General features: G+C 45.6%; 51 protein-coding genes (1 of these 51 only partly in view). 2 read left to right on the plus strand and 49 right to left on the minus strand.

Translation table 11 applies throughout. The features are described 5' to 3' along the window. From DXD06_RS06750 to DXD06_RS06890, 30 genes are all read right to left on the minus strand, one after another. Window positions 1-809, minus strand: the 5' portion of a protein-coding gene (locus tag DXD06_RS06750) for a hypothetical protein (protein WP_117831135.1). It extends 478 nt beyond the left edge of the window; 809 of the gene's 1287 nt are visible here — the first part of the coding sequence; it begins with the start codon at window positions 807-809; its stop codon lies beyond the left edge, outside the window. A 209-nt stretch (window positions 810-1018) separates the two neighbouring features. Further along, window positions 1019-1141 (minus strand): hypothetical protein, encoded by a 123-nt coding sequence (locus tag DXD06_RS17705; RefSeq protein WP_278308198.1) that lies wholly within the window; start codon window positions 1139-1141, stop codon window positions 1019-1021. A 10-nt stretch (window positions 1142-1151) separates the two neighbouring features. Further along, window positions 1152-2168 carry an alpha-hydroxy-acid oxidizing protein gene (locus DXD06_RS06755; RefSeq protein WP_117831136.1) on the minus strand — a complete coding sequence of 339 codons (1017 nt, stop codon included), beginning with the start codon at window positions 2166-2168 and terminating at the stop codon, window positions 1152-1154. Between the two features lie 39 nt (window positions 2169-2207). Next, the gene (gene pncB, locus DXD06_RS06760; protein WP_117831137.1) at window positions 2208-3413 is read right to left on the minus strand and encodes a nicotinate phosphoribosyltransferase; all 1206 of its coding nucleotides are present in this window, start codon (window positions 3411-3413) and stop codon (window positions 2208-2210) included. A gap of 37 nt (window positions 3414-3450) precedes the next feature. Continuing rightward, window positions 3451-3987: a cysteine hydrolase family protein gene (locus tag DXD06_RS06765; protein ID WP_022045296.1), complete on the minus strand. Its 537-nt coding sequence runs from the start codon at window positions 3985-3987 to the stop codon at window positions 3451-3453. A 24-nt stretch (window positions 3988-4011) separates the two neighbouring features. Then, window positions 4012-5742, minus strand: a complete 1731-nt coding sequence (locus tag DXD06_RS06770; protein WP_117831138.1) for an ABC-ATPase domain-containing protein — start codon at window positions 5740-5742, stop codon at window positions 4012-4014. A gap of 18 nt (window positions 5743-5760) precedes the next feature. Further along, entirely contained in the window at window positions 5761-10173 is a 4413-nt protein-coding gene (locus DXD06_RS06775) for a VWA domain-containing protein (protein WP_117831139.1), read from the minus strand. Between the two features lie 20 nt (window positions 10174-10193). Continuing rightward, a complete protein-coding gene (locus DXD06_RS06780) occupies window positions 10194-11072 on the minus strand; it encodes a DUF58 domain-containing protein (protein WP_055068535.1) in 879 nt (292 codons plus the stop codon). Then, complete coding sequence (locus DXD06_RS06785; RefSeq protein ID WP_055068534.1) at window positions 11065-12021, minus strand: AAA family ATPase; 957 nt, start codon at window positions 12019-12021, stop codon at window positions 11065-11067. The genes DXD06_RS06780 and DXD06_RS06785 overlap by 8 nt, the downstream gene beginning before the upstream one ends. A gap of 15 nt (window positions 12022-12036) precedes the next feature. Beyond that, window positions 12037-13326, minus strand: coding sequence for a hypothetical protein (locus DXD06_RS06790; protein WP_117831140.1), 1290 nt, complete (start codon window positions 13324-13326; stop codon window positions 12037-12039). Continuing rightward, window positions 13319-14212, minus strand: a complete 894-nt coding sequence (locus DXD06_RS06795; protein WP_117831141.1) for an ABC transporter permease — start codon at window positions 14210-14212, stop codon at window positions 13319-13321. Before DXD06_RS06795 ends, DXD06_RS06790 begins: the two co-directional genes overlap by 8 nt. After that, the gene (locus DXD06_RS06800; protein WP_117831142.1) at window positions 14202-15134 is read right to left on the minus strand and encodes an ABC transporter ATP-binding protein; all 933 of its coding nucleotides are present in this window, start codon (window positions 15132-15134) and stop codon (window positions 14202-14204) included. The genes DXD06_RS06795 and DXD06_RS06800 overlap by 11 nt, the downstream gene beginning before the upstream one ends. After that, the gene (locus DXD06_RS06805) at window positions 15121-17145 is read right to left on the minus strand and encodes a hypothetical protein (RefSeq protein WP_117831143.1); all 2025 of its coding nucleotides are present in this window, start codon (window positions 17143-17145) and stop codon (window positions 15121-15123) included. The genes DXD06_RS06800 and DXD06_RS06805 overlap by 14 nt, the downstream gene beginning before the upstream one ends. A 176-nt stretch (window positions 17146-17321) precedes the next feature. Continuing rightward, entirely contained in the window at window positions 17322-17843 is a 522-nt protein-coding gene (locus DXD06_RS06810) for a QueT transporter family protein (protein ID WP_117831144.1), read from the minus strand. Window positions 17844-18067: 224 nt separating this feature from the next. Then, window positions 18068-18847, minus strand: coding sequence for an RNA polymerase sporulation sigma factor SigG (gene sigG / locus DXD06_RS06815; protein ID WP_117831145.1), 780 nt, complete (start codon window positions 18845-18847; stop codon window positions 18068-18070). Between the two features lie 124 nt (window positions 18848-18971). After that, window positions 18972-20576, minus strand: coding sequence for an MBL fold metallo-hydrolase RNA specificity domain-containing protein (locus tag DXD06_RS06820; protein ID WP_117831229.1), 1605 nt, complete (start codon window positions 20574-20576; stop codon window positions 18972-18974). A 92-nt stretch (window positions 20577-20668) separates the two neighbouring features. Beyond that, complete coding sequence (gene sigE / locus DXD06_RS06825; protein WP_022045308.1) at window positions 20669-21403, minus strand: RNA polymerase sporulation sigma factor SigE; 735 nt, start codon at window positions 21401-21403, stop codon at window positions 20669-20671. Beyond that, window positions 21387-22244 carry a sigma-E processing peptidase SpoIIGA gene (locus DXD06_RS06830; RefSeq protein ID WP_330418167.1) on the minus strand — a complete coding sequence of 286 codons (858 nt, stop codon included), beginning with the start codon at window positions 22242-22244 and terminating at the stop codon, window positions 21387-21389. The genes sigE and DXD06_RS06830 overlap by 17 nt, the downstream gene beginning before the upstream one ends. A 105-nt stretch (window positions 22245-22349) precedes the next feature. Beyond that, window positions 22350-23630 carry a cell division protein FtsZ gene (ftsZ, locus tag DXD06_RS06835; RefSeq protein WP_117831147.1) on the minus strand — a complete coding sequence of 427 codons (1281 nt, stop codon included), beginning with the start codon at window positions 23628-23630 and terminating at the stop codon, window positions 22350-22352. A 111-nt stretch (window positions 23631-23741) separates the two neighbouring features. Beyond that, a complete protein-coding gene (locus tag DXD06_RS06840; RefSeq protein ID WP_117831148.1) occupies window positions 23742-24515 on the minus strand; it encodes a cell division protein FtsQ/DivIB in 774 nt (257 codons plus the stop codon). Window positions 24516-24522: 7 nt separating this feature from the next. After that, window positions 24523-25650: an FtsW/RodA/SpoVE family cell cycle protein gene (locus tag DXD06_RS06845; RefSeq protein ID WP_117831149.1), complete on the minus strand. Its 1128-nt coding sequence runs from the start codon at window positions 25648-25650 to the stop codon at window positions 24523-24525. 6 nt (window positions 25651-25656) lie between these two features. Continuing rightward, the gene (gene murD / locus DXD06_RS06850; protein WP_117831150.1) at window positions 25657-27018 is read right to left on the minus strand and encodes a UDP-N-acetylmuramoyl-L-alanine--D-glutamate ligase; all 1362 of its coding nucleotides are present in this window, start codon (window positions 27016-27018) and stop codon (window positions 25657-25659) included. 45 nt (window positions 27019-27063) lie between these two features. After that, on the minus strand, window positions 27064-28785 hold the full coding sequence (locus DXD06_RS06855; protein WP_117831230.1) for a peptidoglycan D,D-transpeptidase FtsI family protein: 1722 nt from the start codon (window positions 28783-28785) through the stop codon (window positions 27064-27066). A 66-nt stretch (window positions 28786-28851) separates the two neighbouring features. Continuing rightward, window positions 28852-30810, minus strand: a complete 1959-nt coding sequence (locus tag DXD06_RS06860) for a peptidoglycan D,D-transpeptidase FtsI family protein (protein WP_330418164.1) — start codon at window positions 30808-30810, stop codon at window positions 28852-28854. A 12-nt stretch (window positions 30811-30822) separates the two neighbouring features. Next, window positions 30823-31296: a cell division protein FtsL gene (locus DXD06_RS06865; RefSeq protein WP_022045316.1), complete on the minus strand. Its 474-nt coding sequence runs from the start codon at window positions 31294-31296 to the stop codon at window positions 30823-30825. Next, on the minus strand, window positions 31293-32258 hold the full coding sequence (gene rsmH / locus DXD06_RS06870) for a 16S rRNA (cytosine(1402)-N(4))-methyltransferase RsmH (protein WP_117831151.1): 966 nt from the start codon (window positions 32256-32258) through the stop codon (window positions 31293-31295). The genes DXD06_RS06865 and rsmH overlap by 4 nt, the downstream gene beginning before the upstream one ends. Before the next feature lie 2 nt (window positions 32259-32260). Continuing rightward, window positions 32261-32692, minus strand: a complete 432-nt coding sequence (mraZ, locus tag DXD06_RS06875) for a division/cell wall cluster transcriptional repressor MraZ (protein ID WP_022045318.1) — start codon at window positions 32690-32692, stop codon at window positions 32261-32263. Window positions 32693-32931: 239 nt separating this feature from the next. Then, window positions 32932-33807: a prolipoprotein diacylglyceryl transferase gene (gene lgt / locus DXD06_RS06880; RefSeq protein ID WP_117831152.1), complete on the minus strand. Its 876-nt coding sequence runs from the start codon at window positions 33805-33807 to the stop codon at window positions 32932-32934. A gap of 52 nt (window positions 33808-33859) precedes the next feature. Then, the gene (locus DXD06_RS06885; protein ID WP_117831153.1) at window positions 33860-34177 is read right to left on the minus strand and encodes a DUF1540 domain-containing protein; all 318 of its coding nucleotides are present in this window, start codon (window positions 34175-34177) and stop codon (window positions 33860-33862) included. Between the two features lie 145 nt (window positions 34178-34322). Continuing rightward, on the minus strand, window positions 34323-34829 hold the full coding sequence (locus DXD06_RS06890) for an SEC-C metal-binding domain-containing protein (RefSeq protein WP_117831232.1): 507 nt from the start codon (window positions 34827-34829) through the stop codon (window positions 34323-34325). A 178-nt stretch (window positions 34830-35007) separates the two neighbouring features. Between DXD06_RS06890 and DXD06_RS06895 the strand changes: the two genes are divergently transcribed. Continuing rightward, on the plus strand, window positions 35008-35205 hold the full coding sequence (locus DXD06_RS06895) for a hypothetical protein (RefSeq protein WP_022045322.1): 198 nt from the start codon (window positions 35008-35010) through the stop codon (window positions 35203-35205). Here DXD06_RS06895 and DXD06_RS06900 read toward each other — a convergent pair whose 3' ends face one another. From DXD06_RS06900 to DXD06_RS06915, 4 genes are all read right to left on the minus strand, one after another. After that, complete coding sequence (locus DXD06_RS06900) at window positions 35206-35409, minus strand: hypothetical protein (RefSeq protein ID WP_055262045.1); 204 nt, start codon at window positions 35407-35409, stop codon at window positions 35206-35208. A gap of 3 nt (window positions 35410-35412) precedes the next feature. Further along, window positions 35413-37578, minus strand: coding sequence for an ABC transporter permease (locus DXD06_RS06905; RefSeq protein ID WP_117831154.1), 2166 nt, complete (start codon window positions 37576-37578; stop codon window positions 35413-35415). Next, window positions 37578-38507: an ABC transporter ATP-binding protein gene (locus DXD06_RS06910; protein ID WP_117831155.1), complete on the minus strand. Its 930-nt coding sequence runs from the start codon at window positions 38505-38507 to the stop codon at window positions 37578-37580. The genes DXD06_RS06905 and DXD06_RS06910 overlap by 1 nt, the downstream gene beginning before the upstream one ends. Window positions 38508-38684: 177 nt before the next feature. Beyond that, window positions 38685-40469, minus strand: coding sequence for a methyl-accepting chemotaxis protein (locus DXD06_RS06915; protein WP_226947727.1), 1785 nt, complete (start codon window positions 40467-40469; stop codon window positions 38685-38687). A 243-nt stretch (window positions 40470-40712) separates the two neighbouring features. On the opposite strand from DXD06_RS06915, the gene DXD06_RS06920 reads away from it, so the two are divergent. Continuing rightward, window positions 40713-41429, plus strand: coding sequence for a PIN domain-containing protein (locus DXD06_RS06920; protein WP_117831156.1), 717 nt, complete (start codon window positions 40713-40715; stop codon window positions 41427-41429). A 10-nt stretch (window positions 41430-41439) separates the two neighbouring features. On the opposite strand, the gene DXD06_RS06925 is transcribed toward DXD06_RS06920, so the two are convergent. The 15 genes from DXD06_RS06925 to DXD06_RS06995 form a co-directional block, all read right to left on the minus strand. Continuing rightward, the gene (locus DXD06_RS06925) at window positions 41440-42708 is read right to left on the minus strand and encodes a M14 family metallopeptidase (RefSeq protein WP_117831157.1); all 1269 of its coding nucleotides are present in this window, start codon (window positions 42706-42708) and stop codon (window positions 41440-41442) included. A gap of 60 nt (window positions 42709-42768) precedes the next feature. Then, window positions 42769-44889, minus strand: a complete 2121-nt coding sequence (locus tag DXD06_RS06930) for a heavy metal translocating P-type ATPase (RefSeq protein ID WP_117831158.1) — start codon at window positions 44887-44889, stop codon at window positions 42769-42771. Window positions 44890-44952: 63 nt separating this feature from the next. Next, a complete protein-coding gene (locus tag DXD06_RS06935; protein WP_055068514.1) occupies window positions 44953-45282 on the minus strand; it encodes a DUF6110 family protein in 330 nt (109 codons plus the stop codon). Window positions 45283-45500: 218 nt separating this feature from the next. Continuing rightward, a complete protein-coding gene (locus tag DXD06_RS06940) occupies window positions 45501-46868 on the minus strand; it encodes a radical SAM protein (protein ID WP_199535203.1) in 1368 nt (455 codons plus the stop codon). Between the two features lie 169 nt (window positions 46869-47037). Next, window positions 47038-47595: a TetR/AcrR family transcriptional regulator C-terminal domain-containing protein gene (locus DXD06_RS06945; RefSeq protein ID WP_022045332.1), complete on the minus strand. Its 558-nt coding sequence runs from the start codon at window positions 47593-47595 to the stop codon at window positions 47038-47040. Window positions 47596-47664: 69 nt separating this feature from the next. Further along, a complete protein-coding gene (locus DXD06_RS06950) occupies window positions 47665-49002 on the minus strand; it encodes an MATE family efflux transporter (RefSeq protein ID WP_117831160.1) in 1338 nt (445 codons plus the stop codon). A 156-nt stretch (window positions 49003-49158) separates the two neighbouring features. Then, window positions 49159-49962, minus strand: coding sequence for a bacteriohemerythrin (locus DXD06_RS06955; protein WP_055068511.1), 804 nt, complete (start codon window positions 49960-49962; stop codon window positions 49159-49161). 94 nt (window positions 49963-50056) lie between these two features. After that, entirely contained in the window at window positions 50057-51808 is a 1752-nt protein-coding gene (locus DXD06_RS06960; RefSeq protein ID WP_158569500.1) for a serine hydrolase domain-containing protein, read from the minus strand. Next, window positions 51792-52787: a zf-HC2 domain-containing protein gene (locus DXD06_RS06965; RefSeq protein WP_117831162.1), complete on the minus strand. Its 996-nt coding sequence runs from the start codon at window positions 52785-52787 to the stop codon at window positions 51792-51794. Before DXD06_RS06965 ends, DXD06_RS06960 begins: the two co-directional genes overlap by 17 nt. Next, window positions 52777-53289: an RNA polymerase sigma factor gene (locus tag DXD06_RS06970; RefSeq protein ID WP_278308199.1), complete on the minus strand. Its 513-nt coding sequence runs from the start codon at window positions 53287-53289 to the stop codon at window positions 52777-52779. Before DXD06_RS06970 ends, DXD06_RS06965 begins: the two co-directional genes overlap by 11 nt. A 138-nt stretch (window positions 53290-53427) precedes the next feature. Beyond that, window positions 53428-54453: an acyltransferase family protein gene (locus DXD06_RS06975; RefSeq protein WP_158569501.1), complete on the minus strand. Its 1026-nt coding sequence runs from the start codon at window positions 54451-54453 to the stop codon at window positions 53428-53430. Window positions 54454-54512: 59 nt separating this feature from the next. Then, window positions 54513-54971, minus strand: a complete 459-nt coding sequence (locus DXD06_RS06980; protein ID WP_117831164.1) for a hypothetical protein — start codon at window positions 54969-54971, stop codon at window positions 54513-54515. A gap of 44 nt (window positions 54972-55015) precedes the next feature. Continuing rightward, a complete protein-coding gene (locus DXD06_RS06985; RefSeq protein ID WP_117831165.1) occupies window positions 55016-56275 on the minus strand; it encodes a methyl-accepting chemotaxis protein in 1260 nt (419 codons plus the stop codon). A 72-nt stretch (window positions 56276-56347) separates the two neighbouring features. Then, window positions 56348-57052, minus strand: a complete 705-nt coding sequence (locus DXD06_RS06990) for a LiaF transmembrane domain-containing protein (protein WP_117831166.1) — start codon at window positions 57050-57052, stop codon at window positions 56348-56350. After that, complete coding sequence (locus DXD06_RS06995) at window positions 57049-57510, minus strand: LytTR family DNA-binding domain-containing protein (RefSeq protein ID WP_117831167.1); 462 nt, start codon at window positions 57508-57510, stop codon at window positions 57049-57051. Before DXD06_RS06995 ends, DXD06_RS06990 begins: the two co-directional genes overlap by 4 nt. Window positions 57511-57671 lie beyond the last annotated feature (161 nt).

The following is a 57671-nucleotide window of genomic DNA, read 5'->3' on the forward strand; positions in this document are numbered from 1 at the left end:
TCCTCTACATAATTTTCCTTCTTTACATCGATATCAAGATACCTTGAATTTGCCAGATCCAAATAGAATCCATTCTCTGTGAATGAACAATTTGTCAATTCTGACCCTGTATTCACGTCAAATGGGTAAACCATGCAATTTCCATTGCGCACAGAAAATTTTATCAATATCTGATAATGTGAATATGTATTGATTGGATCCCATTTTTTTATATGAAACCTATTATTACGTATTTCATAATCTAACGCGATCTCATAATCCCCTTCTTCAAATGCATCTATTTTTATATTTGCACCCTTTTTCACACCCTCCAAATAATTTGTGTACGGTGCCTGAATAGTTTCTTTATTTTGATAATTTTTCATTTTTATCAATAAAGTTCCGCGACCAAAATTGGTTTTTTCAGCTTTTGTGATACCAAAATACTCATCATATCCATTTTTATCTTCTGAAATTTGCAAATTACATTTATTATTTAATTTATCAATATTTTGATTCAACAAAAAAGATACAGATATCTCATCTCCAACATTTTTAAGAAATACCGGATTTCCGTTGTCATCCGTCGTTCTTCTAGTCCACCCACTAATACAAAACTGCCCCAATCTCCATCCATTATGAAAATCTGAACTTTTCATTTCAACATCTTTTTTATATCCGGCATCATGTTTCTTTTGTGTTTCACCCATATAATAAATATTTTTTTCTGTCTCTGCATGGATAATCATATTAGGGCTTATCATACAAGCTACTAAAACCACTACAAATACAATAATTATCTTCTCCTTTATAATCCATACTTTCTTCATAATCTGCTTGCACTCCTCAATCTATTTTTTCTACAACACCGATGTTTATAGTATTATATTTTTTGAACTATCAATAGAAATGTCTTCTTACTATTCCATTCATTATTCTAGTTTTCCAATAGAATACACTTTTTTCCGTCCCATAAACCGTACACTTTCCTATATTTCTTCCCTAATCCCTTATTTTTATTTTCTATTATATCACATTTTTACATCAACCAACCTTTTTCAGCAAAAAATATAACAAAATCCATCCATTTTCTCATTTCAACAGAAAAAACGCCCATATCCATGGCACCCGCCACGAACACAAGCGTTTCATCCTTTCCCAATATGTAATTCTCACACTCTGACACAATCCCGTGTGATCTCCTTCAGCGAAGCCACACCGCACATTGCCATCGTATCTTTCAGCTCACTTCCGATCTTATTGACATAAGCCTCGACGCCTTCCTGCGCTCCGCCATACACGGCAGTCACAAACGGGCGGGCAATGATCACCGCATCGGCTCCCAGTGCCAGTGCCTTAAACACATCCACACCGGAACGGATGCCTCCGTCGACAAAAATCTTCATGGAGCCATCGACTGCATTTGCGATCTCTTCGAGCACCTCTGCGGTGGCAGGACACTGATCCAGAACACGCCCGCCGTGGTTTGACACAACGATCGCATCTGCCCCGGCTTCTTTTGCCTTCATGGCACCCTTGACGGTCATGATTCCTTTGACGATAAACGGCAGCCCTGCCGCCTGTTTCACTTCACGCAGATCCTCCACCGATTTGCTTCCGGCCGGTGGGGTCAGATTCTTTAAAAACGGCAGTCCGGCCGCATCAATATCCATTGCCACGGCAAAGGCACCGGAATCTTTTACCATTGCCATTTTCTCCCGGATCACTTCGATGTTCCACGGCTTTACGGTCGGAATTCCCAGTCCGCCGGCATTTTTGATCGCTTTTGTCGCTGCGACCATGACATTGCTGTCGGTTCCGTCTCCAGTAAAAGCAGCGATGCCGGATGCCGCACAGGCGGAAACGAGAATATCGTTGTAGGAAATATCATTCAGGCAGTCTCCGTAATGCAGCTGCACGGCGCCTACCGGACCGGCAAAAAACGGATACTGAAACGTTCTGCCAAACAGTTCCAGTGTCGTATCACATGGACGGTTTTCGACCAGCGTGTCCATCTGGACACGGATTTCTTTCCATTTGTCATAGTTGCGGATGGCGGTATCTCCGATGCCTTTGGCTCCCGGCCCCGGCATCTGGTTTTTACAGGCTCTGCCGTTACATTCCCAGCACGCCTTACAGTAAGATCCGATACGGCCTCTCGCCTGTTCGATACACTCTGTATAATTCATAGGTCTGTTCCTTCTTCCTTTGTCTGTAAATCAGAATTTTTATCTGTCATGATTCATACGCCAGTCGATGCATCGTTTCAGATAATGCACATAATCCGGGTTCTTGCACATTCCCTTGCCCGGTGTATCGGAGATCTTTGCGACATCCATGCCGTTGCACAGCGTGGTTTTCATGACGATATTCAGTGCCGGTACATCCGTATCATTCGAGATATAGGTGCCAATTCCAAAAGCCACCTTTGTGCGGTTTCGGAAATGTTCGTACAGTTCGTGTGCCCGTGCAAAATCAAGAGAATCACTGAACAATAAAGTCTTGCCTGCCGGATCGATTCCCAGTTTCTGGTAGTGTGCGATCATTTTTTCGCCCCACTCCACCGGATCTCCGCTGTCATGACGCACGCCGGAGAACAACGTTGCATAGGTCAGCTGGAAATCCCGCAGGAAACAGTCGGTCGTAATCGCATCGGTCAGTGCAATACCGTTTAACACGCCATACTCGCGTACCCAGGCATCAAGCGCATACCAGTTGGAGTATGCCGGGTTATGTTTGTGATTTCCCTGTCCGACACACATGATCCACTCATGTGCCATGGTTCCGACCGGTGTCAGATTGTATTTCTTTGCCAGATAGACGTTGGACGTTCCGACAAATTCTGACCCGTGAAATTCTGCTTCTTTCAGCTTGCGGACAGCAAGCTCCTGTGCCTCTGCGGAAAGACGGCGGCGCAGTCCGAATTCACTGAACGAACCGATCTCGTATCTGCCGCTGGCATCTTTGATCTTCCGTTCCAGACGTTCCCGGAAACTGGCATAAAGCCTGTCATAATCGTACGCCATACGGAAATACACTTCGTTGACAATCGCCAGTGTCGGGATCTCATACAAGGACGTATTCAGCCAGGTACCGAATGTCTCGATGGAAAGTCCGCATTCCGCCTCATCCGAAATCTTAAAATCCTCATAGCGCGGCTGCCACAGGCGCAGAAAATCAATATAGCTTCCCTTGATCCATGTAATGCGGTTCAGATATTCCAGCTCTTCCTCTGTAAAACGTAGACTGCAGTACGCCTTAATCTGCTCTTTGATCTCCTGCACCATCTCTGCCGTAAAGTGCACATCGGTATTGCGGCACTTGAATGTCCATGTGGTTTTATAGTCGGAGAACTGGTGATAGATGGCCTCTCCCATACTGAATTTGTACATGTCTGTTTCCAGCAGACTGGTGATGATCTGATTTAACTTCATAATTCTTCTCTTTTCTTCTTACTTAAATAAGATACAATTACTGTATATCCACCTGACAGGTTTTCATCGCTTCGATCGCCGTGCGGTGCGACTCCGGTGTTACGCAGGCGCATGCTTTTTCAATCACGCACACGCGCGCTTCCGGAACAAAGGCTTTGGCAATCATGACATTGCTGATGACACAGATACCCGTGCACACGCCACAGAAATCAATCTGTGCCTCTGCATCACCGCAGTACTGCTTTAAGCACTCACCAAGCTGCACACTGCCAAATGCCGGCTTACAGATCGTCTCGATCTGTTCTTTGGAATAAAAGGATGCTGCCTTACGGATCACAGGCGCAATCTCCCAGCCTTCGGTTCCTTCGATGCAGTGCACGACGGGCAGCCGCTTTCCTTCCTGCGTATCCAGATAATTACTCTGGTGCGTGTCTTGGGTGAAAATGATTCTGTCATACACACCTGTTTTTATCACTTCCGCGACCTTCGGAATGACTGCTGCACACTCTGCATTGCCCAGCGGTCCGGTCGTAAAATCGTTTTGCATGTCAACGACAACTAATATTCTTTTCATAGTCTCTCCTGTGCTTCCCTTTTTCTATACACGATAACGGTTAAAACAGGAATACATCTCCTGCACCCGCGGCATGGCATAACCGCCGGAAACGATACCGTTTTCTGCCAGAAAACGCATGCCGGACGTTTCGAGTTCTTTCTGTAACTGTACAACGACTTCGGCAATTGTCCGTTTGCCGTCCACCAGGTGTTCGACCGCATATTTTAAGAGCATGCCAAGGCACGCAGTCTGTTCGCTGTCGATCAGCTGTTCTAAATACCGCAGATCCACGGTCTGCTTTCCAATGGCAAATCCATCCGTTCCCATGGTTTTTAATTTTAACCGCTCCAGCTCATTTTTGCGCACGGCTCCGCTCCGGTAATCCCTGCGTTTTGTGGCACCGTTTTTATCTTTTTCCATGATCCGGTGACTGTGTGGCAGGGCGAACGGATGTGGCTTTTCCTCTGAAATCGGAAATTCTTTGCACAATGCCTTCGCCTTTTTTGTAATATCAACCGGCTTGTAGCGGTCCATCTGGATCACGGTATCCGCAATATGGAAAAAGGCACCGGAACTGCCCGCTACCAGGATGGTAGAAATTCCTGCCTGCTCATACAGATCGCGCGCACGGGAAAGAAACGGCGTGATCGGCTCTTTGTCCGGGCTGACTACTTTCTGCATAAATGCATCCCTTACCATAAAGTTCGTCGCGGACGTATCCTCATCCAGCAGAAACAGGCGGCTTCCCGCCTCCATGCCTTCCACGATCCCGGCTGCCTGCGATGTGCTTCCGCTGGCATCTTCCGTTGAAAAATGATGGGTATCTTTTCCGTTTGGCAGGTCATTGATAAACATGGAAATATCGACATCTTTGATAAACCGTCCGTCCTCCGAACGAAGTTTTAAGGCGGTCTCATCCGTGATCACAAACTCTCTGCCGTCCCCTGCGATATGGTTATAAACGCCCAGTTCGAGTGCAGTCAGAAGTGTGGATTTTCCATGATAGCCGCCACCGACGATCAGTGTGATTCCTTTCGGGATTCCCATACCGGTGACCGCACCCCTGTGCGGAAGCTGCATCGTCACCCTAAGGGATTCCGGAGAGGTAAAGGCTACGGACTGTTTCATCGGCCGGGAGGAAATCCCGCTCTCCCGCGGCAGTACCGCATCATCGGCAACAAAAGCAACCAGCCCCTGTTCTTTCAGCTGGTCACGGACTGCCTGCTGGTCTTCTGCCAGTTCCACGGCATCCCGGATTCTGCGGGCATCGAGATTTTTATAATAAAATGAGTGCTTTACACATTCCGGCAGATAGGTAAACAGAATTTTCTCCAGTTCCCTGGCATTGATCGTCCGTCCGTTTGCCGGAAATCCCACCGCAAAACGCGCGGTGATTTCTTTTTCGTTCACTTCACAGGCTGTCCGGGTCAGAATCTCCTGTCCGCAGTGGGTTACCGAGATCAGACCGCTCTTGCCCGATCCCTTCGCCTTAAATGTAAAGTGGTTGATCTGTGCGGCAAACGTGCGCAGCAGTTCATCTGCCAGTGCTGTGCGCGTCCGTGTATTTTTCATGGCATATTCCGGAAATGCCGCTGCCTTTGCATCCACGGTCACGCGCACATGGGAAGGTGCCGCAAAAGGATCTCCCTGCACATGATCGATGGATAACACATAGTCTGCAAACCGGTAACTTCCCCGCAGGGATTTGTATGCCGGATAACTTTTATGATCGATACTCCGTAACGTTTCTCGTAAATTGCTGTCTGATTGCATAATGACTCCTGTTTTCTTTTAAACGGAATGGTTCCGCTTTTCTTTTTTCTTTAACAGCGCAGAAGTATCGAGTGCCTGGGAAGCCGTTTCCTCCGGTTTTGCTTTCTTTGTCTTTTCCTTTGGTTTTTCTGCTTCCGGCTCCGGCTGCCCGTCTTCTGCTGTTTTTTCTTCTGTCATTATAGCTTTTTTTGCCGGTCTCGTCCAGTGTGGCATTGGCGGAACATAGGCAAACCGCCGCATGGCGATATCTGCCAGAAATACGAAAAGCAAAAGGATTAAAAGCGGATTGGTCAGACAAACCCGTGCCCGCCCGGAAGCTTTTAACTTCTTCCATACATTCTTCTTTGGGGAAAGCATCTTTCCATACTGTTTGATGAACGCACAAAAGCTGTCGTTTGTCAGCGCAAATTTGTACTCCTGCGAATACTGTACCACGGCTGCGGTGGTCAGGGCATTTTCGATTTTTTTGCCGTTTTTCCGCTGCACGCTCAGATTGTAGACACCGGAGACTGTCGTATCCAGCTGTGCCTCATAAGTTCCCGGCGCACTTGCGGTCAGTTTCGCCTGATGCGTTTTTCCATCCGGATCCGTGTACACAGCCTCCACCTGTGTCTGCTCTGCGTAGTCTTTGGCATAATAGGTAACTTTCGTTGTTCCGTTTACGGTAGTTACATCCACACGATCTTCGCCGAGTGCTGTATTTCCCGCACTGTAATCGATGATCCGCTTCCACAGCTGCACGTAATCATTCTGCTGTGCCAGCCCGGCGGTCCAGCGGTTTGTCACATCGGTATTCCACGCAACCGTATGCCCCAGTCCATACTGCATGACAGACAAAATCGGGTCATCCTTTTCGGCAGATGCCAGCAGCACATTGGCTCCGGTTTTCGGAGAGGCACTCACGTACCCTTTGATCTGCGGCCAGCCATCGGCAAAGAGATTTTTCGTGATGGCATTGCTGCTGTTTCCTTTCAGTGAAAACTGCCCGTTCTGCAAATAGGTATCTCCATTTAAAAATACTTCCTGTGCAAAGATTTTTGGGATATCGGTTGAGATATCGGAATAATAATAGCGGCCGTTACACTGCGTTGCCAGTCGTTCCAGAAGCAGTCTGTCAGACGACTCTCCAACCGCCACCGTGGAAAGAGTCACATCGGCATCCTTGCAGTCCTTGATGATATCTTCAAAATTTTCGGTTTCCCCCTGTCCATCCGTCAGAAGCACAATATGCTTTAGCTGTGCCTTGCTCTTCTTGATTTCATTTAGTGCCGCACGCACGGCCGGTTTGATGGTCGTTCCACCGCCTTCGCTGATCGTCTCGATGCTTTGATGGATCTTGTCTTTATCCTTCACTTTTTCCAGCGGCACCTGCCAGGTGTAACCATCATCAAAGGTTACCACACCGACTTCATCTTTCGTATCCAGCTGATCCACAGCCGCTTTGGCAGCCGCGATCGCCAGATCCAGATTGGTGCCTCCTTCGGTCTGTTCCGACATACTGCCCGAATGATCAATCACCATGACCATTGCCAGATTCTGTTTCTCATTTACCCCGCGCAGCTGCATATCGACCGGAAGAAGTTTCTCCAGTTCCGTATCCTGATATCCGCCCAGTGCAAAACTGTCCTCGCCGCCGCATGCCACCAGACCGCATCCGTAGTCTTTCACATAAGTTTTCAGATTTTTTAGAAAGCCCTCCGGCAGATCTGTCCGGTACACATTTTCCAGAATGATGCTCTTGTACTGCAGCATCTCTTTTAAAGTATCCGGTGCACTGACTGCGGATACCTGCCGGTAATTGCATCCGGCAGCATCCAAAAGTCCTAAAAACGGTGTGCTGTCCTCTCCCATTCCAGATACAAGCAGAATCTTTGGCAGGGAATCCACCGTCGCATGCGTACCATAATCATTGTTTTTTTCACAGGTGTCCTTCGGTGCCTTCACGCGCACGGTATACTGCTGCGCATCGGTACCGACTACCTTCTGTTTCAAAACAAAACGGTTGCTGCCTTTGTTTAAATGCACGCTTGTCTGACTGACCATCTCTGTTCCCTGCAAAAGCTGCAGCTTCGCCTCGGTCTCATAGTTGCTTTCCACAGTTACGGTCATGGAATAGGAATCACCCGGATAGAGATACTCCGGCATTTCCACGTTTTCGATATAGGCATCGTTCCCCTGCTTTGTATCTTCATAGAGAACCGAATACAGCTGCACGTTTTTTGCCGTCAGTGCCGATGCCGTATGCTCAATGTTTCCCTTTGTCTGCTTTCCATCCGTAAGCACCACAAGCCGTCCTGCCGCATTGTCCGGGATCATGGAAAGTCCTGTGGAAACAGCTTCCTCAAGGTTGGTTGCATCCGCCTCCGGTGCCGAGAGAATCTGAAAACTGTGTTTCTCACTGGTCAGAAACTGTTCCACAACCGCATTGGCTCCAAACGTTACGATGGCATACTGATTGTTCTTTGGCATGTCTTTGACCTGCCGGCTCATATACTGCTCCATCTGCGTGAGATTTGCGGCATTGCTCTCCGACAGATCAACCAGAAAAACGGTTGTGTCTTTCGCGTGGGAAAGCGGCACCGAAATTCCACAGACAGCCAGCACCAAAAGGGCAAGCCCCACCAGACGCACCGCAAGATAAAACCGCCCACGGTAACGCATCTGCCGGACATAACAGATCCACTCCAGTATCATAAGAAGAAGCACAAGGATAAGGATGACATTGCGCATCTGCTTTCGCACAAGCTGCCGCTGCATCGTGTTGCGGCTGCCGGAATCGCCTGCCGTGATCCGTCCATCCGACTGGCTGCTGCATGCAAATTTTACAATATAGGATTCCTTTCTGTCGCCCGCTTTTACGGTAAACAGTCCTGCCTGACCGGTAGGTGCTGCAATCTGCTGCACGTCCACACCGTTTAATGCATGAAACTGCACGGTATCTCCGGCATCATAGACGTTTTGGGAAAGAAGGGAACTGTCCTCAAGATAGTGCAGCGCATGGTTCATAAATACCGGAAACTCCGGCTGCAGGGCAAAATCCGATTCCCGCAGGTCAAATCCAAGTACCACCTCCCGGATTCCGTCATGCTCCCCGTAGTATGCGGCGCACTGCTTTCCGTTCCACAGAAAGCCCGTGGCCCAGACCGGCAGATCATACACATACGTCTGATTTACCCCGAGCGCAAAGTCCCGGATTCCGGAAGTCAGTTCGGTATCGCCGGCGGACAGGCTGACATTTTTTTCCTCGTTCTTTCCCTCTTTGGCAAAAATCATCTGCGCCTTCTGCTGATTAGATTCCTGCACTGCCGTATCCGCATCAAAAATACAGACCCCCGGATCGTCACGGTCAAGTGCATCCGTTGTTTTTGCCTTGGAAAGATTCTCTCCGGTCACGGCAAGATACGCTTTTTCGATATAGGTATTTCCTTCCCCGATCAGTGTGGCTTTGCTCGTGGAAACCTGGTCTTTGAGTGCATAGGCACAGTTATCCTCATGTAAGGAATCCTTCTGGCTGCTGCCGGCAAATGTCACTGCGGAAAGTTCGGTATGCAGCGGCTGGTTTCCCCAGTTCACCTGTTTAAACAGGCAGGTATACGTCTCGTCTGCGGCAAGGGAAAGTGTACGCACTTCAAGAATTTTCTTTCCCTCATACAGCGTAATCTCCATATTTGCCGCATGATCGCTGTAATTTGTCACGCCTGATGCAACCGTATACGTGTCCCCGCTGCTGTCTTTGGTGCAGGACAGAAACGTATTCGCCACGTTAGAAACGGGACTTCCCACCACGCGGATGGTTGCCTGAAGCTGACTTTTGAGATTTTTCGTCTGTTTTGCCCCAATGCCGTCGGTATAGACGATGACATCTGCCAGATCGTTCTTTTTGTCTTTTTTCTGCACCGTCTGTACGGTTGCCAGTGCATCAGAAAGCGATCCGGCTGTGTCCGTGCCCTTGATGTCTGCCAGCGTCCGATACAGTGCTTTTTTTTCGGAAGTATGGACGGCAAGCAGATTGGTTCCCGTGCCGTCACAGGTAACAATGGATATTTTTGCCCCATCCGAAGCGGCAATCTGCTCTTTGATCTCACTTACGGCTTCCCCTAAGCGGGTATTGCCCCCTTTGGTGAGATGCTTCATGCTTCCGCTGGTGTCAATCAGATACACCACGTCCGTACTGCCGGTACCCTTACGCTGTATAAACGGTGCCATCAGTGCCAGAATAAGCAGCAAAAGGATCACGATCTGCAGATACATCAGCAGATTGTGCAAAAACTTTTCCCAGAACGTTTTAGACTGTTCATTATAAAAAAGCTTCTTCCACAACAGGTTCGAAGACACTGGTGTGTCTGTCCCCTTTGGCACAAGCAGATATAAAATCACAACAACCGGAACCGCCAGCAAAAATGCCAGTGGCCACAAACTCTCAAATATCATAATCCATCCTCAAATTTTTCTCAGACAAACAAAGGTCTTAAATCTTCTAAAATCAGCGCACGTCTCTCTTTTTCGGAATCACAGAGTATATAAGTGCCTCCGGCAGCCGATGCACTTTTTTTCAGCCGCACAGAAAGCTTTTGCAGTTCCTGTTCATATCGCGCAATCACATCCGCACGCATCGTCACGCGCAGTTTTTCTTTGGACTCCATATCTATCAGATTGCGCGTACCGTCCATTGTCACACGCAGTTCTTCCGCACACAGTGTCTGAAGCAACACGGGTCTTTGTTTCGTAAAGTCCAGATACTGCATCGTTTTTTCCAGACAATCCTGCGTGGGATCTGTCGCTGCTTCGGTCAGAAAATCACTGACAATCACGGTAACTCCCGCCCCACGCCTCTGCATCTGGCGCACGGCGGAAAAAGAATCCGTCTCTGTCCCCGAAAATGTACGTGCCTGCAGCCATCCAAGTACTTTTGGCAGTGCATTCTTTCCCCCGGAAACCACAAGCGGAGTTCCCATCTGGCTGCTGTCATACAGCACCAGCCGGTCCATATGGTGCAAAGTCAGAAAGGCAATCACCGCGCACAGATCCTGTGCCAGTTCTGCCTTGCTCTTTTTTCCATAGTGCATTGATGCACTGGTATCTAGAATAACCGATACCACTGCTTCCTTTTCTTCGAAATATTCCCGGATATACATGCGCTCCGACCGCGCATAGACATTCCAGTCCAGCCTGCGCAGATCATCTCCCGGCATATACTCCCGGAAATCGGAAAATTCCGCAGAAGTCCCTTTCTGTACGGATCTGCGGTTTCCTGCCATATTCTGGCTGCTTTTCTGTTTCATCGCGATCACAAGCCGCGACAGCTGTTCATAAATTCCCGCATCAAGCATACAGTCCCTGTTCCTTTTCTGTTAAGATCTGCCCAATCACCGCATCTTCCGTAATCCCCTCCGATACTGCATCGAAACTGAGCAGAATCCTGTGCCGCAATACCGGAAGTGCGACACATTTGACGTCCTCAAACGAGACATTCAGGCGGTTTTCCATAAACGCGCGTGCCCTGGCTGTGCGGATCAGTGCCTGTGCCGCACGCGGGCTTGCCCCCTCCCGGATATACGGATTGTCTGCATGAGTTGCCATAACCAGATCCAGAATATAATCCATGACGGCATCCGCAATCGGAATCTGTGCAACGCATGCGCGCGCTGCAAGCAGGCTTTCCCGGTCCATGACCTTTTCGATCTTTGGCGGATGGTTTCCCTCCGTCAGTTCCACGATTTCCCGCAGTTCCTGCCGGTCCGGAAATTTTACCAGCACTTTAAACAAAAAACGGTCCAGCTGGGCTTCCGGCAGCGGATAAGTTCCCTCGTTTTCGATCGGATTTTGTGTAGCAAGCACCAGAAACGGCTCCGGCAGCGGATGGCTGGTCGTTCCGATCGTCACGGTGTGTTCCTGCATGGCCTCTAAGAGAGCTGACTGTGTCTTTGGCGTGGCACGGTTGATCTCATCCGCCAGCACCAGATTGGCAAAAATCGGTCCTTTTTCAAACCGGAATGCACTTTTTTGCTCTTCTTTTACGATGATGTTGGTACCGGTCACGTCACTCGGCATCAGATCCGGGGTAAACTGGATTCTCTGAAAACTCAGATCACACACCTGGCTGATCGTGCGCACCAGCATGGTCTTTCCCAGTCCCGGCATACCTTCTAAGAGTACATTTCCGCCCGCCAGAAGTGCCAGCATGACCTGGCGGATGACGTCTTTTTGTCCGATAATTCCCTTTGCAATTTCCTGTTCACATGCCATGGTGTTCTGCTGGCATACTTCATATTCTGTCATAAGATCTCCTCTCCATCAGTTCAGATTTTCAAAATAATTCCGGATGACATCTTCCATGCCGGCCGGATATTTTCCATTGGCAATGCCTTCGTAGGCCTCTTTCGTGTAATCGCCGACCACGGAATCTAAATCCACGTGTTCGCCTTTCCATGCCAGACCATTCTTCGCCTTGTAATAATCGGAATTCTTCGAATCCCCCTTGTCCTTTGTGATACTGCTGTCGTTTCCGAGTTTATTCGGAACACTCACATAATCATGTGTTCCCCCTCCGGATCCGGTTCCGCGTCCGCTGCCTGTTCCGTTTCCTGTTCCACTTCCGTTTCCGCTTCCTGTCCCCTTGCCGGTTCCGCTTCCACTTCCATTGCCACTTCCACTTCCGTCCTTTCCACTGCCCGAATCTTCCCCATCCCCGGAATCCTGGGAACTGGTTTCCGAAGACTGCGTGGATTCCCCACGCTGCGTACCGCTTTGTGTAGTGTTTTGTGTAGTGCTTTGTACATCCCCCTGTGCCAGCTGTTTTCCTGTATTGGTATTCACCTGGATATTTTTAAGTACCGATGCCAGGACATCTGCCCCGGAAATCTGTGCCGCCTGTCCATACTTGTAGGAAAGTTTCTGCCCGGCAGATGCCAGTGCCTGCTTCGTATCTGCCTGCTGCATTTCTTTTTGCGATAAGGCCAGTGACTGTATCAGTTCCTGCAGGGCTTTCTTTTGTTCTTTTGTCATGGAAGAGGTGTCTGTCTGTTTTAAGGCATCCATCACTTTTTGGATTTCTTTTTCCTTTTCCCGGGCTTCCTGCCGGATGGCATGCCGCTGCTGCGCCTGTTTATGCGCGGGGGACGGCACAAACGAAAGAACAAGCGCCAGCCCAAGGGAAAGAAAAAGTGCCACAAGTTTCCTTCGGTCCGGACAAACACGCGCCTTTTTCCATGCATGGTCTTCCTGTAACATATGCACGGCATCGCTGCGCTGCATCCGGTCGATACTACCCTCTTTTCCAATACGCCCATATGCCGTCACGATCCGTTCCTGAAACCCGAAACGGTCGATCTGCTGTGCTGCCTGTACCATGGTACATCTCTTCATTACCGTATAAATGCCTCCAGCTGCCGCACCACATAAAACTGCCAAAACAGCCCACACATGCACCGTATAAAAAGGGACAAACACCGCACATCCTTCCAGCACCATGGCGATGGTTCCACCTGCGGCAATTCCTGTGCTTTCATAGCGCAGGAACTTTTTTACGTTCTGTTTTCTTTTGCTGTAACGGATTTCCTGCAACAGAAATGCTTTTTCATCCATGCTGCTTTCCCCCTGCATGTTTTCTTCCATATCCTGCCATCGGATTGATCCGCCGCATCGCAATCAGAAGAAAGACAAATGCCAGTGCCACAAATAAAAGCGTGGAAACGGCCATCCATCCATAATGTACAGCAGCACCCGAAACAGAAAGTGTTTTCCCGTAATTTGTGATCAGTTCTTCCGCCACGGATGTTCCGGTCATACTCCAGGTAAAAAATTCAAGCAGATACATGCCCGGATTGACCAGAAGCACCCAGCAGGATTTTTCCGGTACACCACCTGACATGCGGACAACCGAGGTGACCAGATAGGGAAGAAAACTTCCGATAAACAGCAGGACATAGATACCATACGATAAAATTATGGCACTGATCGTTTTTTTACAGATGGAAGAACACAAAATTCCAATACTTGCAGAAACGAACGAAACCAGTAATGATACCGCCAGAAACCAGAACAGATTGCCCCATGAGAGTCCGCCGATGACAAATGCCAGTGCTACGATCGGAAGTCCTGCCACCACATAAAACATGCTCTGGATCATCGCGGTGAGCACCTTTCCCATAATAATGGAAAATCCGGTCATGCTGGTTGTCATCATAATATCAAAGGTCTGCCGCTCTTTCTCACCCGAAATTGCAGAAGCCGTGCGCACCGGGACTACCACTCCCAGAATAAAAATCTGCGTGACCGCAAGTGCCGGATACAGCCAGACAATGCTGCTGTATATGTTTGCTGACGAATAGGTCATCTGCTGGGAAAACAAAAACATGGCAAAGAAAAATACAACTGCCATAATCGCCTCATAAGCAAATATTTCCCAACAGATCCGCATACTGCGCGCCTGTACTTTAATATCTTTTTTTACCATTGGATTAATTCTCATCTTCCTGCCCTCCTGTCAGCTGCATAAACAGGGATTCGAGATTTCCCTCTTCTTTATAAAATCCTGTCACGATAATTCCATTCTGTATCATCTGTGCGATCAACTGCGCGATTTCTTCCTCTTTCATGGCATGCGAGATATGGATTTCCTTTTCTCCCACCGATTCCACCTTAATCTGCGGGTGTTCCTTAAGCATGCGCACTGCCGGCTCCATCTCCCCGTGAACCGAAACCACGATCCGGTTTCCACCGAAAACATGTTCCATGACATCCTCGATGTTTCCTGCTTCTACGAGTTTTCCGTGATCCATAATACCGATGCTGTTGCACATCTCTGCCAGCTCCGACAAAATATGGGAACTGATCACAATGGTTTTTCCCATGCTGCGCAGATTCTGCAAAAGTTCTTTCATCTCCACACGCGCACGCGGGTCCAGACCGGAATTCGGTTCATCCAGCACCAGAAGGGAAGGATTGTGGATGAGTGCCCGTGCCACACACAGCCGCTGCTTCATTCCGCGGGAAAGCGTATCCACATAAACCTCTTTTTTGTCGGACAGATTGACAAGTTCCAGCAGATCATTGGATACCGCGGTGATCTCCCTGGAAGTCATACGGTACATGGAACCGTAAAAATCCATATATTCGCTGACTTTTAAATTGTCATACACACCAAAGAAATCCGGTACATAACCGATCTGCTTTTTGATTTCCTTCGGATGCAGCAGGGCATCCACGCCATGGATCGTAATGGTTCCTTCTGTCGGCGGCATAAGTCCGCATACCATCCGGATTGTTGTTGTCTTTCCGGCTCCGTTTGGTCCCACAAAGCCAAACAGATCCCCTTTTGGCACATGCAGATTCAGATCCCTGACCGCCTGAAATTTTCCGTAGTTTTTATACAAATGACTAATTTGAAGCATGAGACACCTCCTGACCGGCAATCGTATACAGACAGCCAAACGAAATTTCCGAGCACCTGCTCTCTATGGTTTTTCCGTAGTCTGCGGTTACTCCTTCCACTACAACAGTACCCGACACATCGTTCTGCCGCCGGATCTGGCACAGTCCCAGATACAGTGCAGCTGCCATATCCTTATGCTTATACGAGTATGTATTTCCATTCATGTTGTCTTGCGATAACACGTTGTAGACATCATCAAAATAAGAAATCTGCTGGGACAGCAGTGGTTTTTTACTTTTCCCGTCTATCGTTATGGTCTCACCTGCTTTTACATCCGAAAATACCATGACCGTATCATCCGACACGCAGACAAGATAAGGGAAATCATAGGACGTGTTGTTTGTTATGCTTCCCCCCTGTTTCTGCTGCGTGAGCACCAGACCACTGGTGTCTATGCTTCCGCATCCTTTGGCAGTTCCTGCCGCAAACAGATAAGCATTTTCAAAATTGCTCTGCGGTTTTACCCCAAGGGACAGACCCCTGTCATATTCCACCAAATAGTGATAACGGTCTGCATATACCCTGCCGGAAGATGCCATGCTGTATGATTCACTGAGACCTGAACCGCCATATGCGTAATTATCATTCAGCCGTACTTTCCACGGTTTTACCCCGGAATGATACGCATTGTAATAGGTGGCGATACCGGTGGTACTTTTTCCATCCGCCTGCTGTGCGGTCACCGAATAAACCCGTGTCTCATGCAGCTTTAAATTCCGTCCGCCGATAAATACCACACCGATAAAGATTATGCCAAGTGCCGGTACCCCCAGCCAGTACCAGTCTCTTTTTTTCATCTTGCAAAGAAAAAGATAAAGCACCGGTCCAACAACGATCACATAGACCACGATCAGAACTTTCAGCCAGGAAAAATCCAGTGCCGTATTGAGGTGGTCAATGACACCGAATGCATTTTCCCCACTCCATCCCCATTCCTCGTCATTGACATATTGGGAATAGCTCATGGAATATCCTGCCACCTGGTCATAAATTCCGTAACACAGATCCGGGGAAGCTTTCTGCATCTGTTTTTCGCCAAAAGAAATGGCACATACACCGATGGCACCATCCCCACAGGCATACACCCACCCCGGATAAGCTTCGCTTTTGCTTGCATTTATATTGTTCCGCTGCAACTTTGCAACCGGCATCTGTGAAAAATCAATCCCGGTAAATCCGGAATAACTTCCCAGTTGCTGCATTTCTTTCGATGCATCATTTTCTTCTCCCACTTTGCTGACTCTTTTGCAGCTGACCTCCATAAATGAGGAATCAAAACCACCTAGTGTATCTTTGCCGCGCTCTCCGGTTCCAATCAGCAGCCATCCACCGTTTTTCACCCATTTCTCGATTGCTTTGATCTTCTCTTTTCCAAGTGAACTCACATCGTAGGAATCAATCACAAGAAAATACAGTTCATCCAGCTGTGCCTGCAATGTATCTGCGTCCATCTGTGTCAGATATACATTCTGGTCTTTTCCGTGAAGATAATAGGTCTGGCCGCTCATGCTCATCCAGCCAAGCGCATCATAATGATCCGAAAGCACTCCCACACCAATACCGCGCTTTTCTTTGCCAAAAATACTGGCAAATGCTTCCTGTGCCACAACGTTTCCCTTTTCATCGATAAACGCCACGATTCCGTTTCCGCGCGTCTGGCTGACATCCGCATACGGAATGGTCATTGTATACTGTTTTTTTCCATTCTGTGGCAATGTCAGGCACTGTTCAAATGCGCAGCCTCCGGAGTTGTCTGTACCGGAAAACACCAGCCGCACCTTTCCGGAAAAATCCGCCCCACTGTTTTTGGCCTCCACCTGCACGACACAGTCTTTTTCCTGTTTCAGCAGTGTCACCGTTGCCGACAATGCCTGTTTCTGATCTGCATATACATTTGCTCTGCCACAAAATATGCCTAAAAATGCCAGGCATACCAGAAGCAGACTGCAGATTGTCTTTCTTATTTTCATAACCTTCTCCTTCCATAAATGCTCTTTACGGTTTCCTGTTATTTATGATAACATACGTTATTTTGGAATGACATTAAGGTTTTCTTAAAATTGTCTGGCTTATTTACAGAATTTCTTAAAATAAAAAGCCCCTGCTCTCGCAGGGACTTCCAGAACCTTCTATCAGATATAATTTTTTATTGTGCGGTGGCACGGAACATGACATTTTTGTATTTTGCAAGTACACGCATCAGAATGCTTCCAAGAACGCATACTGAAATCACCTCTCCGATTCCGACCGTCATGGCATTAAACGGGATGGTTACATTCACACCGTGGAAATATACCGCCGGAATACCGTACGCATAGACCAGCACGAACGGAACAATAATCATATTAAAAATAACCGGTGGAAATGTGCATGCAATCTTGTGATTGCGCAGCAGATAGGTACATACCGCTGCCAGCAGCGTGGCAATGCTTCCGAAAATGACATCATAAATCACGGCACCTGTCAGCAGATTCGCAAGCAGACAGCCAATCCACAGTCCCGGAATCGCTGCCGGCGTAAAAACAGGCAGGATACACAGTGCTTCGGAAAAGCGTACCTGAATCGTGTGGGATGCAAGTCCCAGTGCGTTGGCTACAAAAGTCAGCACTACATAAAGTGCTGCAATCACAGCAGCCTGAACAATAAATGTTACCTTTTTGTCTCTCATATCCATTTGTCTCCTTTAGTTTTGTTTTACGAGTGGAAGGTCTCGAACACTCGGTAATTTTTCGTGCAATCCCCTGTTTATGGGCTTTGCAACGGTTGACAGTATAGCACAGTACACCGCAAAAATCAAGAATGCAATTTTCTACTGCCGGATATTTCTTTTCCTCTCCGTTTTGTATATTCCACATTATAGCAATAACAAAACCATTTTACAACAGGCCGCTATCATGTACGCAGATACCCCTGCATACTTTTTAACGCATTTTTCTCCAGCCGCGACACCTGCGCCTGCGAAATATGAATTTCATCCGCGACTTCAATCTGTGTCTTTCCCTCAAAAAAACGCAGACGGATGATATGCTCATCCCGTTCATTCAGATGTGACAGGGCATCGGAAAGTGACAAATCCTCCACCCAGTGCTCTTCTTTGTTTTTCTTGTCCGAAATCTGATCCATCACATACAGGGTGTCCCCTCCATCCGTATAAACCGGATCAAACAGACTCAAAGGTGTCTGGATGGCATCCAGTGCATAGACCACATCCTCCACCGGAATCTCACATTCGGCTGCAATCTCTTCGAGAGTCGGTTCCTTCTGCGCATTTTTTGCCAGCCGTTCCTTTGCCTGCATGGCTTTATATGCAATATCGCGCAGCGAACGCGGAATGCGGTAACTGCTGTTATCCCGCAGATACCGGCGGATTTCACCAATAATCATCGGGACCGCATAGGTGGAAAATTTCACCCCGACACTCGTATCAAAATTATCTATTGCCTTCATCAGTCCGATACAGCCAATCTGGAACAGATCGTCCACATTTTCATTATGATTATTAAACCGTTTGATCACGGATAATACCAGCCGGAGATTTCCCTTGATGTAGGTTTCTCTGGATGCCTTGTCGCCGGCTTTTATCTTTTTGAAAAGTTCATCTTTTTCTTCTTCTTTCAGTATTGGCAGCTGGGCCGTATTTACCCCGCAGATTTCAACTTTGTACGTAGACATGGGATTCCTCCGTTATAATTGGATTTATAATAAAGGATTCCCATGTGCTGTTTTTTTATTCATTTTCATCCGGTTGTTCCGGACATGGGAAAAGCGGGACTTAAGTCCCGCTTTCCCCTCAAATTTACCGGTCCCACTTATCGCAGAGCGAATTGATCTGATCCGCAAACTTTCCAAGATCTTTATTCGCCATGCCCTGACATTTTTTAATAACGGCAATGAGACGTTCTCCCGCAATCATCAGGCGGTCAAACGCGCCGGATTTTGCACGGTAAACACCCTGTGTCTTTTTCTCCACAAGCTGTCTGCTGCCCTGTGCGATCTGCTCTCCGGTAAGCAGATCATATGCATCCCCACTGTAGGGAGCCAAAGCATCAAATCCCACATCGTTTCTGACATGTTCTGCAAACTCTACCGCTGTGGTTTCCTCGCCATGTACAATAAACACTTTCTTCGGCGGCTTCTTAAAGTTTGCAATCCATGCGGTCAGATGATCCCTGTCCGCATGACCACTGATACCCGGAAGGTTTACGATGCTTGCTCTGACCTCAATTTCCTCTCCGAAAAGCTTTACCTTTTTGACTCCGTTTAACAGAGAATAGCCCAGCGTTCCCGGCACCTGATAGCCGACAAACAGAATCGTGGAATCCGTCCGCCACAGATTGTGTTTCAAATGATGCCGGATACGACCGGCTTCGCACATGCCGGAAGCCGAAATAATCACTTTGGATTTCTGGTTGAAATTGATCATCTTGGATTCTTCACTGGAAACTGCCACTTTCAGTCCCGGAAACCCGATCGGGTTGATGCCCGACTGTACCAGCTGTCTTGCTTCCTCATCAAAGCACTCTTCCACACTCTTATGGAAAATATTTGTTGCCTCCACGGCAAGCGGACTGTCGATATATACTTCAAATCCCGGATACTCCGGCAGCAGCCCCTCGGTTTTGATCCGGCGCATATAGTAAAGCATTTCCTGCGTCCTGCCGACAGAAAATGCCGGAATGACCAGATTTCCGCCTTTGGTAAACGTGGAATTCATCACCTTTGCCAGTTCTGCCGCATAATCCGGCGGTGTATTGTGATTGCGGTTTCCATAAGTGGATTCCATGATCACATAGTCCGCTTCCTCAAGATATTCCGGATCACGGATCAATGGACGGTTGTAGTTTCCAATATCCCCGGAAAAGACAAGTTTTCTTGTCTCGCCATCCTCAGTCACCCATATTTCAATGGAGGAGGAGCCAAGCAAATGCCCCGCATCGACAAACCTTATGGTCAGTCCCTCGCAGATCTGCACCGTTTCATGGTATGTACACGGAACGAAATGCTCTAAAACCCCCTGCGCATCCTCCATGTTATACATCGGTGTCACTTCCGGCCTTCCTGCACGCCGCGCCTTGCGGTTTTTCCATTCTGCCTCAAATTCCTGAATATGTGCCGAATCCTTCAGCATGATATTACACAGTTCACAGGTTGCCGTTGTTGCAAAAATCTTTCCCCGGAACCCGTGATTATACAAAAGTGGGAGAAGTCCGGAATGATCAATATGGGCATGCGTCACAAACACATAATCAATCGTTGCCGGGTTAACCGGTATCTCCTGATTCACATACAGATCCGCCCCCTGTTCCATACCACAGTCCACCAGAAAATGAGTCTCCCCAAATGCCACATAATGGCAGCTTCCCGTCACCTCACGGTCTGCCCCTAAAAATTCAATCTTCATAAAAACCACGCCCTTTCATCCTGCTGTCCTTGTTATTTTGCATATAAATTTTACTATTTCAGAGCAAATTTTATGTAATTAGTATAGCACACTTACACATTATTTTGAATTGATTTTTTCAGCCGCACCATAATTTTTTTCTCCAGTCTCGAAATATAGGATTGCGAAATTCCAAGCAGGTCTGCCACTTCTTTCTGGGTCATTTCCCTGCCGTCTTTTCTTCCGATTCCATAGCGCAGACAGATAATTTCTTTTTCCCGCGGAGTCAGCGTATTAACCGCAGTGCGGAGAAGCATGATCTCTGCCTCATTCTCCATATCCCGGTAAATGATATCTTCATCGGTTCCAAGAATATCCGAAAGAAGAAGTTCGTTTCCATCCCAGTCCACATTCAACGGCTCATCAATTGATACCTCCAGCTTCACTTTATTATTTCTGCGCAGATACATAAGAATCTCATTTTCGATACACCGGGACGCATAAGTCGCCAGTTTGATCTTCTTTTCCGGATTAAATGTATTGATTCCCTTGATCAGCCCAATCGTTCCGATGGAGATCAGATCCTCCACACAGATTCCGGTATTTTCAAATTTCCGTGCCAGATATACCACCAGACGCAGATTGTGTTCGATCAGCTGCTTTCTTGCGTCTTCGCGCGTCATGGGTTCACTGTCCCCATGCAGCCCGCTTAAAGCGATAAGACAGCGGTTCTCCTGTTCCCGCTCCAAAGGTGGTGGCAGTACATCTGCCCCTCCTATGTAAAAAACCTCATCATCCGTAAAAAACAGGCGGATTCTCTTCCACACCAGTTCAAACAGTGAAAACATTACGTTTCTCCTTTCTCAGTTTTTTTGTCATTTGGGATGGATCTTTTGTGCAGCCACAGCGGTCTGCCACCGATGCATGCAAAATCAGCTGATACGGTTTATTGCACAGCACCCCATTTTCCGCGCAGCCAACCCATACCTGTTTCCAGTCACAGAATTTTGCCGGCTCCGTCTCCACTTTCATCCCATCCATGCAGTACACCTGCAATTTTCCATGCGGATTTCCGAGTGCACGGTATGGAATCTCCTTTTGTACCGTTTTTTCATCGACAAGCTTCTGCAGCAGGGCTGCATCTGCAATATGTACCGGATTCCCACTTAATGGCATGGTTAAAAGATTGCCGGAATCCAGCAGTCCGATACATGGAACCGACACCGTTTTGTTATACAGAACCACAGACATCTGTCGCTTTTGCCTCTGCACCGACACCACAAGATTTTTGACAAGTACGTAAGTGATTCCGGCCGTTGCCAATGCGGTATACAGATACAGATTTTCCAGTCCCGTCAGATTGTAAACTGCAGTTGCCACTCCGTTTAACAATACAATGGACAACCAGCTGCTTAAAATTCTCACCATCCTCTGTTTTTTATTTTCCCTGCCAAACGCAAGAAAAACCATAAGCGGCACGATGCCGATGGCAGTACACAGAACGGTAATTGCATAAGGCAGCACCATCAGTCCAAACGCTTCAAGTCCCGTGCCGGAAACCGCCGCAGCCAACATGCGCAGATTCCGGTGACAGACTGCACTTTTGCAAAATACACAGGTAAGGGATAATACAAGAAAATTCATCAGAAAGTTTTGTTTCAGAAAGATATCAATATAGAATACATATATAAAAAATCACCTCCTGTCTCTGCTCCTATTATAAGAAAAATATTCCTCATAATTTGGCAAAAACAAGAGGTTGTTATTTGGAAATTATCGACATATTGTGCGATTTTATCTTCTAGGATTCTTCAGGAAATCCGGAATATTGATTTCTACCGGCTTTACATTACTCTCTACCGGCTTCGGACGCTGGATTCCGGAATAGTTCGAAGCGGAAGGAGCCGGTGCCTGTGCCTGCGGCTGATTGACTGGTCTGCTTCCCACACCGGTACCTGTATTGACATAATTGCTGTTATTAACCCCCGGAAAACTATTGTTTCCAGAAGCAGCTGCACGGCTAACAATTCCAACGGAACCTGTCGGACGGACATTGTTTGTATTCGGATATACCATACGGCCACCGATTCCACCCGCCTGCTGCTGTGGCTTCATCTTCATGGATGGATTCTCCAGTCCGGTTGCAATTACAGTGATCGTAGCTTCATCTGTCATGGTCTCATCATACTTTGCACCAAAGATGATATTTGCATCTTCTCCTGCCAGATCCTGTACATAGCTTGCTGCATCATTTGCATCCATCAGGGAAATATCACCGGAAATATTGATGATTACATGGCTTGCACCATTGATGGTTGTCTCAAGAAGCGGAGATGCAACGGCAAGTTTCACTGCCTCGATTGCTTTCTCATCGCCCTTGGCATTACCGATACCGATATGTGCCATACCCTTGTCCTTCATAACGGTCTGCACATCGGCAAAATCCAGATTGATAAGTGCCGGCAGATTGATCAGATCTGTGATTCCCTGTACTGCCTGCTGTAATACTTCGTCTGCTTTCTTTAATGCATCCGGCATGGAAGTACGTCTGTCAACGATCTCTAAAAGTTTATCGTTTGGAATAACGATCAGGGTATCCACGCTCTCTTTGAGTTTTTCAATACCGGATACGGCATTGATCATACGTTTCTTTGCCTCAAACTTAAATGGCTTTGTCACAACTCCAACGGTCAGGATTCCCTGCTCCTTGGCAATCTTTGCAACGACCGGTGCTGCACCGGTACCGGTACCGCCACCCATACCACAGGTAACGAATACCATATCTGCACCCTTGACTGCAGCGGATAATTCTTCTGCACTTTCCTCTGCTGCTTTCTCGCCGATCTCCGGCTGTGCTCCTGCACCAAGTCCTTTTGTAAGCTTTTCTCCGATCTGTATCAACGTAGGAGCCTTGCAAAGCTGCAACGCCTGCTTATCTGTATTTACTCCGATAAATTCGACTCCACCTATATTCTCATCAATCATGCGGTTCACAGCGTTATTACCAGCACCACCTACACCAATCACGATAATTTTGGCACTCGTATCTGTCTCTGTTGTCCGAATCTCCAGCATGGTTCTTCCTCCTCTTTCCTATAGCCCTGCGGCACCGTGAAACATAAAAATGTTTCATACGTACCCATATAGACTATAATATAATTTTTCATACAAATAATCAACCGAAAATTATGATTTTTTATTATCTTTTTTCGAACTTTCCGTTTTGTCAAACACAATATTTGTCGTTTCTTCTGTCCAGTTTTCTAAATGTAGTGTTCCTTCCATTCCCTGCAGCTGCGGCTTGATTTTTGCCAGCCGCTCCACTTTCTGGGTCAGAAATTCCAGGGAACCCATGGAAACTTTAACCGTCCCGTATGTCAGAACCGGCTCATTTTCCACACCATAGGTAATGGAATCCGGGATCAGATCATTGCGTTTTAAAGCCTGCGTCAGCGTCAGAAGCTGCTTTAGCCGCTTTGAACCGATCGGCAGCTTTTCATACTGCACTACTTTTTTACAGTCAATCCCAAGGATCTGCGGTGTATCCTCAATCACACGGTCAGACAATTCTGTCACAATCCCGTCTTTGTCGAAATAGACATTCTTATTGATCGAGGAGAGATACAGATATCCCATGATTCCTTTCTCATACACTTTGATATGCAGAGTCTGCGGATCTTTCAGGCTGATCTCCATCGTGTCCACAAACGGAACTTCACTGGTATTGACAAATTTATATTTCAGGAATACATACAGGGAATTCCAGGAATACTCATCGTTTAATACTGCTTTTTCAATCACTTTGGCATCGTAGAGTTTGTTTCCCTCCACCTCCACATTTTTTACTTTAAAAACGGTAAAAATGATCAGAACTGCCAGCGCAAGCACAATCAGGATTCCCAGTATCACCTGCAGAATGTTTTTTCTTTTTTTCTTTTTTCTTCGTTCTTCTTTAATCATGACAAACCTACTCGATCGTATCCAGACGGATGCCCTTCGACACGCTCAGCGCAAGCCCCATCTCTGCCATAAGGAATACAAGCGAGGTACCTCCGTAACTGATAAACGGCAGAATGACACCGGTATTCGGAATCGTATTGGTAACAACCGCAATATTTAAAACTACCTGAATCGCAATATGTGACATAATGCCCGTCACCAGAAGTGCCCCGTACAGATCCTTTGCATTATTGGCAATGACCATCATCCGCCAGAGCATCAGGACAAACAGAAGAATGACACAGACGGCACCGAAAAGGCCGAGTTCCTCACAGATAATGGAAAAAATCATATCATTCTGTGCCTCCGGCACATTGCCAAGCTTCTGCAGGCTCTGTCCGAGTCCTTTTCCAAACAGCTTGCCGGATCCGATTGCATAGAGTGCCTGCATGGTCTGATATCCCTTATCTCCCGCTGTCTCCGGATGTTTCCATGCCTCCACACGGTCACTCCGGTAAGACGCGATATTGATAAATGCGAAAATAAACAGCACCCCCAGCACGGCAACCACAAAAAACTCTTTGTACTTCGGGCTTGCCACAAACAACATACAGACAGCAATCCCAAGAATGATAATCGCCGTACTCAGGTTGTTTACCGCGACAAACACAACAAGCGGCACCAGACGGATTCCTACTTTTGCCATGCTTGAAACCTTATCCAGCTGCTTGGGAATACGCTCGATCAGCATCGCCAGATAAATAATGACGGCAATCTTTGCAAGCTCCGATGGCTGAAAGCCAATCGGTCCGACCTGAATCCAGCGGGACTGTCCGTGGGAGCTTCGCGTCAGCCCCGGTATCTTTGCCAGAACGACAAAGCAAAACCCCAGGGCTCCCCAGTATGCCAGCCTTCCGAATTTTCTCCACACATGATAATCCTTCTTTGCAAAATAGAACATAAAAACAAGACCGATTGCAATATTTCGCGCCTGCAGTTTCAGATAATGTGCACTGTCCCCATATTTATTTGCTGATGTATACGAACTGGAACTGTAAAGCATCACCAGTCCAAAACACAATAGGAAAATAATGATAAACAACAGATTATAGTCAAAATATGTTATTTTCTTTTCCCCACGTCTCCGTTTCGGCACGACTCACTACTCCTCTAATCCACGAACGATTTCCTTGAATATCCGGCCACGCTCCTCATAGTTCGGGAACATGCCCCAGCTGGCACATGCCGGTGAAAGCAGAACCGCATCCCCGGATACTGCATGGTCATAGCAGTAACGGATCGCTTCCTCAAAGGTCTCACAGCGCACGGTATCCATAAACCCATGCTTATGCGCACACACTTCGATCTTTTCTGCTGTCTGTCCGATCAGCACCAGTTTTTTTACTTTTCCGTCAAATGCATCAATCCACTCATCGTATGTGGACTGCTTATCATAACCGCCTCCGATCAGAAGCGTTGGACGGTTCATCGCACGGATTCCCTGAATAGCGGCATCCGGGTTGGTTCCCTTGGAATCGTTGTAAAAACGGACACCTCTTTTTTCGGTCACATACTCGATCCGGTGTTCTACTGCCTGGAAACGCTTCAGCACCTCCACGATTTTCTCCATCGGCACTCCGAAATTCACACTCATGGCAGTTGCGGCCATAACATTTTCATAGTTATGTCGTCCCAGCAGATTCAGATCATTGACATTGATCACCTTCTCGGTGTTTCCGTCATGCGCATAAAAGATTTCCTCTCCGTCGAGATAAAATCCTTCAGCAAGTTTTCTTGCACTGCTGAACCAGACCACATGCACCGGTGCGCTCTCTCCGAATGCCCGAAGCACCTCATCCTCATAATTGAGTACACACACCTCATCGTTTGTCTGGTTGGTGGTAATCGCCTCTTTGGTCCGGATATAACACTCCATCGTATGATGACGGTTCAGATGATCCGGCGTAATATTTAAGATTGCGGATATTTCCGGATGAAACTCATGAATGGTTTCCAGCTGGAAACTGCTGATCTCTGCGACGGTTACGGTTTCATCCGTCATTGTGGCAGCCTCGGAAGTATACGGAATTCCGATATTTCCAACCACGCGCACATCCTTGAAATAATTTTTCATGATTTCTCCGGTCAATGCTGTCGTAGTGGTCTTTCCGTTTGTTCCGGTGATTGCAATCAGTCTGCCTTTTGCGAAAGAATATGCAAGTTCAATCTCGCCCCAGATGCAGACGTTCTGTGCACGCATCCGCTCTACGACCGGCAGATCCGTCGGGACGCCCGGACTTAAGACTGCTACATCAAATGCGCGCAGCTGCTCATCCGTCAGCTCCCCCAAAAGCACCGGCATTCCTTTCAGTTTCGGTGCCTTTTCATATAACTTTTCTACATCCAGATCTTTGTTTCCATCATAGAGAACAGTTTCAATTTTTTTATCCAATAACAGTTCTGACGCAGCAATGCCGCTCTTTCCGGCTCCCACAACCAGAACCTTTTTTCCTTCAAGTTTCATTACGATCAACCTCCATCTTTGCGTATAATTACGATTATAAGGTATTTACTGCTCCAATTCAAGGTAAGGCAGTATGTTTTCGAAAATTTCCTTTGCCACAGGAGCCGCAATGGTACCGCCATAATAAATGCCGGAAGGGTTCCTTATGATCACAAGTACCAGAACTTTCGGATCATCCGCCGGTGCAAACCCCAGAAACGAGGAGATGTACTTATGTGCGGAACGGGGCAGGGTCTGTGAAGTGGCTGTTTTTCCGCCAATCTCATACCCCTCAATATATGCTTTGTTTCCGCCTCCCTCGGATACCACTTTTTCCAGCAAAAAACGCATTTTTTCCGACGTTTCCTCCCTGCAGATTCCCTCCTGCGCCGGAAAATCAAACGTTTTTATTACTTTTTTGTCTCCATTCTCCACCTGCATTCCGACGTGCGGTGTCACGCGGTTTCCTCCATTAATAATAGAAGAAACGGTGGTTGCCAGCTGGATCGGTGTGATCTGAAATGACTGTCCGAATGAGATGGTTGCCAATTCCACAAGCCCGATCTTTTCCCGCTTGTGCATGATGGTCGAAGCCTCTCCCGGCAGGTCAATCCCCGTTTTATGTAACAGACCGAACTGCTCAAAATAGTCATAAAAGTGATCGGCACCGATCCGAAGTCCCACATTGATAAACACGGGATTGCAGGAATTTTCGATCCCTTCCACAAAGCTTTCCGCCCCATGCCCGGTCGTTTTGTGGCAGCGAATCCTGCGGTCCTCCACCACGATATATCCCGGACAGTGAAACCGGTCTTCCAAAGAAACCACGCCTTCTTCCAGTGCTGCTGCCGCGGTAATCACCTTAAACGTTGATCCGGGCTCATACGTATCATTGATGCATTGGTTTCGCCACATCCGGTTACAGTATTCCTGCTCCTTTTTGGTACCCTCATACTCCTTATACTCCTCAATCAGCTGAAACGGCTCATTCAGATGAAATTCCGGATAATCCACCATTGCCATGACGGCTCCGTCGGAAGGATTCATCACAATAATACTGACAGAATCCGCTTCTTTCTGAATATATGCTTTATTTGCCGCCTGCATGGCAAACATCTGAATATTTGCATCCAATGATGTGCGCAGATTATTTCCGGCAACAGGTTCTTTGCGTTCCTCTCCGATATTGTCAACTTCCACACCACGGGCATCCGTTGTCGTCAGAATCAGACCATCGGTTCCCTCCAGATATTTGTCGTACACACTTTCCAGTCCGATAATTCCCTGGTTATCCCCGCCGGTAAACCCGAGCACTTTTGAGGCAAGCGTATCGTATGGATAATTCCGTTTATAATCCTCATCCACTTTCACCCCTGCATAGCCATAGGCAAGAATCCGGTTTCCGGTTTCCTTATCGACATTACTTTTGATCTTCTCGAGAGACGAATATTTTTCTACCCGCCTGCGGATCTTTTCTTCCGGAATTCCAAGCTCCTTTACGAGCATGGCAATGACGGCTTCCGGTTCCTTTATCTGGTTATGTATGACAGAAATGGTGCAGACTGATTTGTTATCTGCCAGTACTACACCATTTCGATCCAGAATTTTGCCTCTGGCGGCTTTTATTTTTCTTTCTCTCTGCTGCAGATCTTTTGCCTGCGTCTCATAATATTTTCCCTCAAAAAGCATAAGATAGACCAGACGCCCGCACAAAACCATCGACATCAGAACAACAGAAAAGAATATGATACATATTTTTCTGCGGTGATAGGTTTTATTCCACTCCATGAAAAGCACCACGATCCTTTTCTTAAAGCATATGCACTGCAGAGCCTTTCTAAGAACTCTCTGTCTTTAGTTCTTCTTTTTCTTTTCATTTCTGGACTTGGTTCCATTATGCTTTCCGGTATACTGTGAGCTGTCTTTTGACCCGGTAACATCATAGCCCTTGTTTACACCGGTCTTCTTTTCATCCGGATAAATATTCATATACGGAAGAACTTCTTCTAAGATCTCACGCGCAATGTTCTGCGCAAACACGCTGTGCGGCTGGTCTGCCACATTTGGTTCATTCACAACCACATAGATCAGTACCTGCGGATTGTCGTATGGGGCAAATCCCATAAATGAAACAAGATATTTTCCGTTTCCACGCGGAAACTTCTGTGCGGTTCCTGTTTTACCGCCCATAGAATATCCATCCACTTTTGCCGTATTTCCCGTACCTTCCTTTACGACACTCTGCAGATAATCCCGGATTTTATCGCTGGTACTCTGGGAAATGGTCTGTTTCACAGCTTTCGGTTCCACCGTGGAAATCGTATTTCCTGTCGAATCTGTGATTTTGGTTACCAGATGCGGCTGATAATAAGTTCCGCCATTGATCAGTGACGCAAATCCACTCACCATCTGGACCATCGTACAGTTATAGTTCTGTCCGAATGCATTGGTTGCCAGATCGATCGGTTTCATATCTTCCACCTGATACATCAAAGATGCGGTATTTGCCTCTCCCGGCAGATCAATTCCCGTTTTCTGTCCAAATCCATAGATGGACTGGTACTCTGTAAAATGATTCTTTCCGATTTTGTATGACATCTGCATGATGGCATCATTACAGGAATCCATAAGTGTCTTCCGGACGGTTTCTATTCCATGTCCGTAGCGCGCCACGCAGCGCACCTTCTGTCCATTAAAATCCTCGTACCCATCACAGTCAAATGTCATTTTATCTTTGATTGTTCCGGTTTCGAGTCCACACGCAACCGTAAAAGGTTTCTGTACAGATCCCGGCTCATACGTTGAGGATACACAAAAATTCTGCCATATCTCATTGAGCGCATCCATTTTTTCATCCTCAGACATGCGCTTGATCTGTTTTTTGGTGTACCACTTGCTCAGATCTCTCGGATTGTTCAGATCCACGTTTGGATAATCTGCCATGGCAAGGATTTCTCCGTTGTTTGGATTCATGACAATCGCTGCCGTATTGATACTTCCGGTTCCTTTATAATAGTTGTCCCGGTATTTTTCATTCCAGTCTTTGATTTTTTCTTCAACGATGGACTGGATATTTGCGTCGATGGATGTCACCAGCGCATCCCCGTCCTGTGCATCAATGACGGTCTTTTCAAAATCGCTGTCCGAGTCCAGATAACCGTACTCCCGCCCATTGATTCCGTTTAATGTACTGTTGTAATAATTCTCCAGTCCGGTTGTACCGACATTCCCGGAAGAAGTAAAACCAATCACGGAAGAGGCTAAAGATCCAAACGGATAATTCCTCTGATATTCTTTTTCAAACCAGACACCCTTGATATCCGGGTTCACTTTGTTTCCCTTTTTGTCTACGGCATCCTGCAGTTCCACAAAAGGCTGTACTTCGTCATATGGTACTTTCTTGGCAAGTACAATATAGCGTTTATCCTTTTTTTCTTTTATAATTCTGCGGATCTCCGTTTCATCCAATTCCGGGAAACATTTCACCAGTGCTTCCACGGTCGGATCAACATACTCTTCTTTGTCATTGACAACGGTACAGTCTAAAATCACATTATAGACTGCCACACTGGTAGCAAGAACCGTACCAGAACGGTCGATGATTTCTCCCCTCTGGTACGGAATCGTTTTACTGTCATAGGACTGCATGGAAAGTACTTTTTTCTGATAGGTTTCCCCTTTCGTGTGTTCAATATAAGTCAATCTGCCGACCAGTCCACACAAAACAGCCAGAATAAGGGAAAACAAAACCATCAGTTTTGTCCGCATCTTCCGGTTAAATTTCTGTGCCGGTCTTCTTCTCTTTCTTCTCACATCTGACTCCTGTTATTTGGATGGAATATCCTCATACTGATCCATGAAATTGCTGTTTTCCACGGTATAATATACCACCTGTTTTTCCGTTGGATATTTCATGCCAAGCTTTTTCATTGCCACTTTTTTGATATGTTCAAGGTCTGTTGAAGTTGTAAGATTTTTATAACGTGCATCATTGTCCGCGCGAAGATCTGCCAGCTGACTCTCCAGATTTGCCACATTTTTCATTCGTGTCGTCATCTGCGACTGCATTTGTACAAACAAAACGGCAGTCAGTGCAGTGATCACTACACATGCCGTAAGAAATACCACATACCCGCGGCTCATCTCCATCGCTCTCTGGCGATTCCTTCTCGCTGCATTTCTACGGTTTTTGCGGCGTCTTGCCTCTTCGATTTCTTTGCGTGTTCTCTGATTGTGTCGAACCGGTGTGTCCAGTTCTCTCACGGTATTCCCGTTTACATAATAGTTTTTACTGCTCATAACGCTTCCCTGCTTTCCATTCCATCTTCCACACGCTCAAACACGCGTAATTTTGCACTCTTTGATCTGCTGTTCTCTTCGAGTTCCTTCTCCGAAGGCAGAACGGGCTTTCTTGTCACCACACGTCCTTTGGATTTCTTTCCACATACACAGACCGGGAAATTGCTCGGGCATGTACACGGATTTTCGTTCTTTTTGAAGTTGGATTTTACAATACGGTCTTCCAGTGAATGAAATGTGATAATGCAGATTCTTCCCCCATCATCCAACAAATCAATCATGGTATCTAACGTATCGCGAAGTACATCAAGTTCATGATTCAGCTCAATGCGGATTGCCTGATACGTCCGCTTGGAAGGATGTCCTCCGGTCACCTGTACTTTCATCGGGATGGCTCCACGGATGATTGCGTTGAGTTCCCCGGTCGTTTCAATCGGTTTTTCTTTCCGCGCCTGTACAATATGCTTTGCAATATTCTTTGCGAACCGATCCTCTCCATAATCACGAATTATGCGGAACAGTTCCGCTTCACTGTAATCGTTCACAATGTCCCTTGCGGTCAGGCGCTGACGCTTGTCCATCCGCATATCCAGCGGTGCATCCTCACTCCGGTAGGTAAAACCGCGTTCCGGTGTATCCAGCTGGAAAGAAGAAACTCCCAGATCGAGAATGATTCCATCCACTTTTTCGATTCCGAGATTCTTCAACACGTCTGCCATCTGTGCATAATTGCTTCTTACGATGGTAACCCGGTCTGCATAATCTTTCAGTCTCTCTGTGGCAGCGGCAATGGCATCCGCATCCTGGTCGATTCCGATGAGTCTTCCGGTTGTCAGATGTCTGCATATTTCCAGTGAATGTCCGCCTCCCCCAAGCGTTCCATCCACATAAATGCCATCCGGGCGAATATGTAATTGTTCAATTGTCTCGTTCAAAAGAACGGAATAATGTTTAAACTCCATATTTAGATTCCAATTCCCAACTCTGCCATATGCTCTGCGATCTCATCCATATCGTCAAAATCGTTGTTTTCCAGATACCGTTCTTTGCTCCAGATCTCCACACGACTGAATACACCAACGGAAACAACTTCTTTATCGATTCCTGCGTATTCCCTCAGATTCGCCGGAAGTAAAATTCTTCCCTGCTTGTCCACTTCGCAGTTTGCAGCTCCTGCAAAAAAGAATCGCATAAACTTTCTTGCATCTTTTGAAGTCAGTGGTTTTTCACGAAGACTCTCCTCAATCCGTTTCCATTCTTCCTGGGAATAAACAAACAGACAGCCATCCAGTCCCTTTGTCACAACAAATTCATTGCCAAGTTGTTCCCGGAACTTGGAAGGTACGATCAGTCTGCCTTTTGCATCAACCGAATGATTGTATTCGCCCATAAACATGGCAGACTCACCTCCCCTTCCTCATTTTCTGAACTTCTGTTTTCTCACCACTTTGTACCACAAAATGGATTTTTTACTCCACTTTCCACCACTATGTAACCATAATACCCTAAAATCACCCTGAAATCAAGGGTTTTTCCCGTTCTTTCTTGAAAATGGATAGACGATTGCCGTATTTTTTTCCAAAAAAATCCTCCACACGTTTCCACGTGTGGAGGATTTTCCCATCCAGATGTATTTTATGCTGTTTTTTTGTGCCGACGGATATGCCAGATGATGATCCAGGAAACCGATACGATCACAAGAAGCGCTGCAAGTGCCATGGACACCGGATAACCGATGACCGGGAGCAACAGCTGGTCCGTCCGCAGGGATTCTATCCAGAACCTTCCAATCCCATACCCTGCCAGATACAGTAAAAAGACTTCCCCATCAAACCGCTTGTGTTTAGTAAACAGGATCAGAAGGATCAAAAGAATCAGATTCCACAAGGATTCATAGAGAAACGTGGGATGTACCTGGATATAAGAGGTACCATTTACTTCCACCACGTGCTGCAGCAGGCTGTCCGTCACATCCGAGGATCGGACAGCAGAAAGCGGCAGCTGCATGGCAAACAACCCGTCCGTATAACCGCCAAATGCCTCCCTGTTAAAGAAATTTCCCCACCGGCCGATAACCTGTCCTAAGACCAGACCAAGTCCCGCGGTATCGCAAAGCAGACCCATGGACAGTTTCCGTACCCGTGAAAACACAAATACGGTAATGATTGCCGCAATCACGCCTCCGTAAATCGCCAGACCTCCCTGCCGCAGATTGAACACACTCAGCAGATCGTCCTTGTATAAATCCCAACGGAATATCACATAATAAACCCGCGCCCCAATGACAGAACAGATAATGGCAACGAGTGCCAGGTCAAAATAAGTATCCGTTTTCTGGCCGGTCCGTTTTGCCATCCAGCAGGCGATTCCAAGTCCTGCTAACATTCCAATTGCAATCACAATTCCATAATATGCCACCGAAAAATTTCCGATCATGATATTTTTTCCGACATGGTGCAGATAAATATGTAAATGTGGAAAATTAATACTGTAATCCGTTAGTTGTTCCATTCCTTTTCTCCTTTCACTGGCAGGGCGGCAGTCTGCCGCCCATATGCCCCTGTCAGCAGCTACATACAAAACTGCCGCACTCTGTCTCCCTGCTGCTGTCTGCATGTCCGCCGGAAATACCAATGTGTCCTGCATGACAGGCATGATCCTCGTTGAATTTGCACTCACACGCTTCACAGCTGACGGTTGTATCTTTTTTGACATCTGTTGTATGACAGGACTGACATCCACATCCTTTCGGTGCAAAACTTCCACAACAGGTTTCGGAAGAAGTTTTTGCCTGTGTTCCTTCCACCTGAATATCCGTTCGTCTGCAGCAGTTGTCTGCATTATAAGAACAGTTTACCACATTACAATCCAGTTTTGTCATCTTACATACCTCCTTGTGTTAAATCATCGCTGCCACATCAGTATGTACCAAACCACATGGTCTTATTCTGTTCCTGTTCTTCTTTTTAAAAAAGCCCGGTATCAGTTTTTCTGATACCGGGAATTTGTATTTCAAAATTTGAAAATTATTTATTCTTTCCACAGCAGAATTTGTATTTCTTTCCACTGCCGCATGGACACGGATCATTACGTCCAACCTTTTTGCCGACGATAACCGTACCGGATTTTTTCTGTTCCATATACAGTCTGTGCTTTGTCTCTTTATCAAAAATGTCATCCCACATCGGAAGATTGTAAAGCCAGTCAGCCTTGGCATCTACCATGTTCTTGTACAGCTTTTCCTTATCGAAAACAAGATTTACCCTGGTATTCTCATCCATTGTTTCGATTGGATTGTCGTTTACCAGACTGTCATTGATTCCGTCTAAGAAACCAGCCATCTCCAGAATGGTAAGTCCATACTTATCAGCAAGTTCTTTTACCGTTCCTTCTACTTTTTCATCCGGGTTTGTCAATAATTTCTCATACACACCCTTCTCTAACAGGAAATATCTCTGCCAGAATTTCTGAAGTTCCCCCTGACTTGCGTTCTCATTGTAGGCAATTTTCTGCCAATCCTGCAATATAGCCATTTTTATACCACCTTTATCACTTACGAATTTACATGCCTTGATGCATGTATGTTTATTATAACAAAATGTCTGCCATTTTCCAAGCCCTTTCTTGACGAAACCTGCCATTTCCCGTATCATAAAGTTACGGTTTACAGGTTTCCTGCAAATAGCATATTTAGCCAAGGAGGTTGTTCATATGAAAAAAGGAAAACAGATTCTTGCCATCATTGGCATCATTTTACTGATTGTTCTGTACTTAAGTACACTGGTATGCGCCATCACAGACAATACCGGAACCATGAAAATGTTCAAAGCTTCTATCTTTGCCACCTTCGTGATCCCGGTACTGATCTGGGCTTATACGTTCCTATACAAACTTACGCACAAGAAATAATTATTTTTCTGTTGTTTCTGTAGTCTGGACAGATTCTGTCTCTGTTTCCAGAACACTTTCTGTCACATTTCCCATGGATGCATTTGGTCCGTCATTCTCTGTGGAATCCAGTTTCCCTGCGTTTTTGCTGATAAAAATATAAGCAACAACGCAGATCACCAGAAGAATGACCACCACAAGCATCTGTATTTTCTGCTTTTTCATTCTTTATTTCTTTCTCCTTACCATAAAGATTACAATTCCTCCGGCCAGTAACAGGATTGGAAGAATAATGGTAACCAGCAGTCCCAGAAGTGCCGCATGTAATGCATTTACTGTCAGATTACTGAGCGTGTACTCTTTTTCCGGAATTACGCTGCCGGCCGACTGGGTATCTGTGATCATATTTCCGATCACACCGGAAAACAGTGATGCATTGTTTGTCGTCATCTGACTTGCCTCATCGCTGAATACATACGGGCTTGCGAATACCACAAGCTGCGTCGTGTGATCATCATCGACTTTATCTTCTACCGCCAGTCCGACACTAAACGGTCCCTTGTCGTCTCCGTCTTCGTATCCATAATCCTGCATACTGTTTGGATTGTTCTTTGCAACCGCATCATCGGAAGTATCCAGTAAAGAAGTATACGTTGTCTTACTCTCCTCTGTACTCTCCGTGTCATCCGTCGTGCTATTCTGCGGATAATTGATTCCCAGAGAAATCGGAAGATATACATATCCGCCGGAAAGACTTCCGGTATACGAACTGCTGTTTACATTTGGCAGCAGATACAGCGGACCTCCCATATTGTAATAATGCTGTGCATCATTATCCGCGATCGGCCCTGTGGTAAAGCTTACTCCGTAAGTATCCAGAATCGATGCAAAATTCGGCATCTCGGTCTCGGAATACATTCCCACGATAATCGCTTTTCCGCCTTTTTGCAGATAATCAATTACTTTCTGTGCATCATTTTTATTAAAATCTTTCTGCGGTGCATTGATAATAATCGCTGCCGCATCCTTCGGAACACTTTCTTCATTTAACAGTTCCACGGAAGACAATGTCATATTGGATTTGCTGATGACATCCGAAAATGCACTTCCGATTGCAGCCTCATCATGTCCGGTGATCTGGTATACGACAGGGAGCTGGTTCGCATCCATCGTTACATACTGGATGGCACTTGTAATCTGTCCTTCCGCATCGAATCCCTTCAGTTCGTTGTTGTAGGAATATGTGGAATAATCCATGTTTGACTGATAATCATAGATATCATAATAATCTATCACTTTCGAACGCTTGTCACTGACAACGATCAGACTGTTGCTGGTCGGTGCAATGTCCGTATAGTCCTTATAAAAATAAGGTTTACTCTTCGGATTGACGTATTTTACCCTGATATGCCCGGACAGATCTTTGTAACGCTCCAGCATGGAATCAATCTGTGCGTCCTTGCTTTTTTCCGCTGCCAGAACATAGATGGTCACATCACTTTTCAGTTTTTTCATGGTCTTTTTCGTATCCTTTGTAATGGAATACAATTTAGAATACGAACAGTCCACCGAGGTAATTCTCGTCGGCAGCGCATCGACTGCCAGGTTGGCAACCACGGCAAGAGCGAAAACTACGACAATAAAACTGCTTGAAAAAACGCTGAGCGAAAATGTCTTTTTGCTGATGCTCCAACGCCGTTTCTGAATGGCCTGCACGGTAAAGAAATTAAATAATACAATAACCGTTACATAATAGAGGATTGCCGTAATGTCCAGACAGCCCCCCTGGAATTTTTCAAACGGTGCATACAGATCCAGACAGTTTAAAATCTTTGTCAGCCAGTTTCCATCCGATGAAATAAGTCCTGTCAGACTCTGCATCATATAACTGATAAACAGTACCACAAACGTCAGAACTGCCGCAATCACCTGGCTTTCCGTCAATGCGGAAATAAACATACCTACCGCAATGGAAGCTGCTCCATATAACCAGAACGCCAGTATGGCAATATAGCTCTCGCCCATGGGAATTGTTCCAAACGCCCGTAAAATGAGCGGTGTCACACAGAAAACTGCAATATCCACGGTAAACACCGCAAGCATTGCCAGATATTTTCCGAGCACAACCTTTGCCACCGGTACCGGTGCTGTCAGCATCAGCTGATCCGTTTTATTTTTCCGGTCCTCTGCAAAACTGCGCATCGTAAGGATCGGTACCGCAATCATAAAAATAATCGTAATGGCACTTAACGTATAATACAGATATGGATATCCCTGCCGGAGATTATACACATAAAAATACAGTCCGAACAGTGCCATAAGGGCGGCCACAAACAGCCAGCCGATCACATTCTGGAAATACGACCGGAATTCTCTTTTTAACACAGCAAACATTACTGTGCACCTCCTTCCTGGGTAATCTCAAGGAATACATCTTCAAGAGATTTCGTCACGGTCTTCATCTCCAGCACCAAAACGTTATGCTCTGCCATCTGCCGGAAGACTTCTTCCCGCACATCGGCACCTTTCTTTGCATAAATACGGATTTTATCATGATCCGCCTGCTCAACCCTTGCAATGTTTTCTTCTCCCTGTAAGTATCCGGCTGCTTCCCCGGCACCGGTCCGCACCGTCAGTTCAATCTCCTGTGCACCCGACATCAGATTTACCAGATTCTCCGTAGAGTCGCTCGCTACAAGCTTTCCTTTGGAAATAATAAACACATGATCACACACGGCAGAAATTTCCGGCAAAATATGGGAACTTAAGATCACCGTATGTTTTTCTCCCAGATGCCGGATCAGTTCACGGATCTCTATGATCTGTTTCGGGTCCAGTCCGACCGTAGGCTCATCGAGTATAATGATCTCCGGATACCCCAGGATCGCCTGTGCAAACCCGACACGCTGCCGGTATCCCTTGGACAGATTGCGGATCATACGCCCTGCCACTTCTGTCGTACCGGTTGTTTCCATTGCCTCTTCCACATATCGTTTACGCAGACTTTTTTCCAGCTGTTTTAAATCTGCCACAAAATCCAGATACTCCTTTACTGTCATATCCATGTACAGTGGCGGAAGTTCCGGCAGATAACCGATACATTTCTTTGCTTCCTCCGGCTCCTTTAAAATGTCATGCCCGTTAATTTTAATCTCTCCGCTTGTCGCACCGAGATATCCGGTTATCATATTCATCGTTGTTGATTTGCCGGCCCCGTTCGGCCCCAGAAAACCATAAATTTTCCCCGGTTCCACAACGAGTGACAGATGATCGACAGCCGTATGATCCCCGTATTTTTTTACAAGATTATTGATCTCAATCACAGCGAAATGCTCCTTTTCTTTTTTGGACAACAAAATGCCCTTTACGGAAACAGTGTATCGCTTTTGCGTGTGTAAAAAATGTAAACTCTGTGTTCATTTTGTGAACAGATAAAAAGGGAAAGCAGTCCATGAACCACTTTCCCCTTTATAAAATTCCCTTTTATATTTCTTATTTTCTTATTCTTCGATCACAAAGTTGCTTACATTCCTGCGGAGTTCTTCTGCGGAAGCTTCCGCTGTCTTAACCCCTTTCATGACTTCTGCCGATCCGCCTGCAATCGAAACGGTTTTTTGTGCAATATTTGTTGTACCTGCAGCACTGTCATTGGATGCAGAGGTAATTCCGTCAATCGCCTCTGTAATATTGGAAATAGATGCTACCAGTTCTTCGGAAGTCGCACTGAAATCCGATACCAGATCGTTAATTTTAGAGGCATCCATGTTATAATCGTCTGCCATTTTCTCAAAATCGTCAAAACTCTTCACAATATCCGTATCTACAAAATCCAGCAGATGGTTGGAATCCTTTGCCAGATTTCCTACTGCATTATCCACGTTTTCCGTCACAGCCTGAATATTTGCCACGGCATCTTTGGACTGTTCTGCCAGTACCCGGATTTCCTCTGCAACAACTGCAAATCCCTTTCCTGCCTCGCCCGCGCGTGCTGCCTCAATGGATGCATTCAGAGCAAGCAGATTGGTCTGTCCGGTAATCGCAAGGATAGAATCTGCAAGTACACCGATCTGTTCCACAACCTTTGCCTCTTTAAGTGCCTGTTCCAGCCTTCCCCGGATTTCTTCCAGCATCGTCTGGATTTTCCGCCGGTTCTCCACCGTTGTTTCCTTCGTCTGTGCTGCACGCTTATGGATTTCTTCTGCTTCCGTAGCTCCGTCCTGTGCACGTACGGCAATCTCTTTTGCCGCTCCGTCAATCTGCTGGGTCATGCTGTTGATCTGCTCTGCCGATGCCGCCGTCTCCTCGGTACTTGCAGCAAGCTGCTCGGTCGTTGCAGACACATCCTCGATTTCTCCATTCAGATTTGATATATTGGTATCCATCGATTCCACAACGGCATCAATATTTGCCGCCTCTGCCTTTACCTGGGAAAGCAATCCGCATACCGATTCCCGCATCGTCTCGAGTGTTCCTGCCAGCTGTCCGAAATCATCTTTCCGTTTCATCATATTCGTCTGCATCTTGCGGGCAAAATTACCGCCTGCAATCACTTCAATCTCTGCGACAACTTTCTTTAACGACTTTGTAATATCCTGTGCGATCATAAAAACAAGTACTGCAACAACCGCAAGCATCACAATACATACCGCGATCAGGGCGATTGCCTTTTGCATTGCATAGCTGGTAAATACCTTATCCTGCTTTGCAATGGCAGTATCAATATAATCCGTATAATTTCCGGTACCGACCACCCAGTCAAACGGTTCAAAGTACTCACTGTAGGAACGCTTCGGGGAAGGTTTTGTCTCTCCTTCTTTCGGGAATACATAATCTGTATATCCTCCACCGTCTTCCACTGCTACACGTATGATTTCTTTCACCATCTGGTATCCTTTTGCATCCTTGGTATCCATACGGTTCGTCCCCTCGGTATCACTGCCAAGCAGAACCACATTTGTACCATCTGACTGGTCAATCCAGAAGTAACCAGCCTCTCCGTAACGCATCTGACGCACTTCCTCTGCCGCAATCTGTTTTGCTTCATCGAGGGTATACGTTCCTGCCTTATATTCCTCGTTTATCTCTGTCAAAAGGGAGATGACCACCCCCACCTGCTCTTTGATCGAATCATCATAACTCTGGCGGGACGATGCATCCATCGTTTCCAGTGCTTTGTCTTTCACATCTTCCATGTTTTTGACGGAAACAACACTCCCGAGAGCCACAAGTAAAATGACCAGAACCAGAATCAGATTCAGCTTGGTTCTTACCTTCATGTTCTTCATAACTTTATTCTCCTTCCCGTAAAGCCGTTCGATTTTGTGAAAATTATCCAACAATATCAAACTTGTTATTCAATAATTATAACATTTCACCACACTTCCGTCAACCAATCATTCAGCATAAAGAATTCGTTTTCCAGCCTGCTCCTCTATCCTTTACCCTTTCTTAACCCTATCCCCCTTCTTGCCATCCCTTCGAATTTGACGTATAATGGATACATCTTAAGGAAAAGAGGAACAATACCTATGGGCATTTATCTTGTAGACTATGAAAATGTACACAACGATGGTGTAACAGACATCCAAAAACTCTCTGCATCTGACCGTGTTGTCATTTTTTACGGAGACAGCATCAAGTCCATCCCTTTTGAAACACATGTAGAAATGATGGCGTCCAAAGCGGTGATCGAATATATTGAAACACACAAGGTAGCTAAAAATTATCTGGATTTCCAGCTGGCCACCTATCTTGGATTCCTGATCGGGAAAGGGGAAAAAGGTCCGGTTTACATCATCAGCCAGGATACCGGGTTTGACAGTATTGTCGATTTCTGGCGCGGAAGAAACATCGAAGCCTTCCGCCAGCCAAGCATTGCTTCCCCTTCCACCCCAAAGGATGTTTCTTTAAAAAAGGGAACCTCCACAAAGAAAAAGAAGAAAAAATCGGATCACGTTCCCAAAGAATCAAAAAAAGAGACGAAAGAGGTAAAAGAGCCAAAAGAAATTGTGGAAAAAAAGAAGCCGGAAAAGAAAAAACTTCCAGAAGCAATCCGCAAAAAAATACGAACAGAATTAAAAGACGAAAAACTTCCGGCCGGCAAATACACATCCATCTATAAAGCGGTGGAGGAATCCGAGAATAAACTTGCATTAAACAACGCACTGGTCAAAACGTTTGATACTACCATTGGAAGTAAAATCTACAATCACATCAAAAAAATTTACGAGGATTACCAGAGGTAATCCTCATTTTTTATTCAAGTTCCGTCATTCCTCCAAGCAGGATTCCCACATTGTCTTTATAAATTTTCGAAAACTGCTCCATCGGCAGCGGATTTTCTCCCAGCCCCGCCTCGATGGTATATCCCGGACGGTCATAAAAATTGATAAACCAGTCTTTGTATCCGGCATACCCGGACGCCGCCGGTGTTTCCTCGATCCGGTAACCGCTCACTTTTGCAAAATATTCCGCAATGCGGCGGGCGCCTTCCGGTTCCTCATCCAGATACTTCCAATAAATCACTTCTCCCTGTGTGTGATATGCAAGAATCAGGAAAAAATCATGGTTTCTCGTAAAATCAAACATGGCAGTACTCTCCGGGACGCTGAGCGGTGTCTGTCCCACGTAATCCCTCGGTGCCGGACGGTTATACCCCTGTTCAAATTTTATTTTCTTTGCCATATCCCATCCTGCCGGAAACTGCAGATTCAGATCAACTCCCTGGATATTTGCCTTCCATCCGTCCGGAAACGGAATATCCGGGAATCCGGACGCAATGCGGACCGCACGGCGATAATAAAAGCCTTCCGTCAAAAGCCCATTTACCAGATCCACACCATCCGGATTGACCAATGGTACAAGATACAGGGAATATTCTTCAAACAGCCGCTCCGGGTACAGTTCTTCATACATACGTTCGTCTGCATATGCCTCCAGCAGCCGCTCCGCAAACTTTAAAAGTACCGGTGTGGTAATACTCTCATTTGCATGAAAGGAAGCATTGTACCCCACCTCTACCGGACCATTTCCCAACTGCAGCGACCACAGGGGTGTTCCCATAACACTTCTTCCGATCGTTCCCACCTGCAGATAGGGATAACGTGCCTGCAAGCCCTCAATGATCCACCCGGTAAGCAGGGAAGTGTATGGGACTTCTCCGGAAACCAACGGAAAATTAAGTGGTACAACAACCGTACTTCCAATCTGTAATGCTCCGGCATCCGTTCCGGGATTTGCATGCATCACTCGCTCCATCGTTGTATCATACATTTTCGCAATGGAGAAAAAGGTATCTCCTGCTTTTACCTCGTGTGTGATATACCCACGTAAAAAGGGCAGTAGACGGTTCCACTGTGCTTCTTTTACCGCACACTTTCCGCTGCTGCCCATTACTTTTTCCACGGCTGCACAGGTCTTTGGTCCAAAAATTCCATCCAGCATCACCTGCTGTCCTGCACGCTGCAATGCCAGCTGCAGATATTGTACCCAGATTCCCTGATCCCCAGGATATAATTCTTTCATTTTGTTCCTGCCTTATTCTCATTCTTTTTATTTTATGAGAATCAGACAGTTTTGTTTCCATTATGCAAATGCTTCTGCTACATTTTCTTCTGTTACTTCTTCCTTTTCATCGAGCAGATTGTTCATGCTCTTTAAGCTGATCAGAAGTGTGGACGTGTTGTGAAGCAATGCCGATGTGGTCGGTGGAAATACCCCTGCCACACCAAGAACGATCAATGAGGTGTTAATTCCTACGATCAGACGGTAATTTCTGTGAATCCGCTCCATCAGCCCATTACTGATCTTCTTTAAGGTAACAAGCTCATGGAGATCATCTGCACCCACCGTCACATCTGCAATCTCGCGTGCGATCTGTGCACCATCACTGATGGCAATGCCGACATCCGCTGCAGACAATGCCGGAGAATCATTGATACCGTCACCGACCATGATCACCTTTCTTCCAGCTTTCTTTTCTGCCTCAACAAAGCTTGCTTTATCTTCCGGCAATACCTCGGAATGATACTCATCCACACCGACTTTTTTCGCAATCGCAGATGCCACGCGGTCACTGTCTCCGGTCATCATAACAACCTTGGAGATTCCGAGTTTCTTTAACTTTGCAATAACCTCAACCGCTTCCGGACGAAGTGGATCTTCGATGCAGATAACTGCCACAAGCACTCCGTCAATCGCCATATACAGGTGTGAATACTGCTCCGGAAGCTGCTCAAATATCTCTTTCTTTCCCTCCGGAATTGTAGCATTCTCATCCTCAAATACGAAATGATAGCTTCCGATCACAATATGTTTCTCCCCGATCTTGGAAGAAATACCATGTGCGACAATGTACTCTACCTTTGAGTGAAGTTCCTCATGTACCAGATTCCGGTTTACTGCCTCACGTACCACAGCCTTTGCCATGGAATGTGGAAAATGTTCCTCTAAACAGGCAGCAATACGAAGCAGTTCATCCTCGGACTGATCATTGAAGGAAACAATCTTTGCCACTGTCGGCTGTGCCTTGGTCAGTGTACCGGTCTTATCAAAGACGATGGTATCCGCTTCCGCCATAGCTTCCAGATACTTGCCTCCCTTTACGGTAATGTTATAGGTACTTGCTTCCCGGATTGCAGAGAGCACGGACAATGGCATTGCAAGTTTCAGTGCACAGGAGAAATCTACCATAAGTACAGAAACTGCCTTTGTCACATTTCTGGTAAACAGCCATACAAGCCCTGTTCCCAGGAAGGTATATGGCACCAGTTTATCTGCTAAATGTTCGGCTTTTCCTTCCAGTGAGGATTTCAGTTTCTCTGATTCCTCGATCATCGCCATGATCTTTTCATACTTGCTTGATCCGTTTACTTCTCTGACGCGGATCGTAATCTCGCCTTCCTCGACAACAGTTCCGGCATATACCACGCCATCAGGTACTTTGCGGACCGGAACCGATTCTCCGGTTAAAGATGCCTGATTTACCATTGCCTCTCCATCCGTTACCGTTCCGTCAAACGGGATCACATTTCCCATATGAATGCGCACTTCATCTCCGGACTGCACGTTGTCTGCGGAAACGAGTATTTCCTGTCCATCACACATCATCCATACCTTGCTGATGTTGAGTGACATACTGCGTGCCAGATCTCCCACGGATTTCTTATGTGTCCATTCTTCCAGCGTCTCTCCGATACCAAGCAGATACATCACAGATCCTGCGGTCGCAAAATCACCACGGATAATGGAAACACCAATGGCAGTTGCATCCAGTACCGAAACCTCGATCTTACCCTGAAACAGAGTCTGAAGCCCTTTCCAGATATACTTCACGGATTTCACCGCTGTGATGACTGCACGAACGGAAAACGGAAGAAACAGTTTGTTACCGAAATGCCAGAACGTCTGCTCCACCAGCTGATCCCAGTAATGCTGATTCATTTCTCTTCCGGAATTTTTAATATAGGTATCCGGAACATCCGTCTTTTCATACGAAAATGCCTTTAACACTTCAAGGATTGCATCTTTGCTTCCTTCATAACAAATGGTCACATCTTCGGTACGATTTTGAATTTTTGCGGAAATCACAGATTCACACTGTTCCAGATAATACTGTAATGTATCTGCCTGTGCAAATGACATACGGCTCTGGATCACATGAATCCTCATTCTTCCTCTTATCTCATGTCTGATTTGAAATTTCATATCTTTAACCTGCTTTCGATAAAAGAGATGTTACTTATTGCGTAACATCTCTTTCATGCGTTTTTATGCCTCTGCTGTCTCTTCGGTAGTTTCTGTCTCTTCGGCAGTTGTCTCTTCGGTTACTTCCTCACCGTCAAATACTTCCTCTTCTTTTGCTGCACGGTCTTCGTTGATCTGCTTAGCCTCTGCATAGATATCCTCTGCATTCTCCTGTACCTTTGTAGCGGTCTTTAAAACAACCTCCTTTGCACGGAGTACGGCTGCTGTACAATTTGTATAAAGTTTCTTTGCATCCTTGCTGGAAAGAATCTTGATTCCTGCGGTACCAAACAATACACCTGCTGCAAAAAGTCCGGTTTTCTTTGCATCAAAATTTTTGAAACACTTTAACATCGTTGTTTCCTCCTTAATAACTGATTTATAATTTTGTCTTCCTGTTTAAAAACGTATTTTATGCCCCATTTTTCCAATTTGCAAGTATTTTTTTAGTCACCACGGCGTGCAAAAAAGAGCATAAAAAAAGGACTCACACCATCTATCATCCGATAAATAGCGGAGTCCCACACTTTATGCAACAGCAATCCGGCTGTCCTTATTGAGAAAACTTATCATTACTGTTCCACGCCGGCTTTTCCTGCTGCAATCTTTTCTTTTTCTTCGTTCCAGAGTTTCTCTGCGGTAGGTGTCCAGTTCTCGGCATAAGGAGCAGCCTTTTCTTTCAGATGTTCCGGTGTCTCCGGTGACTGATAATCGGTATTTACTGCCTTTGACTCTTTTACCATCTCTCCAAGCTTATCCGGGTTCTCAAGCATCGGACACGGACGAAGCATATTGTCATTAAACGGCTGGTTGTCATGATATGCCTGGAATAATGGGCTCTTTAAAGCATCCAGCAGGCTGCAGTCATGAATATTTGCATTGGAATAATGAATAAATACGCATGGCTCCACATCACCCTTGGCATTGATATGTAAATATCTTCGTCCACCGGCGATACATCCGCCGACAAACTGTGCGTCATTCTGGAAATCCATGCTAAATATTGCCTTTGTCTGACGGAACTTACGGATACGATGGAAAATTTTCTCACGCTGCTCAGGTGTAGGCAGAAGTTCCACTGCTGCATCATTTCCAACCGGCATATAGTGGAAGAACCATACAAATAATGCACCACTCTCAACCAGCATATCAAAGAATTTTTCGCTGGTTACATCATCTAAATTCTTTCTGGTATAGCAGGTGGAAATACCAAATGGTAAACCATGGCTCTTTAACAGGCTCATGGCATGCTGTACTTTATCAAATACACCTTCGCCTCTTCGTCCATCGTTGGCTGTCTCGAATCCTTCCAGACTGATCGCCGGAACAAAGTTCTTGACACGAAGCATTTCCTGGCAGAACTCTTCATCAATCAAAGTACCGTTTGTGAAAGAAAGGAATTCACAATCCGGATGCATCTCACAGATCTTGATCAGGTCTTTTTTACGTACCAGTGGTTCTCCACCTGTATAAATATACATATAGGTACCAAGCTCCTTACCCTGACGTACGATAGAATCAATCGTATCCAGATCCAGATTCAGCTGATGGCCATACTCTGCTGCCCAGCATCCGGTACAGTGTAAATTACATGCAGAGGTAGGGTCTAACAGAATTGCCCACGGAATGTTACAGTTGTTTTCTTCAGCAAGCTGTTCCTGTAATGCACTTCCCTTTAAACTTGCATTGAAAATGAAATTCTGGAAGAATGCTTTACGTACTTCCGGATCCAGCTGGTAAATACGAAGAATTAACTGATACCAGTTTCCTCTTTCTTTGATTACCTTACGGATCATATTTCTCTGTGCCTCATACCATCCGTCCGGTGCAAATTTGTCAACCATATCCATCAGTTTCGGAATATTCTCCTCCGGATCTTTCTCCATATACTTTAAGGCCTGCTTGATTCCAAAGTTCTGAATACTCTTCTGTAATGACATTTTATTCATAATCTCAACTTCCTTTCATTCTGTCGCCATAACATGACAGAAATGTTTTTGTGTAATCTGAAAAGTATTATATCTTTTCTCTTCTTAAATTCAAGTGGACAAATGTACGAATGTGGGTAAAATTTGTCGAATTTTGCCAGATTACAGAATGCTTCTGCCCTTATTTCTGACTCTGCAGCACATACTTTGCAATCATTTCCACACTCGAACGCAACAGTGCACTGAATTCCTGCGGGGACACACATTCCCTGTCCTCAAGCCATCTCACCAGTGCTGCCAGAAATGCATCCGAAAAGAAATGAATATAAAATTCCTCATGTTCTCCTTTTTCCTCTTCCTCTACCATCGCAAGAAATTTACGATTGACAGGGACTAAAATATCCCGGAAATGTTCTGTAAAAGAGTTCTGCCCCTCAATCTGCAGTACTTTCGAATAGAATGTCCGGTGTTTATAAAAATACTCACAGATTTTTTCCAGTATATCCCATGTAAAGCCGGCATTTTTCCATTCTTCTTCTGAAAAAATCTTTGTAATTTCAGTGTCAAAAATCCAGTTGACCAGATCATATTTATCTTTAAAATGATAATAAAAACTTTTGCGGTTCATTCCGCATTCTTCGCAAATGTGTGATACACTGATCTTCGCAAAAGGTTTCTGTTCCAACAGTTTTCGAAGAGCATCTGCAAATGCCTGTTTGGTGGCGTTTGAGTATGGCATAACCGACTCCTCCTTATTCCTTTTCTCTTATCCATATTTTAACTATTGTACCACACTTTTTTTATTTTGTTACCCTTTTATATCTCTCATATGGAATTTGTATATATAATAGGAAAGAACCGCTACGATATACTCGGTAACGGCAAATCCGTACCACACACCCAATGCCTGTAACAACCGGCTGAGCACAAAAGAAACCGGCAGCATCACAACGATATAGCGCGCAAGAGAAATCAAAAGTGATGGCATGCCCTTTCCCAGTCCCTCCAGGACTCCGGAAAATGTAACGGAAACCGAGGATACCACGAATCCAAAACTGATGATTCTGAGTGCCGCACCTCCGATTTCCATTGTTGTGCGGCTTGTGGTAAACAATCCCATCAACTGCTGCGGAATTGCACAGGAAATTGCCATTCCCATAACCATAACCAGTGCAATCAGGCCCATGGAGGTGTGCGCAATCTTTTTCACCCTGTCATATTCTCCCGCTCCATAATTATATCCAACGAGCGGCCGGATTCCCTGCACAATTCCGTTTGCCGTCAGATAAATAAATGTCTGCAGTTTATAATAAACTCCGAGCACCAGAATATAACTTCCCGGAAACGGCGCAAGGATTGCATTTAATGCGGACACCTGAATGGAAGGAAGTGCAAGATTTAAAGTTGCCGGAATTCCGATGGTATAAATATTTTTCATTACGTTTCCGGTTGTCTTCATATTTGCGACGTTGACCTTTACATGCATCGGACGTGCAAAATAAAACAGCAGATACCCCGCCAGCGTCACACACTGACCGATTCCCGTGGCATAAGCCGCACCCGCAATTCCAAGCTTCGGTACCGGTCCCAGACCAAAGATCATAACCGGATCTAAAATAATATTGGTCACACATCCGAGCATCATACAGATCATCGACACCTTCATCCGCCCGACTGCCTGAAAGATCTTTTCATATGCAAGTTCCAGACCGATCACTGGTGCAAACGCAAATACCCGCGTGGAATACGTGCATGCCAGTGCGATCACCTGTGTATCGCCTGTAAACATCCGAAGAAACGATGGCATAATGGCAGAACAAAGCAGTGCCAGCACCAGACCGTGGATCAAATTTAACAAAAGCCCCACGGATGCCGACTCATCCGCCATTTTCTCCTCTTTTGCTCCCAGATAAAAGGCTACCCTTGCATTGATTCCGATCGCAAATCCGATAACAATGGCATTGACGAGATTTTGCACCGGAAACACAAGGGCAAGCGCCGTCATCGCATCTTCACTGATCTTTGCCACAAAATAACTGTCCACAATGTTATACAATGCATTCACTGCCATGGATATGACCATGGGAAGTGACATGGAAAGCACCAGCGGCAGGATTTTTCTTGTTTTCATGTACTCCTGATTCATACAAACTCCTCTTTTCTGCCGGATGTTCCGCAAAAAAAGACTATAGACCGACGGTTTGAATCAGAAACCGTAAAATCTATAGTCTTTTTCAGACATCCTGTTTTGTGTATCTTATCTTACTTCATCTGGATAGTTTTTGCAAGTCATTTCTAATACTTACTGCTCTGTCTTTTCAATCTGCGTATCCATCTTTAAAATATGATTGATCAGCCATCCGCCGAGGAACTCGATCAGCTCATGCAGATATTCCTGCTGGTTGTCATCAATTTCTTCCAGCTTATCCAGATCGATACTCATCAGCTTGTCCACAAATGCCTGATGCGCCCTCTTTTGCGCTTCCAGCATCGGGCTGTTGATTTTCTGCATATAGGCCTCTTCATCTTCAAAATGAAACTTGGTATATTCCCGGAGTTCATCCAGCAGACGTACAATTTCATCGTATTTGTCATGAAGCAGGTCGTTATGGATCAGTGCATTTACCTCTCCGATAATCTCAAACAGCTTCCGGTGTTCCCTGTCTACCAGTTCAATTCCCGTATAATATTTCGCGGTAAACACAAACGGATCTTCTTTCTGCATTTTTCCGATCATCATGTCACTGCTTAAAATATGCCGGTACAGCCAGCGTACCAGATAGGTCAGAATCTCATCGAGCATCGCCGATGCATTCTCCCCGGTGAGTGGCTGCTTTTCCAGAAGTTTTACGTGATCGGCAAATGCCTGATGCTCTTTTTTCTGCAACGGCAGTTCCGGATCGTTCTGTGCCTCCATATAGGCTTCTTCGTGTGCAAAATGGTTTACGGCATAATCACTTAAATGTTCCAGTATATTTTTTACCGTCTGTGGTGTGCGTGCTTCCTTCGGCAGTTCAACCGCTTCATTGATCAGCGAAAACAGTTTGCGGTGCTCTTCATCGATCTGGTCGATGCCCGTCAGACAATCCTGCGTAAATTCGTACATTATTACGTTCCTCCCTCAGTGTATTTTCTCTGTGAAAACAAAAGTTCTTTTCTGCCACTATATAATCATTTTTTGGAATTGTCAAATACGAATTTCAGTTCCAGAACTGATACAGATTCCAGTAACCGATATTTAAAACCGTTACCAGAAGAAAGAACAGATTTCCATAAAACCACCATTTCTTCCCCGTCCATAAATGGTTTTTTCTTTTAACCATTCCATATACCGCAAGAACTGCCATAAAAAACGCAAGCAGCCCGATCACAGCAAACAGCCACGCATAGGTTTCCCATTTCTGATACGTGGAAACACCATACACCGTTCCGATAAAACAGACCAGTACCAGAAGCTGCATTCCGTTTGCAGCAATTCCCCAGTTGCGAAATGGAGAAAAATTTGTCTTCTTTTTAATTTTCCGTATGCACGCGGCAGTTCCCTGCACCAAAAGTGATCCGGCTGCCCATAGTATCGTCAGTCCCCACAGCAAAACCGAGCCAATCTCAAGCACAAACTCCCAGGTTGAAATACGGATATCATCCCCATATGCATAGGAAATTTTTTCACCCCCGTCTGTGTCAGATGCTGTCCACAACTGACTGTCATCCACTTCCCCCATCTTGTAACTAAGGCTCATCCACTTAAAGGGACCTCTCCGGTCTGTCCGTGCGGTACGGTAAATTCCTTTTGGTATCATTTCCTCTTTTATATAGGCACTGCGGTCATAAGTTCCAAACACAAGTTCTGGCATCTGCACATTGTAAATTTCTTCGTATGCCTGATTTGTCATCACAACAACCCCTACACCATCTTTTACATCCAGCAGCAGATTTGCCGAACAGCCCATGGTATTTCCTCCGTGCCCATATACCGGAATCCCATAGGAAGCCATCCAGAAGCCATGCATATTTTTGGGTATCTGTGTTGTTCCGAAATCGTCGGTTGGCGTAAATAAAAGTTCCCATGTCTTTTCCTGTAAAAGCAGCTTATCTTTTGTCAGAACGGCTCTTGCAAACATCCGGAAATCGGTAAGCGTTGAAACCGCACGCCCTGCCGGATAAAGAAGAAGCGGCGTTTTACAGTCTTTGACCTTCTCTCCATCTGCCGTATAACATTGCAGTTTTTTCCACTGCTTTTGCACCCACGGGCAGTCCGACAGATCCACAGAAACTGCCGTATGATTCATCCCCAGCGGGGTAAAAATATGTTCTCTTACATAGGAAGAAAACTCCTGCCCACTGACACGCTCAACAATATATGCTGCAAGTGCCACACCCCAGTTAGAATATGCCGTCACCGTGCCCGGTTTATATACCTGTTTTGGCTCATGTTCATAAAGTGCTTCTTTTAAGGACGGATACGCCGTAATTCCTTTTTCATACAACCCGACATACTCTTCCTGAAAACCTGCCGTATGGTTCATAAGTTCTGTCATCGTCACCGGTTCTGCAAACGTCAGGTTTTTTAAAAAATCTTTCGGCAGATATGTACGGATATCCGTATCCAGATCCAGGTTATTTTGTTCCAGCTGCTGCATCACACTCAAAAACACCAAAAGTTTCGTGGTTGATCCCCACTCAAATACAGACGTTTCATCCGTCTTTATCTTCTTTTCCATATCTGTATAGCCAGCATACTGCGTCACATCTTCTTTACTGGTAAAAACTGAGACGGCAAGCCCTGCCGTTGTATCTGCATGCTTTTTTTCAAACGCCTGCATCTTTGACCCGATTTCATCAAACGAAATTCCGGACGGAAGGATTTGTTCTGCCGCAGATACCACAGTCTGCTGCAAAACAAGTACACTAAAAATCAAAATTAAAACACAACATCTAATCCGTTTTTTCACTTTTTCCCCTTCCATGACCGATGCACAGACAAATCACGCCCACGAAAACAGAAACCGCGATCATCATAAAATACATATTTGCATTAAAAACAGCAGGATCATCCAGTGGAAATCCTTTTGCCAGATCCAGATAGCGCAGTCCGTTTTCCGTATCACGCAGCAGGAAGTTTACCACATCTGTCACAAATCCGGTCCACACACCCGTCAGCATGACAAGAATCCCTGCTTTCTTCCAGCGGTTACAATTCCTGCTGCAAAGTACCGCTGTCCATCCCCAGACCAGAAGTATGCTGTAAGTCGAAATGCCCAGTGCCACACGCCAGTAAGTTACATTTCCATGGACAAACCAGCCACACACCGCTAAAAGCAGATACAGCCAGAAACTGTCCCACGCAACCACAATCCATGCACGTTTTCTTTTCCATCTGCCGTCTGACAAAAGTCCATGGATGACAACCGGTGCAAAACATACCGACAGCCCGAAAACAACCGCGGCTGCCGCAACGAAAAACCAGTTTCCGTGTGTGTAGAAACAGCAGGTAAACAGCAGAAGCACAAGTGTACCGGTAAATGCAAGCACCGTATACACCGCCTTTTTTTCTACAACAAGCATTGGTACGAGCGTGACCGATGCCACAACAAGCAGTGCTGTCAGCACAATAAAAAACCAGTCAAGCGCATGCCCGATGGCAAGATTACAGATCAGACAGACAATAACCGGGATCAAAAGGACTGCCGCTGTAATACTCCCCGCCGTGACCATTTTTTTGCTTACTTTTTTCTCATGGGATAACACCACATGGTCACACTCTTTCCCAAGTGTTTTTTCCACGCTGTCATCCTGTAACTCTTTTGCAATTTTTTCACAGGATGCACATTCTTTTAAATGCTCTTCCACCATCTGTGCACTCACATCGCTGCAGATTCCATCCGTGTACAATGGCAGAAGATCCTGTATCACTTTACAGTTATATTTCATTTTTCCGCTCCTTTTCTAAAGTCTCCTGTAGTTTCAGTTTTCCCCGATGATAGGTTACGCGCGACCAATTTTCCGTCTTCCCGAAAATCTGCCCGATTTCGCGGAAAGAAAGTTCCCCGAACACCCGCAGCGAAAACACCTCTTTATAAGGTTCCGAAAGCTTATGCAGTGCCTGATGAATCTCTAAACTCTGCATCCGGTCTGTCACATCACGCTCCAGAAAAATTCCTGCATCGACCTCTTTTGACACATTTTCGGGTTTCTTTTTCTTCTGTCTTCGAAAATGATCCATACACAGATTCTTTGCAATGGCGCACAGCCATGTACGTTCCCCTGATTTTCCCTGATAGGATGCTTTTGACCGCATTGCCCGGAAAAACGTCTCCTGCGTCAATTCTTCAGCCTCATGTGCATCCTTTACCAGTGTCATCAGATAGGAATACACATCCATATAATAGGCACGGTACAGCTTCTCAATATAATTTGTATCCGGTGTTTTCACACATTTTCACCTCCTTTGTATTCATCAGTTAGACGGTGCACGGGTATCTTTCGTTACAAACTTTTTCAAAAAAAATCCCCCTATATTTTTTAGCCCCAAGCTAAAAAATATAGGAGGAAAAATCAATCTGTGATTCCTTTATACCGCCTGATTCCGGCGTATTCTGCCCCACAGCCGCGGGGTATACAGTGTCAGAATCTTATTTACCTGATTTACTACCTTTGGATTAACAAGCAGGTAAATCACGCAGATACTCAGACAAATCAGAACAAACAGCGCAAACCATCCCCAGTCTCCGAGATAGTCATAGATTCCCGCAAACATCAGGATATCCCGCAGGATCCGGTGCAGCATATATACCGGCATCGTATTCTGTCCAATCACTGACAGACAGGTTTTCCCACGCGGCACAAAAAACATAATCGCCCACGAAATCAGAAACGCGGCAATCATCAGTGCCAGACGAACAAACGGTCCTTCCCACACATCATCCAGTTCATAATAGGAAATGTTTTCATAGACCATGCCAAGCTCATCTTTTAACTTTGAGCCAAACGCCAGAATTCCCGCACAGATTGCCACAGCAGCCGGTACAACAACTCTCCGGTAAACCGGTCGCAATGCCCGTTCAAGCACCGGTTGTTCCATATAATATCCCAGATAAAAGAATGGACCAAATACCAGAATACGGGACATGCACAAAAAATCGCCGATATTTTTGAAATATCCGGCGATCAGGGCCAGCGCAACCGTCACGATTAATACCGGTATCTCTTTGTACTTCCGGATGACAGGAATGGTAAGATACCACACAATCATGGCAAACAGATACCACGGCGCCCCACTCTGCGAGAAAAAATTAATCTCTGAGAAATCCCGGAATCCACACAGTGCATATACTATCTGAATTGCAATAACAAATATGATGTATGCCTTGATCAGATACAATATTTTTTTAAAATTATACTGCCCGTTTTTATATATTTTCTTTGCAAAATAACCTGACACAAATACAAAAAGCGGCATATGAAATACATAGATCAGGCGCTTTACCACCACAAGAACACTTTCTCCGTGGATAGGGAGCAAAAAATGTCCCAGCACGACTAAGAATATCAATACCGCTTTCAAATTATCAAAAAAATAATCTCTCTCTTTATTCATTCGACACATCCTCTATTACCGAGAATGTATTATAGAACTTTTGCCGAAAAAGTCAAGAACTATTGCGCTTTTTGTTGAAACATTCCGTAAAATACCGCATCGGTATGTTTACGGATTTCCCCAAAATCATGGTATGGCACTTTCATGTTCCAGAAACACAGATGAGTGGAATGATTAATTTCCTCCATCACAGACAAAACTCCCGGCTGATCGGATTTCGTGATATAAAAAATCACGGAATCGAGAATCTTTTTTTCACTGTAACTATATTCAATTTTCTTACGCGTATAGCGAAATTCCGGTGTACAATCGTATTGTCTGAGTTTCAACTCAATCAATGCCCGGATTCCCTGCATGGTATAAATAGAATACGGAGCTTCAAATCCAAACCAGAAACCTTCTTTCTGGTAGAAACTCAGTTCCGTAACATCCGGCCGCATATATTCTTCCCGCGCAACAACACGGATTCCGTCTGTATAATAAAATGTTTCTTCTGTATACACCATGATCGACGGCATAAAATCACCTCATCTGTACAATGTGCCAGTCATCTGTCCGTATCTTATTTACGAAGAATAAAATCAGATACCATCTCATCCAGACTTTCAGCAGATGCAGAAAGTTCTTCACTGGTTGCAGATACTTCTTCAGAAGTAGCGGAATTAGACTGCACAACCCCGTTTACCTGCTCAACAGCATCGGAAATCTGCTTTACCGATTCTGTCTGCTTATCAGAAATCTGACGGATCTTAGCCACCTCCATAACAACCGCATCCAGCTGTTCGATCATTTCCGACATAAACTGGGAAGTCTCATCTGCAACAGCGCTTCCGACACCCACCTGATTCAAACTGTTTGTCAGCATGACACGGGTTTCTTCTGCCGAAGAAGCACTCTCTTCCGCAAGGTTTTTAATCTGTTCTGCAACAACCGCAAATCCTTTTCCTGCTTCACCGGCACGCGCAGCCTCAATGGATGCATTTAAAGACAACAGGTTTGTCTGGCTGGCAATGCTTTCAATCTTTCCGATGACAACCTGGATATCATTGGTGGTCTCTGAAATATGCTGCATGGCTTCGACCAGTTCTTTCATCTTTGCACTTCCGCTGTCTGCCTTGATTGCAACCTGCTTTGCCTGGTCATGTACATTGTCTGTGGACTTCGTATTTTCTTCGATATGTGTAGCAACTTCGGCAACCGAAGATGTCAGCTGCTGTACTGCCGCTGCCTGATCGGTAGCTCCCTCTGCCAGTCCCTGCGCACTCTGTGCCAGCTGGTCAGCTCCTGCGGATACCTGATCGGAAGATTCCTGTACATTTTTAATCGTCTGGCTCAGATTATTTTCTGTCGCTTCCAGTTTCTTTAAAATTTCACCGAAATTTCCCTGATAGGCTTCAATATCATGGGATCTCGCATCAAAGTTTCCTTTTGCAAACTCTGTAAGGAGCTGATTGATATCGTCCACAACACCCCTTAAATAAAAAGATGTATTGCGGAAACTTTCTGCAAGCTTTCCCAGTTCATCTTCCCCCTGATAAGAAATATCAATTTCGAGATTTCCGTGTGCCATGTCATCTGCGGCCTTTTCTATCTGGTCTAACGGTTCAAGAATATTTTGTGTCAGTTCCTGAATGATCTTTTTGGAAAGCAATGGCATACCAACTACTGCAATGACAGAAATGATAATCCATACCGGATGTCCAAATACAAGCATTAAAATTGCAAACAGAATATTGTTCACCAATAAAATTGCAAAAATTGCTTTCATAATCATTTTCAGCTTATCCGCAATTTTCACATCTTGAAAGTAATTCTTACGCATACGTTTCCTCCTATGTATCGTATACTATTTGTCTATAATTCTACATCGAAATGTACATAATATCAAGCAGAATTATCCAAAAATTATACAAGTCTGCCCAAAACTGCTTGAGATCTGCAGTTCCACACACGGAGCATCCGGATCACTGCTGCCCTGACCTTTACATTCCACATTGCCAAATGCGGTATTCTGTCTGAATTCCACGCGCCAGGTTGACGGAAGATAAATGTTTGTACTGCCGAAAGAATTATCCGTACGGATAATTGCATTCGCACCTTTTAATGCCGTATTATTGAAAAATACGTTACACTCTCCAAAACTGTTCGAAATCTTTGCCTCCCGAAAACAGTCAGAATTTACATATTTACTCAACGCTCCAAAAGAATTTTCCACATGTACATACTCACCATCCTGTCCATTCTCCACATGTCCGCCTGCACTGCTGTGTCCAAAATAAGTATTATCTTTTTGTTTTTTTAAATTTCTGAAAAGCAGATCCAGTGCCAGACCGACCAGACACGCTGCCAGAAGAAGTGTCCACGGAGTAATTGCCTGAATGCCAAGCACTTTATCGTACATACAGCCCAGCAATCCAACCGACAACATTCCTTCAAAGAAATGCAGCCGCACAAATCCATAAACAGCCGTATACACAAAGATCACGGTAAATAAGATTTTAAAGAACGGAATCGCAGGTATCATATGCATTTTGCTCGCCACCAGATATACTGCGATAAAAATAAGAATAACTGCCCAGAAAATATTTCTCTTTTTCATTTTTTTAACCTCTTTTCTTCCAATTTGTCCGTCAGGACTTTAAAATAACTGCGTGATACATATGCTTTTTTCACAGAATCCGTAAATTCCACTTCACTGGCACCCGTAATATTTTTGCGGACCGAACGAATCATCCCTGTATTCATAATGCAGGATTTGGATACCCGCAGGAAACTGCCCGGAAGCATTTTTTCCAGCTCATATAACCGCAAATGTGTTTCATAAATCTGTGTGGCCGTGTGAACCGCCACAACCGAATCTGCCGTCTCAAAAAATAAAATTTCATTGAGAGGAAGAAAATACTCCAGATCTCCGCGTGTAACTGTCAGCCGCATGCCTGCATGAACAGCCTCCGCAATCCTTCTCTGCATTGCCACCACATCATCACTTAATTCCCGGCAGCGCACGATAATCTCCTCTTCCTGCAGATTTTCATCAATTTCCATTTTTATTTTCATACCTGACTCCTTTTTACAGAAATTATCATATCGAAAAAAAGAAACTCTGTAAACCGCTTCTCACTGACAGGTAAAAAAAAGCCCACAAGAGGTAAAAAAGGAGCCATCTGTTTCAGATGACTCCCAAAAATCATATGGCTATGCACCAGCCGTATCTCTCT

Origin of the sequence: Roseburia sp. TF10-5, from assembly GCF_003462365.1 — a bacterium.
GTDB classification, from domain to species: domain Bacteria; phylum Bacillota; class Clostridia; order Lachnospirales; family Lachnospiraceae; genus Roseburia; species Roseburia faecis.

Bases quoted from the DNA above. Each gene is read 5' to 3' on its own strand.
- DXD06_RS06755 (WP_117831136.1), bottom strand. From the start codon at position 2,168: ATGAATTATACAGAGTGTATCGAACAGGCGAGAGGCCGTATCGGATCT.
- pncB (WP_117831137.1), bottom strand. From the start codon at position 3,413: ATGAAGTTAAATCAGATCATCACCAGTCTGCTGGAAACAGACATGTAC.
- DXD06_RS06765 (WP_022045296.1), bottom strand. From the start codon at position 3,987: ATGAAAAGAATATTAGTTGTCGTTGACATGCAAAACGATTTTACGACC.
- DXD06_RS06770 (WP_117831138.1), bottom strand. From the start codon at position 5,742: ATGCAATCAGACAGCAATTTACGAGAAACGTTACGGAGTATCGATCAT.
- DXD06_RS06775 (WP_117831139.1), bottom strand. From the start codon at position 10,173: ATGATATTTGAGAGTTTGTGGCCACTGGCATTTTTGCTGGCGGTTCCG.
- DXD06_RS06780 (WP_055068535.1), bottom strand. From the start codon at position 11,072: ATGCTTGATGCGGGAATTTATGAACAGCTGTCGCGGCTTGTGATCGCG.
- DXD06_RS06785 (WP_055068534.1), bottom strand. From the start codon at position 12,021: ATGACAGAATATGAAGTATGCCAGCAGAACACCATGGCATGTGAACAG.
- DXD06_RS06790 (WP_117831140.1), bottom strand. From the start codon at position 13,326: ATGGATGAAAAAGCATTTCTGTTGCAGGAAATCCGTTACAGCAAAAGA.
- DXD06_RS06795 (WP_117831141.1), bottom strand. From the start codon at position 14,212: ATGAGAATTAATCCAATGGTAAAAAAAGATATTAAAGTACAGGCGCGC.
- DXD06_RS06800 (WP_117831142.1), bottom strand. From the start codon at position 15,134: ATGCTTCAAATTAGTCATTTGTATAAAAACTACGGAAAATTTCAGGCG.
- DXD06_RS06805 (WP_117831143.1), bottom strand. From the start codon at position 17,145: ATGAAAATAAGAAAGACAATCTGCAGTCTGCTTCTGGTATGCCTGGCA.
- DXD06_RS06810 (WP_117831144.1), bottom strand. From the start codon at position 17,843: ATGAGAGACAAAAAGGTAACATTTATTGTTCAGGCTGCTGTGATTGCA.
- sigG (WP_117831145.1), bottom strand. From the start codon at position 18,847: ATGTCTACGTACAAAGTTGAAATCTGCGGGGTAAATACGGCCCAGCTG.
- DXD06_RS06820 (WP_117831229.1), bottom strand. From the start codon at position 20,576: ATGAAGATTGAATTTTTAGGGGCAGACCGTGAGGTGACGGGAAGCTGC.
- sigE (WP_022045308.1), bottom strand. From the start codon at position 21,403: ATGTTTTCACTGTTTGAACTGGTGTGGAAGAGAATCCGCCTGTTTTTT.
- ftsZ (WP_117831147.1), bottom strand. From the start codon at position 23,630: ATGCTGGAGATTCGGACAACAGAGACAGATACGAGTGCCAAAATTATC.
- DXD06_RS06840 (WP_117831148.1), bottom strand. From the start codon at position 24,515: ATGATTAAAGAAGAACGAAGAAAAAAGAAAAAAAGAAAAAACATTCTG.
- murD (WP_117831150.1), bottom strand. From the start codon at position 27,018: ATGAAACTTGAAGGAAAAAAGGTTCTGGTTGTGGGAGCCGGAAAGAGC.
- DXD06_RS06855 (WP_117831230.1), bottom strand. From the start codon at position 28,785: ATGGAGTGGAATAAAACCTATCACCGCAGAAAAATATGTATCATATTC.
- DXD06_RS06865 (WP_022045316.1), bottom strand. From the start codon at position 31,296: ATGAGCAGTAAAAACTATTATGTAAACGGGAATACCGTGAGAGAACTG.
- rsmH (WP_117831151.1), bottom strand. From the start codon at position 32,258: ATGGAGTTTAAACATTATTCCGTTCTTTTGAACGAGACAATTGAACAA.
- mraZ (WP_022045318.1), bottom strand. From the start codon at position 32,692: ATGTTTATGGGCGAATACAATCATTCGGTTGATGCAAAAGGCAGACTG.
- lgt (WP_117831152.1), bottom strand. From the start codon at position 33,807: ATGGAACAACTAACGGATTACAGTATTAATTTTCCACATTTACATATT.
- DXD06_RS06885 (WP_117831153.1), bottom strand. From the start codon at position 34,177: ATGACAAAACTGGATTGTAATGTGGTAAACTGTTCTTATAATGCAGAC.
- DXD06_RS06890 (WP_117831232.1), bottom strand. From the start codon at position 34,829: ATGGCTATATTGCAGGATTGGCAGAAAATTGCCTACAATGAGAACGCA.
- DXD06_RS06895 (WP_022045322.1), top strand. From the start codon at position 35,008: ATGAAAAAAGGAAAACAGATTCTTGCCATCATTGGCATCATTTTACTG.
- DXD06_RS06900 (WP_055262045.1), bottom strand. From the start codon at position 35,409: ATGAAAAAGCAGAAAATACAGATGCTTGTGGTGGTCATTCTTCTGGTG.
- DXD06_RS06905 (WP_117831154.1), bottom strand. From the start codon at position 37,578: ATGTTTGCTGTGTTAAAAAGAGAATTCCGGTCGTATTTCCAGAATGTG.
- DXD06_RS06915 (WP_226947727.1), bottom strand. From the start codon at position 40,469: ATGAAGAACATGAAGGTAAGAACCAAGCTGAATCTGATTCTGGTTCTG.
- DXD06_RS06920 (WP_117831156.1), top strand. From the start codon at position 40,713: ATGGGCATTTATCTTGTAGACTATGAAAATGTACACAACGATGGTGTA.
- DXD06_RS06925 (WP_117831157.1), bottom strand. From the start codon at position 42,708: ATGAAAGAATTATATCCTGGGGATCAGGGAATCTGGGTACAATATCTG.
- DXD06_RS06930 (WP_117831158.1), bottom strand. From the start codon at position 44,889: ATGAAATTTCAAATCAGACATGAGATAAGAGGAAGAATGAGGATTCAT.
- DXD06_RS06935 (WP_055068514.1), bottom strand. From the start codon at position 45,282: ATGTTAAAGTGTTTCAAAAATTTTGATGCAAAGAAAACCGGACTTTTT.
- DXD06_RS06940 (WP_199535203.1), bottom strand. From the start codon at position 46,868: ATGTCATTACAGAAGAGTATTCAGAACTTTGGAATCAAGCAGGCCTTA.
- DXD06_RS06945 (WP_022045332.1), bottom strand. From the start codon at position 47,595: ATGCCATACTCAAACGCCACCAAACAGGCATTTGCAGATGCTCTTCGA.
- DXD06_RS06950 (WP_117831160.1), bottom strand. From the start codon at position 49,002: ATGAATCAGGAGTACATGAAAACAAGAAAAATCCTGCCGCTGGTGCTT.
- DXD06_RS06955 (WP_055068511.1), bottom strand. From the start codon at position 49,962: ATGTACGAATTTACGCAGGATTGTCTGACGGGCATCGACCAGATCGAT.
- DXD06_RS06965 (WP_117831162.1), bottom strand. From the start codon at position 52,787: ATGAAATATAACTGTAAAGTGATACAGGATCTTCTGCCATTGTACACG.
- DXD06_RS06975 (WP_158569501.1), bottom strand. From the start codon at position 54,453: ATGAATAAAGAGAGAGATTATTTTTTTGATAATTTGAAAGCGGTATTG.
- DXD06_RS06980 (WP_117831164.1), bottom strand. From the start codon at position 54,971: ATGCCGTCGATCATGGTGTATACAGAAGAAACATTTTATTATACAGAC.
- DXD06_RS06985 (WP_117831165.1), bottom strand. From the start codon at position 56,275: ATGCGTAAGAATTACTTTCAAGATGTGAAAATTGCGGATAAGCTGAAA.
- DXD06_RS06990 (WP_117831166.1), bottom strand. From the start codon at position 57,052: ATGAAAAAGAGAAATATTTTCTGGGCAGTTATTCTTATTTTTATCGCA.
- DXD06_RS06995 (WP_117831167.1), bottom strand. From the start codon at position 57,510: ATGAAAATAAAAATGGAAATTGATGAAAATCTGCAGGAAGAGGAGATT.